This window comes from Prosthecobacter gellanilyticus (assembly GCF_007992435.1).
In the GTDB taxonomy this organism is placed as follows: Bacteria; Verrucomicrobiota; Verrucomicrobiia; order Verrucomicrobiales; family Verrucomicrobiaceae; genus Prosthecobacter; species Prosthecobacter gellanilyticus.
In genome coordinates this window covers 1-57,671 of sequence record NZ_BKAG01000041.1, presented here as the reverse complement: position 1 = coordinate 57,671, position 57,671 = coordinate 1, and the positions used below count along the sequence as shown (strand labels likewise).

At 59.9% G+C, this 57,671-nt stretch carries 43 protein-coding genes (1 of these 43 running past the window's edge); 24 read left to right on the top strand and 19 right to left on the bottom strand.

Annotated elements, in window-relative coordinates:
• Positions 1-1,682, top strand: partial view of a PAS domain-containing hybrid sensor histidine kinase/response regulator gene (locus BGE01nite_RS21760; protein ID WP_146853645.1) — the 3' portion only. It extends 520 nt beyond the left edge of the window; only the last 1,682 of its 2,202 coding nucleotides appear in the window; its start codon lies off the left edge, out of view; the stop codon is at positions 1,680-1,682.
• A 17-nt stretch (positions 1,683-1,699) separates the two neighbouring features.
• On the opposite strand, the gene treY is transcribed toward BGE01nite_RS21760, so the two are convergent.
• Together treY and BGE01nite_RS29100 are read right to left on the bottom strand one after the other, a co-directional pair.
• Positions 1,700-4,465 (bottom strand): malto-oligosyltrehalose synthase, encoded by a 2,766-nt coding sequence (gene treY, locus BGE01nite_RS21755; RefSeq protein WP_146853643.1) that lies wholly within the window; start codon positions 4,463-4,465, stop codon positions 1,700-1,702.
• Positions 4,466-4,469: 4 nt separating this feature from the next.
• The gene (locus BGE01nite_RS29100) at positions 4,470-4,631 is read right to left on the bottom strand and encodes a hypothetical protein (protein ID WP_170266967.1); all 162 of its coding nucleotides are present in this window, start codon (positions 4,629-4,631) and stop codon (positions 4,470-4,472) included.
• 413 nt (positions 4,632-5,044) lie between these two features.
• Here BGE01nite_RS29100 and BGE01nite_RS21750 point away from each other — a divergent pair, with 413 nt between their 5' ends.
• Positions 5,045-6,301, top strand: coding sequence for a hybrid sensor histidine kinase/response regulator (locus BGE01nite_RS21750; RefSeq protein WP_146853641.1), 1,257 nt, complete (start codon positions 5,045-5,047; stop codon positions 6,299-6,301).
• A 240-nt stretch (positions 6,302-6,541) separates the two neighbouring features.
• Here the strand turns inward: BGE01nite_RS21750 and BGE01nite_RS21745 are convergent, their stop codons facing one another.
• On the bottom strand, positions 6,542-7,186 hold the full coding sequence (locus BGE01nite_RS21745; protein ID WP_146853640.1) for an OmpA family protein: 645 nt from the start codon (positions 7,184-7,186) through the stop codon (positions 6,542-6,544).
• Between the two features lie 220 nt (positions 7,187-7,406).
• On the opposite strand from BGE01nite_RS21745, the gene BGE01nite_RS21740 reads away from it, so the two are divergent.
• Positions 7,407-13,088, top strand: a complete 5,682-nt coding sequence (locus BGE01nite_RS21740) for a PAS domain S-box protein (protein ID WP_146853638.1) — start codon at positions 7,407-7,409, stop codon at positions 13,086-13,088.
• On the opposite strand, the gene BGE01nite_RS21735 is transcribed toward BGE01nite_RS21740, so the two are convergent.
• Together BGE01nite_RS21735 and BGE01nite_RS21730 are read right to left on the bottom strand one after the other, a co-directional pair.
• Positions 13,089-13,544, bottom strand: a complete 456-nt coding sequence (locus BGE01nite_RS21735; RefSeq protein ID WP_146853636.1) for a GreA/GreB family elongation factor — start codon at positions 13,542-13,544, stop codon at positions 13,089-13,091. It abuts the gene before it with no gap.
• Positions 13,545-13,556: 12 nt separating this feature from the next.
• Entirely contained in the window at positions 13,557-13,802 is a 246-nt protein-coding gene (locus BGE01nite_RS21730; protein ID WP_146853634.1) for a GlsB/YeaQ/YmgE family stress response membrane protein, read from the bottom strand.
• A 249-nt stretch (positions 13,803-14,051) separates the two neighbouring features.
• On the opposite strand from BGE01nite_RS21730, the gene BGE01nite_RS21725 reads away from it, so the two are divergent.
• The 7 genes from BGE01nite_RS21725 to BGE01nite_RS21695 all read left to right on the top strand — a co-directional run bounded on the left by BGE01nite_RS21725 (position 14,052) and on the right by BGE01nite_RS21695 (position 18,430).
• Positions 14,052-14,246: a hypothetical protein gene (locus tag BGE01nite_RS21725; RefSeq protein WP_146853632.1), complete on the top strand. Its 195-nt coding sequence runs from the start codon at positions 14,052-14,054 to the stop codon at positions 14,244-14,246.
• Between the two features lie 13 nt (positions 14,247-14,259).
• A complete protein-coding gene (locus BGE01nite_RS21720; RefSeq protein ID WP_146853630.1) occupies positions 14,260-14,712 on the top strand; it encodes a ferritin-like domain-containing protein in 453 nt (150 codons plus the stop codon).
• Positions 14,713-14,770: 58 nt separating this feature from the next.
• Positions 14,771-15,562 (top strand): MlaE family ABC transporter permease, encoded by a 792-nt coding sequence (locus BGE01nite_RS21715; protein WP_170266966.1) that lies wholly within the window; start codon positions 14,771-14,773, stop codon positions 15,560-15,562.
• Positions 15,559-16,338 (top strand): ABC transporter ATP-binding protein, encoded by a 780-nt coding sequence (locus BGE01nite_RS21710; RefSeq protein ID WP_146853626.1) that lies wholly within the window; start codon positions 15,559-15,561, stop codon positions 16,336-16,338. The genes BGE01nite_RS21715 and BGE01nite_RS21710 overlap by 4 nt, the downstream gene beginning before the upstream one ends.
• Positions 16,335-17,399 carry an MlaD family protein gene (locus tag BGE01nite_RS21705; RefSeq protein ID WP_146853624.1) on the top strand — a complete coding sequence of 355 codons (1,065 nt, stop codon included), beginning with the start codon at positions 16,335-16,337 and terminating at the stop codon, positions 17,397-17,399. Before BGE01nite_RS21710 ends, BGE01nite_RS21705 begins: the two co-directional genes overlap by 4 nt.
• 97 nt (positions 17,400-17,496) lie before the next feature.
• Entirely contained in the window at positions 17,497-17,661 is a 165-nt protein-coding gene (locus tag BGE01nite_RS21700) for a DUF1328 domain-containing protein (RefSeq protein WP_146853622.1), read from the top strand.
• Positions 17,662-17,761: 100 nt separating this feature from the next.
• A complete protein-coding gene (locus BGE01nite_RS21695; protein WP_146853620.1) occupies positions 17,762-18,430 on the top strand; it encodes a response regulator in 669 nt (222 codons plus the stop codon).
• 93 nt (positions 18,431-18,523) lie between these two features.
• Here BGE01nite_RS21695 and BGE01nite_RS21690 read toward each other — a convergent pair whose 3' ends face one another.
• A complete protein-coding gene (locus BGE01nite_RS21690) occupies positions 18,524-19,210 on the bottom strand; it encodes a response regulator (RefSeq protein WP_146853618.1) in 687 nt (228 codons plus the stop codon).
• A 449-nt stretch (positions 19,211-19,659) separates the two neighbouring features.
• Here BGE01nite_RS21690 and BGE01nite_RS21685 point away from each other — a divergent pair, with 449 nt between their 5' ends.
• Positions 19,660-20,088 (top strand): CBS domain-containing protein, encoded by a 429-nt coding sequence (locus tag BGE01nite_RS21685; protein WP_146853616.1) that lies wholly within the window; start codon positions 19,660-19,662, stop codon positions 20,086-20,088.
• Between the two features lie 67 nt (positions 20,089-20,155).
• On the opposite strand, the gene BGE01nite_RS21680 is transcribed toward BGE01nite_RS21685, so the two are convergent.
• From BGE01nite_RS21680 to glgX, 7 genes are all read right to left on the bottom strand, one after another.
• Positions 20,156-20,392 carry a hypothetical protein gene (locus BGE01nite_RS21680; protein ID WP_146853614.1) on the bottom strand — a complete coding sequence of 79 codons (237 nt, stop codon included), beginning with the start codon at positions 20,390-20,392 and terminating at the stop codon, positions 20,156-20,158.
• A gap of 236 nt (positions 20,393-20,628) precedes the next feature.
• Entirely contained in the window at positions 20,629-20,931 is a 303-nt protein-coding gene (locus BGE01nite_RS29455) for a DUF2934 domain-containing protein (RefSeq protein ID WP_218033061.1), read from the bottom strand.
• A 165-nt stretch (positions 20,932-21,096) separates the two neighbouring features.
• Positions 21,097-21,663: a lipocalin family protein gene (locus BGE01nite_RS21670; RefSeq protein ID WP_146853612.1), complete on the bottom strand. Its 567-nt coding sequence runs from the start codon at positions 21,661-21,663 to the stop codon at positions 21,097-21,099.
• Positions 21,660-21,893 carry a hypothetical protein gene (locus BGE01nite_RS21665; protein ID WP_146853610.1) on the bottom strand — a complete coding sequence of 78 codons (234 nt, stop codon included), beginning with the start codon at positions 21,891-21,893 and terminating at the stop codon, positions 21,660-21,662. The genes BGE01nite_RS21670 and BGE01nite_RS21665 overlap by 4 nt, the downstream gene beginning before the upstream one ends.
• A 64-nt stretch (positions 21,894-21,957) precedes the next feature.
• Positions 21,958-22,461, bottom strand: a complete 504-nt coding sequence (locus BGE01nite_RS21660; RefSeq protein WP_146853608.1) for a YciE/YciF ferroxidase family protein — start codon at positions 22,459-22,461, stop codon at positions 21,958-21,960.
• A gap of 133 nt (positions 22,462-22,594) precedes the next feature.
• The gene (locus tag BGE01nite_RS21655; protein WP_146853606.1) at positions 22,595-24,994 is read right to left on the bottom strand and encodes a hybrid sensor histidine kinase/response regulator; all 2,400 of its coding nucleotides are present in this window, start codon (positions 24,992-24,994) and stop codon (positions 22,595-22,597) included.
• A gap of 26 nt (positions 24,995-25,020) precedes the next feature.
• Entirely contained in the window at positions 25,021-27,153 is a 2,133-nt protein-coding gene (gene glgX, locus BGE01nite_RS21650; protein ID WP_146853604.1) for a glycogen debranching protein GlgX, read from the bottom strand.
• 195 nt (positions 27,154-27,348) lie between these two features.
• Here glgX and BGE01nite_RS21645 point away from each other — a divergent pair, with 195 nt between their 5' ends.
• From BGE01nite_RS21645 to paoC, 5 genes are all read left to right on the top strand, one after another.
• Positions 27,349-28,257 carry an XdhC family protein gene (locus BGE01nite_RS21645; protein WP_146853602.1) on the top strand — a complete coding sequence of 303 codons (909 nt, stop codon included), beginning with the start codon at positions 27,349-27,351 and terminating at the stop codon, positions 28,255-28,257.
• Positions 28,236-28,814, top strand: a complete 579-nt coding sequence (locus BGE01nite_RS21640; RefSeq protein WP_146853600.1) for a nucleotidyltransferase family protein — start codon at positions 28,236-28,238, stop codon at positions 28,812-28,814. Before BGE01nite_RS21645 ends, BGE01nite_RS21640 begins: the two co-directional genes overlap by 22 nt.
• Before the next feature lie 110 nt (positions 28,815-28,924).
• Positions 28,925-29,581, top strand: a complete 657-nt coding sequence (gene paoA / locus BGE01nite_RS21635) for an aldehyde dehydrogenase iron-sulfur subunit PaoA (protein WP_146853598.1) — start codon at positions 28,925-28,927, stop codon at positions 29,579-29,581.
• The gene (locus BGE01nite_RS21630; RefSeq protein WP_146853596.1) at positions 29,578-30,531 is read left to right on the top strand and encodes an FAD binding domain-containing protein; all 954 of its coding nucleotides are present in this window, start codon (positions 29,578-29,580) and stop codon (positions 30,529-30,531) included. The genes paoA and BGE01nite_RS21630 overlap by 4 nt, the downstream gene beginning before the upstream one ends.
• A gap of 2 nt (positions 30,532-30,533) precedes the next feature.
• The gene (paoC, locus tag BGE01nite_RS21625; RefSeq protein WP_146853594.1) at positions 30,534-32,741 is read left to right on the top strand and encodes an aldehyde oxidoreductase molybdenum-binding subunit PaoC; all 2,208 of its coding nucleotides are present in this window, start codon (positions 30,534-30,536) and stop codon (positions 32,739-32,741) included.
• 16 nt (positions 32,742-32,757) lie between these two features.
• Here paoC and BGE01nite_RS21620 read toward each other — a convergent pair whose 3' ends face one another.
• A complete protein-coding gene (locus BGE01nite_RS21620) occupies positions 32,758-33,414 on the bottom strand; it encodes a histidine kinase (RefSeq protein WP_146853592.1) in 657 nt (218 codons plus the stop codon).
• Positions 33,415-33,464: 50 nt separating this feature from the next.
• Between BGE01nite_RS21620 and BGE01nite_RS21615 the strand changes: the two genes are divergently transcribed.
• Together BGE01nite_RS21615 and BGE01nite_RS21610 are read left to right on the top strand one after the other, a co-directional pair.
• Positions 33,465-33,617: a DUF3309 domain-containing protein gene (locus BGE01nite_RS21615; protein WP_146853590.1), complete on the top strand. Its 153-nt coding sequence runs from the start codon at positions 33,465-33,467 to the stop codon at positions 33,615-33,617.
• Between the two features lie 16 nt (positions 33,618-33,633).
• Positions 33,634-34,773 carry a DNA topoisomerase IB gene (locus BGE01nite_RS21610; protein WP_146853588.1) on the top strand — a complete coding sequence of 380 codons (1,140 nt, stop codon included), beginning with the start codon at positions 33,634-33,636 and terminating at the stop codon, positions 34,771-34,773.
• Between the two features lie 33 nt (positions 34,774-34,806).
• Here the strand turns inward: BGE01nite_RS21610 and BGE01nite_RS21605 are convergent, their stop codons facing one another.
• Complete coding sequence (locus BGE01nite_RS21605; RefSeq protein ID WP_146853586.1) at positions 34,807-35,895, bottom strand: zinc-binding metallopeptidase family protein; 1,089 nt, start codon at positions 35,893-35,895, stop codon at positions 34,807-34,809.
• Between the two features lie 190 nt (positions 35,896-36,085).
• Here BGE01nite_RS21605 and mnmA point away from each other — a divergent pair, with 190 nt between their 5' ends.
• Entirely contained in the window at positions 36,086-37,243 is a 1,158-nt protein-coding gene (gene mnmA, locus BGE01nite_RS21600) for a tRNA 2-thiouridine(34) synthase MnmA (RefSeq protein ID WP_146853584.1), read from the top strand.
• Positions 37,244-37,273: 30 nt separating this feature from the next.
• A complete protein-coding gene (locus BGE01nite_RS21595; protein ID WP_146853582.1) occupies positions 37,274-37,927 on the top strand; it encodes a 3-keto-disaccharide hydrolase in 654 nt (217 codons plus the stop codon).
• 124 nt (positions 37,928-38,051) lie between these two features.
• On the opposite strand, the gene BGE01nite_RS21590 is transcribed toward BGE01nite_RS21595, so the two are convergent.
• The 3 genes from BGE01nite_RS21590 to BGE01nite_RS21580 all read right to left on the bottom strand — a co-directional run bounded on the left by BGE01nite_RS21590 (position 38,052) and on the right by BGE01nite_RS21580 (position 50,166).
• Positions 38,052-46,733, bottom strand: coding sequence for an Ig-like domain-containing protein (locus tag BGE01nite_RS21590; protein ID WP_146853581.1), 8,682 nt, complete (start codon positions 46,731-46,733; stop codon positions 38,052-38,054).
• Between the two features lie 26 nt (positions 46,734-46,759).
• Complete coding sequence (locus BGE01nite_RS21585) at positions 46,760-48,595, bottom strand: MbnP family protein (protein ID WP_146853579.1); 1,836 nt, start codon at positions 48,593-48,595, stop codon at positions 46,760-46,762.
• A gap of 140 nt (positions 48,596-48,735) precedes the next feature.
• Positions 48,736-50,166, bottom strand: a complete 1,431-nt coding sequence (locus BGE01nite_RS21580) for an efflux transporter outer membrane subunit (protein ID WP_170266964.1) — start codon at positions 50,164-50,166, stop codon at positions 48,736-48,738.
• Between the two features lie 138 nt (positions 50,167-50,304).
• Between BGE01nite_RS21580 and BGE01nite_RS21575 the strand changes: the two genes are divergently transcribed.
• Genes BGE01nite_RS21575 through BGE01nite_RS21565 form a run of 3 tightly spaced genes read left to right on the top strand, consistent with a single transcriptional unit; the run spans position 50,305 to position 54,500 of the window.
• Positions 50,305-51,807, top strand: coding sequence for a hypothetical protein (locus BGE01nite_RS21575; protein ID WP_146853575.1), 1,503 nt, complete (start codon positions 50,305-50,307; stop codon positions 51,805-51,807).
• 3 nt (positions 51,808-51,810) lie between these two features.
• On the top strand, positions 51,811-53,853 hold the full coding sequence (locus BGE01nite_RS21570) for a sensor histidine kinase (protein WP_146853573.1): 2,043 nt from the start codon (positions 51,811-51,813) through the stop codon (positions 53,851-53,853).
• A gap of 32 nt (positions 53,854-53,885) precedes the next feature.
• Entirely contained in the window at positions 53,886-54,500 is a 615-nt protein-coding gene (locus tag BGE01nite_RS21565) for a response regulator (RefSeq protein ID WP_146853571.1), read from the top strand.
• 281 nt (positions 54,501-54,781) lie between these two features.
• On the opposite strand, the gene BGE01nite_RS21560 is transcribed toward BGE01nite_RS21565, so the two are convergent.
• Entirely contained in the window at positions 54,782-55,765 is a 984-nt protein-coding gene (locus BGE01nite_RS21560; RefSeq protein WP_146853569.1) for a Gfo/Idh/MocA family protein, read from the bottom strand.
• A gap of 131 nt (positions 55,766-55,896) precedes the next feature.
• Between BGE01nite_RS21560 and BGE01nite_RS21555 the strand changes: the two genes are divergently transcribed.
• Positions 55,897-57,654, top strand: coding sequence for a GDSL-type esterase/lipase family protein (locus BGE01nite_RS21555; RefSeq protein ID WP_170266963.1), 1,758 nt, complete (start codon positions 55,897-55,899; stop codon positions 57,652-57,654).
• Positions 57,655-57,671 lie beyond the last annotated feature (17 nt).

Here is a 57,671-nt window from a genome sequence, read left to right as displayed (position 1 = left end):
TGGCCACCATTCGCGACATCACGGATCGCAAGCGCACCGAGCTTCTGATGCTCGAGCAAAAACACCTGCTCGAGACCATCGCCAAAGGCCGGCCCTTGGATGAATGCCTGGCCAACCTTTGCAATGCTGTCACACGCCTGAGTCCACGCTCCCGCGCCTGTGTTCTGTTGGCAGATGCCGCGCGGAAGAAATTCCATCGCTCCATCGCTCCCACCTTGATGCCGTCTTTTGGCCAGGCGCTTCGAGATGCGCCCATAGAGGAGGAATCCATGGGCACCTGCGGAGATGCTGTTTTCTCCAGCACCCAAGTGACCTGCGCGGACATTGCCAACGAGACCCGCTGGTCACCGCTGTGGCGTGAATTGTGCCTCTCGCATGGCATCAAAGCCTGCCGCTCAGCTCCCGTGCTCAACACGAATGGCGAGGCCTTCGCCTCCGTCATGCTCTGTCTCGATGAGGCACGCTCCCCGACTCAATGGGAACAGCGGCTCGTGGAGTTTGGCACCTCGTTGGTCGCGATCGCCATGGAGAGAGATCTCGCCGCGCAGTCACTCCTGGAGGCCAAAGAGGCAGCGGAACTGGCGAACAAGAGCAAGGATCGGTTTCTCGCCGTCCTCAGTCACGAGTTACGCACGCCTCTCACTCCCGCTTTGCTGGCGGTGGCTGCCCTGGAGCAGGACAGCGGCCTCCCCGCCGAGGCGCGTGAGGAGCTCGCCATGATCAAACGGAACATCGAGCTCGAAACGAAGCTCATTGATGACCTTCTCGATCTTAGCCGCATCACCACCGGCAAACTCACCTTGAACAGCGAGCTTGTGCATCTGAACGAGATCGTGCGTGACGTCTGTGAGATCTGCCGTTCCCAGGTGCAGGAGCAAGGCCTCACCTTGGACATGTCCTTGGATCCGAAGGCGGGCGTGATCAGCGCGGATCCTGCGCGTTTCCGCCAAGTGCTGTGGAATGTGCTGAAAAATGCCATCAAGTTCACCCCGATGAATGGCCGCATTCAGATCAGCACCACGCGGACGAAGGACGATATCTGCGAGGTCCGTATCCAGGATAGTGGCGCTGGTATCCCGCCGGAAGTCCTGCCACACGTCTTCAATGCGTTCGAGCAGGGAGGCAGCGGCATCACCCGCCAGTTTGGTGGCTTGGGGCTGGGCCTGGCCATCTGCAAGGCGCTCATGGATCTCCATGGCGGCTCCATACACGCCGAAAGCGCAGGTGCCGGAGAGGGTGCCACCTTTCTTATCCAGATTCCGGGCAAGTTACTGACTGCCACAGCCCGCATCCGTCTCACCCTCCCGGACGCCGCGCCACCCCTTCCATCTCTCCGACTGCTCCTGGTCGAGGACAACGCCGACACAGCCCGCATGCTCAGCCGGCTTCTGACACGTGCCGGATTCACGGTGCTCTCCGCTCCGAACGTCGCCAGCGCTGTTGCCATCGCGAAATCGGAAGCCTTTGATGTGCTGATCAGTGATCTGGGGCTGCCCGACGGCACTGGACATGAGGTCATGAAGCAAGTTCGCACTCTTCACAAAGTGCCAGGCATCGCCATGAGCGGCTACGGTATGGATGAAGACCTGCGCCGCAGCCACGACGCAGGATTTGTCGAACATTTAGTTAAGCCCATTCAGGCATCGCAGCTCATCGAAGCCATCCGCCGTGTCTTGCGATAGTCCGCAGAAATGATGTCTTACGCCAGCAGGACAGCGAACGGCAGCTCCGCAAAGAGCTCGCTCAGCGACACAGCAGCGCCCGCATGTTCGCGCCCCGTGAAAACATCCCGCCACGGCGCGGCGGTGGCCAGGCTGAGCTGCGTGTCATGCCATGCTTGGCCCAGGGGCGGCCAGCCGAGTTCCGAGACATGACGCGGCACGATAACGACCATTGAAGAACCTTCAATGCGCCGCTCAAACGCCACCACCTTGTCCGTCCAGATGCCCGTGGCTGCCAGGCCCGTGTAACCACCTTTCGCGAAAAGTTCCGGCCGCGCCCTGCGCAGAGTCAGCAGGCTGTGAATGATGAACATCTTGATCCGTCCATCCTGCCAGTGCTCCAGCATCTCCCCGGGTGTCGCATGCGCGATGCCATCCAGAGCCTGTTGACGCTTCTCATAGTCCACAGGCCGGCGGTTGTCCGGATCCACCAGACTGAAGTCCCAAAGCTCGCTGCCCTGATAGATGTCCGGCACGCCGGGACAAGTGAGCTTCAGCACGGTCTGCGTGAGAGAGTTCACCATGCCCAGCTGCGCCAGGCGCTCCGCCAGCGGAGAGATGCTCTGGGGGAAGCGGTTCTTCCTGCCTGGAGCAAGCAAGGCTGCGACAAAGCTCTTCACCGCATCATCCCACGCGGCATTCGGTTCTAACCAACTGCTGTTCACCTTGGCCTCATGCAGGGCCTTCACCATATAGTCCTGGATGCGCTGGATGAACTCCTCCCGGTTGCCATCGTGAAGACCTTCGAGCGGCCAGGCACCAAGGAGCGTTTGATAGAGCAGATACTCCTCGTTGGCATCCGGCGCAGTTTCGCCTTCGAAGTCCTGCCTATGCTTGCGGTTCATCACCTGCCAGCGCTTCACGGCACGCCCCCATTCTTCCGGAAGCTCGGCGATCGCGGCCAGACGTGCGCGCACATCTTCACTTCGCTTCGTGTCATGCGTGGAGGTGGCCAGCATCGTGTGAGGAAGCTCCGCTTGTCTTGCTGCATTCTGCCGATGAAAGGCTTCCAGCGTCAGGCCCGTCGCCGCAGGCTCGCCACCGACTTCATTCAGCGCCACCAGCCGGTTGAAGACATAAAAAGCCGTGTCTTCCACACCCTTCGCGGTGATGGGCCCCGTGCATTGCTGAAACTTCTGCACGAAGAAGCGACGCAGTTCTTCATCCACAGGATGCGCATTGTCCTTCGGCGGCAGCAGCACATCTCGCAGGAACTCAAACACCGTCCGCTCCATCGCGCGATTTCGCCGCCGCGCCAGATTCACCGCGCGCCTGATGATGAGCACGTCTGACTCCGTCACCGGCTGGTCGGGCTCAAGGTAGGTTCGGTAAACCGGAAAGCAGGCGATCACCTCGCGCACCACCGCCGTGAGTGCATTCACGGTGAAGTCACGATACCATCGATGGCTCTCCGAAATGCGGTTAAGCAGCTGGCCCAGGACATTCGTCTCACTGGCCAGCAATGACTGCATGACCACCTTCTTGCTGCGATAAATCACTTCACGATAATCCAGCCTGAAACTCAGGAAACGATCATAGATGACACTGATATCAGTGACTCCCGCCGGGGGCACCAGAAGCTGCACCAGTTGGTTCGCAAACTCGTAACCCGTGGTGCCGTGCACTGGCCAGGTGGCACGCAGCTTTTCATCTGGTCCCAGGATCTTCTCCACCAGCAGATAAAGGTCCGCGCCACCGCGCTCACGCAGCCGCATGAGATAATCCTGAGGTGCCGCCAGACCATCGATATGATCAATGCGCACACCGGTGACATGGCCCGCATCCATTAACTCAAACAACAGCCGGTGCGTCGCATCAAAAACCTCCGGGAGCTCCATGCGAATGGCCGCCAGCGTGTTCACATCAAAGAAGCGGCGGTAGTTGATCTCCTCACCTGCCACTCTCCAGGAACTGAGGCGGTAGGGCTGCGCGCTCAACAGCTGATCCAGCCGGTCGGCATACATAGGATCTGCACGGTCATTCCAGGCTGCCACCCTTTGCTGCAGGGCATCAAGCACTGGCGGCATCTCGGTGCACAGTCGTTGCAGCCTCTCGCGAATGATTTGCCGCTCACGCACTCTCTCGGCCACACGTTCCGGAGCCGTTTCCGTGCTCAGTGGCAGATGGTCGATGGAGGTGATGATGCTCTCGATTTCCGGCGGAGCTGGTGAAAGCTGCTGTGCCACCTCGCGCAGCAGCGGCTGCAGCGTCAGGGGATTGAGCGGCAGTGTCATCGAGCCATGCCGCACCACGAAGTCACCTCCCTCGAACTCGATCTGAAAGCCACCGCTTTCCAAGGTGGCTCCATACTGCTCACCCAGCACAGGCAGCAGCACCTTGTTCTCCAGTTCGCGTTTCAGCGGCTGCCAGTCGATGTCAAAGTATTTGGCATAAGGAGATGCGGGACCACTTTCCAGCACATCACGCCACCACGGGTTCAGCGCATGCTCGATACCCATGTGGTTAGGCACAAAATCCAAGATGAAGCCAAGACCATGACTCTGCAGTTCCGCAGATAGTGCCTCAAAATCCTCCCGCGTGCCGAGTTCAGGGTTCAGCTCGTTATGATCGGAGACATCATAACCATGCATGCTTCCGGGAGCAGCACGGAAGATGGGTGACGCATAGACATGACTGATCCCTAACCGCGCCAAATAAGGCACCAGCACCTTCGCGTGAGCGAAGGTGAAGTGCTGGTGAAACTGGAACCGATAGGTGGCACTCGGGAGGTGACTCATCATCATGCGGTCAGGAGTGGTGCGGACGTTCCTGGTTGGACCGCTCCTGAGGACGCAGGGACTGGCGGGAGGCAGGAATGGTGCCGCTGCGTGCACGGATGTCATCACGGTCCGGACGGCGCTTGCTCGCGGCGAGTTCCGCGGGCTTTGGAGAAGAATGTTGTGGTTTCATGGGGGGGAATAAGAGTTGTTCCCCTTTCATTCGCCCTCGCCATGGCGAATGGCCGTATGCCGGTGCTTCCCGTCGAGGTCCCGGTGAGACAAGAAAACGCTCACGAAAGCAGATCAATCCGATTCCATTTTTTCGCCACGTCTCCCACCGACCATGCGTTCTTTCGCCGAATGCGAACCCGCCTGATGCCAGAGTCAGGCAGGAGCCTGATACGCCGAAAGGCGGACCAACCGTCCAAGCTCTTATATCCGAAGAAGGAAGCCCCCTTATTGCTCAGGCTCCCGGAGGGCAGCATCTTTCTCCGCGAGACGAAACCGTTATGAATTCCCCCCCCCATTCCATCATCACCTCCCGGAAAGCCAGCCTGGGAACCCGGACACCCATGGCCGTGAAAACGTGAGGAGGTCGGCACCATGAGAAAACACACGAACAGCGCACCCCCTGGCGTGGATCGTGGCAAAGACGAGTTTCTGGCCATGCTAGCCCATGAGTTGCGCAATCCCCTGTCGGCCCTGCGCAATGCGGCGGAATTGCTCGATGGTGAACATACCACCGAGGGAGATCATGCGCAGGCAACGCACATCATTCATCGCCAGATCGAGAACATGAGCCGCATGCTCGACGGCCTGCTGGATGTCTCGCGTGTCACAGAGGGGAAGATCGAGCTGCGAAGAGCCCCCGTTTCCCTCGAAAGCGTCCTCACCGCTGCGCTCGGTCTTGTGCGTCCCGCCTGTGCGGCACAGCATCAGATATTGTCCCTCACGCTGCCGAAAGACCCCGTGTATGTGAATGGTGACGCCACCCGGCTCGAGCAAATCTTTGGCAATATCCTGGCCAATGCCTGCAAATACAGCGGCATCGGCTGCTCCATCTCAGTGCGTGCGGAAAGGGCGCCAGATACAGAACCACCTGAGGTGACGATCACCATCCAGGATGACGGCGTCGGCATTGATCCGAAACTACTGCCTCACATCTTCGATCTCTTTGTCCAGTCAACGCGTCCCTCGCATCGTTCGCAGGGTGGCTTGGGCATCGGTCTCACACTCGCCCAGAGACTGGTGAAACTACACGGGGGCCGCATAGAAGCGCACAGCGGCGGCCTGGGACAAGGCACCACATTTACGGCGCATCTACCAGTTCTTCGGCTTGCTCCACCAGGCCCGGTGACGAAACCTCATGTCCACGAGCTGCCCCGCCGCATCCTCATCGTGGATGACAACACTGACTCTGCGCGCAGCCTGGCCATGCTGCAGGCTCGCCGCGGCCATCAGACCTGCACCGCCTTCACAGGCCCAGAAGCACTCACGGCGGCCATGACCTTCAAGCCAGAGATCATCCTGCTGGATATTGGACTCCCTGGGATGGACGGCTTCGAAGTCGCTGGCAGAATCCGTGCCATGCCGGAGATCGGCAGGCCGCTGATCGTTGGCATGAGCGGCTATGGCAGCCGGGAGGACCTCGCCCGCGCGGCCGCCGCAGGTTTTGACGACTATTTTGTTAAACCCATAGATCTCGGCGCCCTGCGTAAGCTGTTGTCAGACCCCTTCCCCTCCGCTGCCAGGGCCCGCTTCGCTAATTTCCCCATCACAGGCGGCACCGAACCTCTGGACCTGAAGTCCATGGTGAACGGACGGCATGCCGGATCCGTCCGCCATCATTCACGAGACTGAGATTGCCGTCACGGTGGCAGATGGTGAGACTTCGGCAGATCTCCCATCACGATGTCCACATCAGCGATGCTCACGACCACACGTTGCCCTGGCAAATGAGGAGGGCTGCCGACCTTCGCAGACCGGCAGCCCGACATTCCAAAAACAGTGATCAATGACAAGACAATACCATTCATCACAACAGCATTTGGGATGACACTCAGGTCATCCCAACATTTGCATGAGAGAGGCCTTTCGGACTTACTTCACACGCACCACCAGCACACGACGGTCTTGCTGGAGCTCGGCCTCGGTGCCGTTGGGGAACTGCGGATAGTTTTCACCGTGTCCATGAGCGGTGAGCACGCTGGCAGGGATGCCGTAGCGCTGGGTCAGCTCATCAAACACACGCTGTGCACGCGCCGCCGAAAGGTTCATGTTGAACTCATCTGTCCCTTCTGTGCTGGTGTGACCTTCGATGTCAAAGCGCGTGGCCGGCTCCGTCTTGCTGATTTCCTGGATCACTGCGGCCATCTGGTCCAGCGCGGCACGGGATTCAGCATCCAGCAGTTCCGCCGTTTCCTTCACGAAGAGCACCGGTAGCGTCACGTAAGGCAGTTCATAGCTTTTGTCCTGCTCTTCCACGACCACCACATTCCGCTCCACATTGTAGACACGTCGTGGGATCGCCGGTAATTCCGTCACCGTGGTGGTCGTCTTGACTGTCGAGGCTGGCGGAGCAGGGAGCACCACTATTTTCGGGGCCACGGAAAGGCGGGTCCTTACTTCGGCCCGGTCCAGGAGCTGCACGCCCGGATTTACCACCACCACTTTTTCCGTGGTTTGGGCTGAGAGAGGAACAGTCAGCAAAGAGATGACAGCGATCGAAAAGGACAACGTTTTCATAGAAGGTAGAGAAGGTGGGATTTTATTTCGGTTACTGTGATTTTATTCGCCAAACCAACCGCTCGCGGCCGTAGGGTCTTCACCTCCTTTTGCCTTCAGTCTTCATGCATTTGTCCCGATTCACAATTCGCCATCATCCCTGCGATGAACCTCAGCCGAGCGCACTCATAAAAGATTGCCACCGCCTTCTCCAAACGGCATTCTCGCACTGACTTTTTTCATGGCCGAAGACAACGCACCTCACCCGAACGCCGAAGCGGTTCCCGATGACGCGGCGCAGCAGGAGCCGCAGCAGCAGCGCGCTGCCTTCCCCGTTGTCGGCATCGGCGCTTCCGCCGGTGGACTCGCCGCCTTGCAGGTGCTCTTCAAGTCTCTGCCTGTGGACACGGGCATGGCCTATGTCGTCGTCATTCATCTGGCGCCTGACCATGAGAGCAATCTGGCGGACATCCTGGCCCGCGAGACCACGATGCCTGTGTCCGTGGCAATCCATGACGCCCCGGTGGAGCCTAACCATGTTTACGTCATTCCTCCTGCGCGTGACATGGTCATTTCGAGAGGAAGGCTCCAGCTCATCCAGCAGCTGCGCAGCGCAGGCCTGCATGCCATTGATTACTTCTTCCGCTCCCTCGCGGAGGACGTGGGGCATCTCGCGGTCGGTGTTGTCTTGTCAGGCGGACTCAGTGATGGAACCGTCGGCCTGGAAGAGATCAAGGCCGCCAGCGGTGTCACCTTTGCACAAGACGAAAGCGCGGAGCATGAATCCATGCCGAAGAGCGCCATCGATGCCGGCTGCGTGGACTACGTGCTGCCGCCAGAAGGCATCGCCCAGGAGCTGGTGCGCTTTGCGCGCCATCCCTACCTGGTGCCTGATGAGGATGTCACCATCGAGGGCGAGCCCGGACATGCGCGCGTGACGGAGATCATCCGCCGTGCCACCGGTGTGGACTTCACGCACTACAAGGCCAGCACGCTGCAGCGCCGCATCAAGCGCCGCATGATGCTGAACCGGCACGCCACTGCTGCCGACTATGAGGAGTTTCTGCGCCGCACGCCGGAAGAGGTGGAAGAGCTGTATCAGGACATTCTGATCGGAGTGACTACCTTCTTCCGCAATCCCGATGCCTTTGAAGCTCTTGCACGAGATGTCTTCCCCAAGCTCATCTCTGAATGCCCCAAAGGCGAGAAGGTGCGGTTTTGGGTCGTCGGCTGCTCCAGCGGTGAGGAAGCCTACTCCCTGGCCATGAGCTTCACCGAATGCGTGGAAGCGCTGGGCAGTGATGTGCAGTTCCAGCTCTTCGCCACGGACGTGAACCAGCGTTGCGTGGAAAAGGCGCGCGCAGCATGGTATCCGCGCACGATATCGCATGATGTGTCACCGGAGCGGCTGAAGCAGTTCTTCGTCGAGGAAGGCGGTGGTTACCGCATTCACAAGGCGCTGCGTGAGCACTGCGTCTTTTCCCGCCACAATGCCCTGGCGGATCCGCCCTTTCTGCGCATGGACTTTTTGTCCTGCCGGAACATGCTGATCTATCTGGAGCCCATTCTTCAGCAGAAGATCGTTCCGCTCTTTCACTATGCCTTGAAGCAAGGCGGCTGGCTTTGGCTAGGCAGTTCAGAGTCTGCGGGATCTGTGCGCGATCTCTTTGATGCCACGGACGTGCGGCATAAGATCTACACCCGCCGCGCGGGAGGTCGCACCCCCTCCACACGCCTTCAACCGGCCTTTTCCAGCCTCACGCTGCATGAGCCCATGCATGCACGCCAGCCCGTGCAGACGGCCCTGCCACGAGATGCTGAGCGCCTGCTGCTGGCCAAGTATGCCCCGCCTGGCGTGGTCGTGTCAGGTGCGCTGGAGATCGTGCAGTTTCAGGGAGACACTGGCCCCTATCTCGCCCCTGCCGCGGGTGCGGCCAGTCTGCATCTGATCAAAATGCTTCGTGAGGGGCTGCCCACCGCCGTGCGTGATGCCGTGCAAAAGGTCGACCAGACCGGCAGCACCGTTCGTGTGGAGAACCTGCGCGTGCGCAGCAATGGCGGCTTCCGCCGTCTCGCGGTGGAGGTCATTCCGCTCAAGCCAGGTGCCGCTGGCAAAGGCGCGGGTTACATCGTGCTCTTTGACGAAGTCGGCGGCAAGGAGTCAACGCAGACCGGAGCACACCCCTGGTGGAAACGATTCTGGCACGGGATCAACAGTTCCTCCGCCAAGGCCGCGCCCACCGAGTGGCAGTCGGAAGAAATCGCCCATCTCACGGAGGAGCTTGCCACCGCACGCGAGACCATGCAGGCCACCATCGAGCAGCATGAGGCGGCCACGGAGGAGTTGCAGTCCGCCAATGAAGAAGCCCAGTCAGCCAATGAGGAGATGCAGAGCATCTACGAGGAGCTGGAGAACTCCAAGGCAGAGATCGAGGCGCGGAACAAGGAACTCACAGCCCTTACCGATGAGCTCGCCAGCCGCAACGCCGAGCTGAACCGGGTGAATGAGGAGCTGAGCAAGAGCGAAAACCTCTACCGCGCCATCGGTGAAAGCATCAACTACGGCGTCTGGATCTGCGAGCCGAACGGCAAGAACATCTATGCCAGCGAAAGCTTCCTGAAGCTCGTGGGCATGACTCAGGAGCAGTGCTCCAACATGGGCTGGGGAGACGTGCTGCATCCGGATGACACGGAGGCCACCATCGCCGCATGGCTGGAATGCGTGCGCACCGGCCAGCCCTGGGATCGCGAGCATCGCTTCCGCGGAGCGGATGGACGGTGGCACCACGTGCTCGCCCGTGGTGTGCCGGTGAGGGATGACAAAGGCCAGATCGTGAAGTGGGCGGGCATCAATCTGGACATCCGTGGTCTGAAGGAGGCCGAGGCCGCCACCCGGCTGAGCGAGCAGCGTTTCCGCAATGCGGTCAGCATCCTCAGCAGCCACGTCTGGACGAACAATGCCGAGGGCAGGATGGAGGGCGAGCAACCCGCGTGGGGAGCCTTCACCGGGCAAACCTTGGAGGAGTACCAGAACTTTGGCTGGGGCAAGGCCGTGCATCCGGATGATGTGCAGCCCACCATTCATGCCTGGGAAAAAGCTGTCACTGAAAAGAGCCTGTTTGAATTCGAGCATCGCGTGCGCCGCGCGGATGGCCAGTGGCGTCTCTGCAGCATCCTCGCCAAGCCCACTTTGGCGGATGACGGCACCGTCGTCGAGTGGGTGGGCGTGCACACGGACATCACCGAGAAGCGCGAGGCTGAAGTAGCCCTGCGCGAGCGTGAAGCCCTGTTCTCCAAAATCGTCGAACAGGCCCCCGGCGGCATGCATGTGCTGGATGAAAATATGCGCGTGCTGCAGATGAACTCCTTCTCACGTCCTATCTTTGCCAATGCCGAGCCCGTGATCGGCCGCTATTTCGGCGAGGTCATGGACATTTGTTGGGGACCCGAGGAAGGGCCTCGGCTCACCGCCATCTTCCAACACACCTTGGACACCGGCGAGCGTTATCACTCCTCCAACTACTCCGGCATACGCCAGGATCTCGGAGTGGAGCAGTCCTTCGAGTGGGAGACCCAGCGCATCACCCTGCCCAACGGCCGTCACGGCGTGGTTTGCTATTTCAACGATGTCACCGAGCAGCGCACCATGGAGGCCAGGCTGCGTGCCAGCGAGCAGCGCGCCAAACAAATTGTGCAGAGCATCACGGACGGCTTTATGACCCTGGATGCCGACTGGCGCATCACTTACCTCAGCCCCCGTGGCGCAGAGATCCTGGAGCCTTTGGAGAAAACGGCGGACAACGTCTCCGGACAAGGCTTTTGGGAGGAGTTCCCCGACACCGTGGGCACTGAGATGGAGGAAAAACTCCGTCTTGCCATGGCCCAGCAAAAGCCGGCCTTCTTTGAAACCTACTATGCGCCTCTGAAGCAGTGGTTTGACATCCGCGCCTATCCTTCCGCAGTCGGCCTGACCATCTATTTCCTGAACATCACGGAGCGCAAGCAGGCCAGTGATGCCCTGCGCAAAAGCGAGGCATTCAACCGCAGCATCATCGAAAGCAGTCCCGACTGTGTGAAGGTGCTGGATCTGCAGGGCCACCTCCTCTCCCTGGAAGCCGGGCATGAGCTCTTTGGTGTCACCGACATCTCTCCCTTCATCGGCCAGTCATGGATCGACTTCTGGGTGCGTCCCGACGATCACGCCGCCGCAAAAGCTGCGGTCGAGATGGCAGTTGCAGGAGGCGAGGGCAAGTTCACCGGCTTCTTCCGCACCATGCATGGCCATGACAAATGGTGGAACGTAGCCGTCACTCCGATCCTCAACTCCGAAGGCCGTCCCGTCAGCCTCCTGGCCGTCTCCCGTGACGTCACCGAAGGCCGTGAGATGGAGAATGCCCTGCGTGCCAGTGAAGCACGCAAAGACGCCATCCTGAGCTCCGCGCTGGATGCCATCATCACCATGGATCATGAGGGCATGCTGGTGGAGTTTAACCAGGCTGCCGAACGCATCTTTGGTTATGCCCGTGCCGACGTCCTCGGCAGGCAGCTGGCTGACCTCATCATCCCTGAACGTTTGCGTGAGCGCCATCAGCAGGGGCTGGCTCGTTTCCTGGCCACCGGCGAGGGACCGGTGCTCAACAAGCAGATCGAGCTTCCCGCCCTGCGGGCAGATGGCACGGAGTTCCCCGCCGAGCTTGCCATCATCGCCATTCCCGGCACACGACCGCCCATGTTCACCGCCTTCCTGCGTGACATCACTCAACGCCGGCAGATGGAAAACTCCCTCGTCGCCCGTGCGGACCAGCTGGCCCAGGCTGACCGCAGCAAGGATGAGTTCCTGGCCATGCTGGCCCATGAGCTGCGCAATCCGCTGGCCCCCTTGCGCAATGCGACGGAGCTGCTCAAGGACAACCTGCTGGGTGAGGACGATCGCACCCACGCGCAGAGCATCATCGGCCGTCAGATCGAGAACATGAGCCGCATGCTCGACGACCTGCTGGACGTCTCCCGCATCACGGAAGGCAAGATCGAGATGCGCAAAAAGCCTGTGGCACTGGGCAGCATCATCACCGCCGCGCTCAGCCTTGTGCGCGCCAGTTGTGCCACCCAGAAACAGGAGTTGTCTGTCTCGCTTCCCAAGGAGCCTCTTTACCTTGAGGCAGATGCCACCAGGCTGGAGCAGGTCTTCGGGAACCTCCTCACCAATGCCAGCAAATACAGCGGTGAAGGCAGCCACATCACTATCTCCGCTGAGCGCGTGGAGGACAACGAGACACCGGAGGTCCTCATCAGCGTCCGTGATGACGGCATTGGCATCGATCCCGAGCTTCTCCCGCGCATTTTCGACCTCTTCGTACAGGCCAGCCGCACACTGGACAGATCCCACGGCGGCCTTGGCATTGGACTCACCTTGGTGCAGCGGCTGGTTAAGCTCCACGGCGGCCGCATTGAAGCCCACAGCCAGGGTCAGGGACAGGGCGCCGAGTTCATCGTCCGCCTGCCTCTGTTGCGCGAGCCACCGGCCGAACCTCAGCAGTCCCAAGTCAGCCGAATTGAGACACTCCGCCGCATCCTCATCGTGGATGACAACACAGACTCCGCACGCACATTGGCACTGTTGCAAAGCCGCCGCGGGCATGAGACCCGGACCGCCTTCACCGGCCCGGATGCGCTTATTGCAGTCAAAGACTTCAAGCCCGAGGCCGTCCTGCTGGACATCGGACTGCCTGGCATGGACGGCTTCGAAGTCGCCCGCCAGATCCGCTCCCTCCCCGACATGCAGCACACCCTGCTCATCGCCATGAGCGGCTACGGTAGCGCGGAAGACCGCATCAACGCGCAGGCAGCCGGGTTTGACGACTATCTCGTCAAACCCATTGACCTGGCGGCACTCCGCGCACGCCTTGCCACAGGCCGGGAATGATCACCGGCCCTCTTCCACTTTCACTACCGTCCACCACAGGGTGCTTCCGTCATCCAGACGAAGCCGCTGCCCTGGCATGGCGCCTAACAAAATCCTGCCTTTGGCAGAGACCCAGCTGACATACGTGGGATCAAGTGACGTTTCGTCAACTCCCACGATCCGGTAGCTTGCTGAATCACCAGCCGAATTCATGAGAGTCACGCGTGCTCCAAAAACGACTGCCTCCGGGCTCGGTTGAGAAGGCACGATCGTCATTGCCCCAAGCACGCGCTCAAGGTGATCAATGTCGTCATGGAGTGACTGGGCGCTTTTCAGCTCCAGTAGCCTCGCCCGCAGCCGCTCCGCGCCATCAGGAGTCATCAGATTGAGGGCACCTGGCGGCAATCCAGAAGCCGAACGTCGACGTCCGGAGGGCTCCGGCACGTCGACGTCTTCTTTGACAAAAGCCCGGCTCATGGACGGGCCCGGTTACCTCTTGGTGATGAGGCGGAACACCACCAGCAGAAGGATAGCGCCGAGCACAGAGGCCAGGAAGCCCACCGGCTGGCCTTCCTGATACCAGTTCATGGCACGACCCAGATAACCTGCCACTAATGAACCCGCGATGCCGAGGAGCATCGTGATGAGACAACCACCAGGGTCCTTGCCCGGTGTCAGTGCTTTGGCGACGAGGCCCACGACGAGGCCGATGATGAGCATCCAGAGGAATTCCATAGTAGCGTTATTGGTTTGGGATGAAGCACGCTTGTGTGTGATGTGTGCTTTGCCACCATTACGGCGGCCAGGATTTCTTTGGCCGTGCCGAAGCATGAACGGTGCCGCAAAAAGTAAGGTTTATGGCGAGTCCGCTCATGAGGAGGGCCCAGAGTACACATGCGGGCAGCCGTACACTGAGCTTCCCGCGATCAAGCAATGTACATTAGGCGAATCCTGCGCCTTCTCCGCGAGCAGCACCCCGCCCTCATGAAAACACTATTGCGCTCCCCTGCCCTGCTCGTCCTAGCTTTCACGCTGGTCCAGCCGCTGTCACGAGCTCAGGCAGGTGAGCCAGCTCCTCCACCCCTGATCGACACGGACGTCTTAGATCCCTTTGCGCAAGGTCGCATGGAGCTGGAAACGCTCGTCGGTGGCTTCATCGGTGTCAGCTACCACTTCTAGAAAGATCACCCCCATGTCTGAGCCGCTCACAATTCTGCATCACCTGATGGAGACCCTCACGGACGGCCAGGAGGGCTTCCGGTCCGCGTCTGATGATGTTGAGTCCGAGGAACTGAAGGCGCTGCTGCTCCAGTATTCACTTCAACGCGGCACCTTTGCCACCGAGCTCCAGGAACTGGCGGAGACTCTGGGTGAGTCCGAGCCTCCAGATGGCGGCTCCATCGCCGGCGCCCTGCACAGAGGCTGGATGGACATCAAGTCCGCCATCACTCACAGGGATGATCACGTCATCCTGACCGAATGCGAGCGCGGTGAGCAGCATGCGATCTCCGCCTACCGAAAGGCTCTCAATGATCCGGACCTACCCGCAGATGTGGCAGACACGCTGCGTACCCAGGCCATCGAGATCACCACAGTGCATGACCAGCTCTGCAAGCTACGGAGTGCTCTCGCTCCCAGACACTGAGGGGGCCCCGCCATCATGGTGACGTCCGATACGGCCATCAGGACCGAACATGAGGTGTATGCAGCGGTCTCCCAGTCCGATCCGCACCACCCTGCAGCATCTCAGCAGCGTGGTCTGGCTGCTTGTGGACACCGGCAAGGAGATGGGAGACCGGATGATGCGTGGCCGCCTGCCATTCCGCTTCTCCATCTTTTTCGAGCAGACAGATCGCACGGGCGTGGGTTCCATCGCGCTGATTTCCCTCGTCTCCTTTTTCATTGGGCTGACCATGGCCCTGCTGACCGGCTATCAGCTTCAAACCTTCGGCCAGGAGCGTCTGGTGCCTGGCTTGGTGGGTATCTCTTTCACGCGTGAGCTAGGCCCGCTGATGACTGGCATCATGATCGCCGCTCGCATCGGCGCCGCCTATACTGCCGAGCTGGGCACCATGACGGTCTCGGAAGAAGTCGAGGCCATCGAGGCGATGGGCATCGGCCCATTACGCTTTTTGGTAGGCCCCCGCGTCCTCGCCGTGTTCTTCCTGCTGCCCTGCCTCGTCGTCGTGTCAAACTTCACCGCCATGTCCGGGGCCGCCCTCATCTCACGCTGGGCCTTTGATATTCCCTTCACACGCTTTATCGACACAGCTCTCGATAGCATGCTTATCCGCGACATCATCGCCGGCACGATCAAGAGCTTTCTCTTCGGGCTGATCATCGGTTTGGTCTCCTGCTACAAGGGTCTGACCGTCAAAGGCGGTGCCGCAGGGGTGGGAAACGCCACAACGTCCAGTGTCGTGACCGCCATCACCACCGTCATCGGCTTTGATACCCTCTGCAACATCGTGCTCGTGGCCCTCTTCGACACATGAACACCACCCCTGCATCCAGTGTCGAGATGAAGGACGTGCATCTCGCTTTCGGCGAGAAGGAGATTCTTTCTGGCATCAACTTGAGCGTTCCTCAAAAAGCACGCCTCGTCATCCTCGGCCAGTCCGGGGGAGGTAAGAGCACGCTGCTCAGGCTCATTCTCGGCATCCTCCGGCCCACGAAGGGTGAAGTGACCTTCAAAGGTCTCACCGTCTCACGCATGAGCCGGCTTCGCCTGAACCGCATGCGCCAGAAGATCGGCATGGTCTACCAATACAGCGCTCTCATCAGCTCTCTCAGTGTGAGGGACAACCTGGCGCTGCCCCTGGAGGAACTCACCCGCAAGTCACGCGACGAGATCGACCAGCTTGTGGATGAGAAGCTCGAGCTGGTGGGCATGGCAGATGCTCGTGACAAGATGCCTGCGGAGCTCAGCGGTGGCATGCGTAAACGCATCGGTCTCGCCCGTGGCATCATCATGGATCCGGAGCTCATCCTCTATGACGAGCCCAGTGCGGGTCTCGATCCTGTCATCAGCTCTGTCATCAATGAGCTCATCATCAGCCTGAGTGAAAAGATCGGCGCTACCTCCATCATCGTCACCCATGAGATGGACAGCGCGTTCAAGGTCGCCACGCACATGGCCATGCTCTACCAGGGCACCATCATCGCCGCAGACACACCGGAAAGATTCAAAAACTCTGACAACCCCGTCGTCGCCCAATTTATCGCCGGTGAGACCGAGGGTCCCATTCTCCAAGCACCTCAAAAAACATGACCATCTTTCGCAATGAAATCCGCACAGGTTTGCTCGTCGTGAGCACCCTCGTCGGACTCGTCGGCCTGCTGATCTACCTCGGCTCGCCCGGTGTGTTCGTGGCCCAGAAAACTTTTCGGATCTACTTCGACAACGCCTCCGGGCTGGAACCTGGCGCGCCTGTGCTGCTGGCGGGTCGTAAAATTGGCCAGGTCACCGTCCTGCATTCTCCCGTGCCAGAGAAGGAACGCCCCGAGCCGAAGCTTGAGGCCATGGTTGAAATCCAGGTCGCCAAATCATCAAAAATCTTCAAGGAAGTACAGGCACGCATGACTCTGCCCAGCATGCTCGGCAAACCTGTGATCGACTTCACCAGCGGCGAGGAGTCCAGCGGACTTGCCGAGGAAGACACAGCCTTCATTGGCGAACGGCAGCCCGGCCTCGCAGATGCCGTGCCCACCATTCTCAAAAAGCTCGACCCAGTGCTGGCGAAGCTCACCGAGACGCTCGGGAGCCTGCAGAAGACATCAGACAACCTCTCTCACCTCACCGAGGACAACGCAGACATGCCCAAGGCTCTCGCCGAGTTCCGCAAGTTCGGGGTTCATCTCAACGAACTCAGCGGCCCGGACAGCTCGCTGCGCCGCTCTCTAGCCAACCTCGAGAAAATGACCGGGGAGGACGGCAAGTTCGCGGAGACCCTGGACAACATAAGCAACCTCACAGGGCCTGACAGCGACCTGGCCAAGGCCATGACCCATGCGGAGAAGTTCACCTCCGGCCTGGCTAACAATGAAGACATCGACGCCGCCTTGCGAAACATTCGGTTAGCCGTGCAGAATCTCGACCGCCAGATCTCACGTCTTGGTGACAAATTCTCCTCTGTAGCCGGAAACCTTACCCAGGCCTCGGATACCGTGAAGCGCCAGCCTTGGCGGCTCATCTGGCCAACCACCAAGAAATACCCTGGCGAAGAAGCTGCTTCATCCATCGCTGCGAAGAAGACACCACCCTTTGCTCAGCCTGCGGACTCCAGCACTTCACGCAAGCCACTGTTTCAAAGAAACAAATCCGTCGAATGACAGGACAATGCCTGAGACATCTATGAGGAAACCTGCTCTGTGAGACAGCCAACCCGGTGAGGTGACGCGAATGATGGGCATAGAAAGGTAAACCATCATGCTATCTTATACCATCACATTCCTCATCATCGCCCTCATCGCAGCGGCACTAGGTTTCAGCGGCGTCGCCGGCGCTGCCACCTCCATCGCCCACATCTGCTTTGTCGTGTTTTTGATCCTGTTTCTGATCTCGCTGTTTACGGGCCGTCGCCCTTCGGTGTGAACGTTTCCAGGGGGAGCGGGCAGCTAAACCTGCCCGTTTCCCCCGGCTCGCCTGATCAAGAAACGCTTGAGAAGGTTAGACTGCACTCTTTGCTCCCACCATGAATACCATTTCCATTCTGCTCTGTGAAGATCACACCATGCTGAGAGATGGACTGCGCTCCCTCCTGTCAGATCAGGAAGACATCAAGATCGTCGGAGAGGCCGCCAATGGGCGTCTCGCCGTGAAGCTCTGCCAGTCCCTCAAGCCTGATGTGGTCGTCATGGACATTCGTATGCCTCTTCTCAACGGGCTGGAGGCCACACGGCAGATTCTCAAAGAAGCGCCCAACACGAAGATCCTCATCCTGTCCGCCTCCAGCGACCCCGCGCATCTGGAGGAACTGGTGAACCTCAAAATCTCCGGTTATCTCCTGAAGCAGACTGCGGCCAGTTCCCTGCCAACGGCCATCCGTGCAGCCTACAAGGGGGAGACATGCTTCAACCCCACTGTGGCCAGATACATGCAGCGCCTCACAGAAGAGAGCCAGATGGACCTCGGCCGTCGCAAGCCAACTCAACTCACCACCCGTGAGACCGAGGTCCTCCAGCTTGTGGCGGAAGGCAAGGCCAACAAAGAGATGGCTGCCGAGCTCAACATCTGCATGAAGACCGTGGAGAAGCATCGTCAGAACCTCATGGACAAGCTGAACATTCATGAGACTGCCGGACTCACACGTTATGCCATCGACCGCGGACTGGTTGACAGCGAGGTCCGTGTGGCGGGCTGACGGAAGCTGCCTCCGGAAATGAAAATGCCGACCACTCACTGTGGTCGGCATTTTCGTTGGAGCCAATCGACCCCGAAGGATTGTTAGAAACCTCTAGGGGCCGTTCGCCGTGACCCACTCGGTGGCAAACTTCACCAGTTCCTCCGCGCTGCTAAATCCCAACTTCTCTTTAATGTGAGAGCGGTGAGTCTCAATGGTCTTCATGCTTAGACGCAGCGTCTCGCCGATCTCTCGCGTGCTCTTGCCCTGTCCGAACAACTGCAGCACCTCAAGCTCGCGGTCCGAGAGCTTCTCCACGGGAGATCCCAGATCTCCGGTGCTTCCCACGATGGCTTTGAAGACAAGCTTCTCGCTGAATTCCGGACTCACGTAGATGCCCCCGCTGATGATTTTGCGCAACGCTTCCAGAATGTGCTCCATCGCCTGCTGCTTCATCACATACCCTTTGGCACCCGCGCGCAGCGCACGCAGAGCATAGAGGGACTCCTCATGAGAGGAAAGCATCAGGATCAGCACCTTCGGGTGCTCGGCCAGCATGTGCTTGATCAGCTCGATGCCATTCATGCCTGGCATGGAGATGTCCAGCACCACGATCTCGGGATTCAGCCGGCGCATGTTTTCCAAAGCCAGCTGCGCATTGGCGGCCTCGCCGCATACACTGACTTCGGAAAACTGGCCTAAAAACTGGCAGATGCCGTGACGGAAGATAGGATGATCGTCCACGACCATCATTCGTCTGCCCACGACGGGCTGGATTCTTGGAGTGGCTGCGAGGTTCATGTTGGTGTTAGCGACGCTCCCATCGGGTGGGGCACAGATGAACAATTCATTCGTCAAACGTTCGCAAATGGCCGCACGTCTGGCCGTGCTCATTGTTCATAGGAGCGGGAAAAATGATCGGCACTGGGGGAAAGACCCCGGGCACTTGATAAGCGCGCCCCCCCTTATCCCCGCGAATCCACAGTGTTATGAAAACATCCATCAAAAACCGCTACAACTCCGGCAAGATTGGCTGGGTCTTCCTCTGGCTAATCGGCATCCCGGTTCCTGTGCTGCTCGCTCTGTATCTGCTTCGCGGCTGCACCTGACACATTTAACAGGAGGCCACCACGGGCCAGCAGGCATGCCTGCTGGCCCGTGGTGTTACCGAAATTGGATTTAGTACGAACAAAAAACTTGGATGGCGGCTGGCCTCTCTGGCCGTCTCAAGCACTCCCCTAACAAAATTTATGTCTGAAAACAAATTAGAAGACGCTGTGCCACTAAAGAGCCTTGCCGCCGAAAAATCCGGCGCGCTGCACCCGGAGGACAGCGTGAAGACTGCAGGTGACCGCATGCGGCAGCATGACGCTACCACCTGGCCAGTTACCGTCGGCCGCAATCTGGTGGGCATGGTCGACCAGAAGAATCCCGACTGGCAGGTGACGCGCCATGGCCACGATCCAGACGACTGCCGGGTCGGCGAGATCATGAGCAAAGATCTCATCTTCTGCTACGAAGACGAGGACTGTGAAGAGGCTAAAAAGCGGATGAAGGAGTCCGGTCTGGCCTTTATCCCCGTGGTGGACAGGGAGATGAGGATTGTCGGCCTTTTCAGTCGGCGGGAGATTCAGGAACGTGTCGAATCATCTTCGACAGATGAGCAAGACAAAGCTTGATCGTCATTCAACAAAAAGCCCCGCCGGATTAAGGCGGGGCTTTTTGAATGTTATCTAGTCAGCCTTCTCAGGCTGCTGCCAGCATCTGGCTCTCTGGCACCTTGCCGGACCAATCGATCTTATCACCGACCATGCATGGCGGCAGATCATGCGGGTAATAAAGGTTGTTCACTCCGCACAGCACACCCAGACTGACACGATGGTCGGCGAGGGACTGTGAATTAAGCACACATTGAGCGCACATCTGCGTTCCCTTCCACTGGCAGATCCATTGGCACGGCTGGGTCTTATGATGCGTTGACATAAAGTTTATTGGTTGGGTTATGTCTTACAAAGGGGAATATTCATTGGCCCATGTCCCGGCGGCAGACAGTTCCGCCGGTTCACGGTCTTCGTCCTGCTCAGCCTCTGGGACGGCATCATACAGCCAGCTCAGAGAATGATTAGGAGCGACTTCCTCAGGCAGTTCGAGATCGGAAGAGAAATTGTTCATTGTCGGGGAGGGAGGTCGCAAACAATGCTAAACTTTGACGCTGAAAATTACACTTTGGAGGCACTCGCCAGCTCCTGCTCGGCCTGGTGCCAGTTCTCCTCATCACAACCATCCGGGCAGCCTCGTTGCATCCAGATGTAGTAGGCACGCGCCGCAATCTCTTCCTCCTGGAAGGCAGCCATGCTGGCCGTGACGTTTTCCTCATCTCCAACAGGTTCTGTGGCTTGATCTCCGGGCTTGTGTGCCCCGTTCGAACCGCCATTCAGAGTGCCGTTTTTCTTGGCACCATTCTTAGCGCCGGAAGCCGGCTTTTTGGCGACTACGCTCTTGGTAAGGGTCTGTGTTTTCATGATTGTTGGTAACCTGATTATGGATCAACTACTCATCAGGACAATCGGGCCGCAGCCTGTATGTTTACTCAGGCTTTCCCTGATGTTCCCTGATGACAAACTTCGCTGCATTTTCCATGCATGTCGGGCCAGTGTGGTGGCAATTCCGACACATAGACCAAGTCCTTAGGCACACTTAAACGAAGCCTGCGGCAGGCAGATGCCCGAATATTTCTCCCGCCTGACAAACTGAGGTATTTTGATGAAGCTGCGAATATCAAAGCCCTGATGTTCAAAAACACGCAAAGCCTCCCGGTAGTCACGCGCCTCCATGGCCCGTCCGCGTGAAAGCACCCAGCCAAATTTACGGGATGGATGAGCCATGGCGGCCCACTCATACTGGGGATGGACGGCAAGGATGGAGAAACGTGCGCTCAACAGCGGAAAGAGCGCGGCCTTCCACTGCGCGTTCGTCGAGCCTCCGGCCACCTGGCACACCGACTCAAAAGCCTTCTCCTCAGCCGTGAAGGACTTTTCCCGCCAGCGAAAATGCACCTCAATGCTGCCGTCCTCTCGCAGCATATATGTTTCAACCGCATCGACCATTTCACGCTCCATCGCATTGTCCATGCAGGCGATGACCCGCCAGGGTCCCATGAAGCAGGTCAGGTCCACGTCGGCCGCTGACCGTAGTTCCTGACCGAATGACATCAGGTCGGCAATGCCGACAGCCAGGGGGTAGCGCGTGATCATGCCCGGTCACGGAGTGAGGTTTCTCCACCATGCTCCGCACAGTGCGCGCAGCAGTACATTTTGCCATCTGACTCGAGACCGTGCCCGATGATGCGGCACTGGCAGACTTCACAGGTTGGCGCGAGCCGCTGGATGGCGCATTCGAAGCTGTCGAAAACATAAGACTGGCCATCCATGATGACAGTGAAGGCCTTGTCGTAGGTGTTTCCGCAGGTGTCACAGGGAGTCATTGGATTGGCATGTTGATGATTAGGCCAGCGGGAGCAGCAGCGCCCCCGCTGGCAGTGGTTCATATCAAGCGTCGGACATCTCGGCCGCCTCGGCATTGATGGTGCTTTCGGCGAGCTCGGTGAGCTTCTCATCACACGCCTTCTCCTCCTCCAGCGTTTCCGACAGCAGCTTCACCGCATCGTCGTAACCGAGACACTCGGCCAGGGCGCGTGCAGTGCCATAGCCGGCGATCTCGTAGTGCTCCACGCGCTGTGCCGCGCCGATCAGGCCGGCATCACGCACCGCCTCATCAGCATCCTCGCTGATGAGCTCGCTGCCTTCTGCGATCAAACCTTCCATGGCCTTGCACTTGTGACCGGTGAGTTTGCATTCGCAGCTCTCGGCGATCTCCTCCAGGCGCGCGACGTGAGTCTTGGTCTCTTCCAAATGCGCTTCGAAGCCTGCGCGGAGGTCTTCATTCGAAGCAGCCTTGGCCATCTTCGGCAATGCCTTCACAAGCTGGTTCTCTGCGCTGTAAAGGTCTTTGAGTTCATGGATGAACAGGTCGTTGAGTGTCTTCAATTTCATAAGGGTGTAAGTTTGAGTTTGGTGGAATGCGATCGACGCACTCAGATTCGCCTGGGTATGACACTTTGGTTCTCCCCGCGTACGACCATTCTCCACTCCTGAGCCCACGTTAAGGCCTGTGCCTGTGTCTCGTTCAGACGAGCTCCTGACTCTTCCTCGCCGCGGCGTAGCGGCTCACCAACTGTTTGAGGACATCCGCCGTGATCGGCTTCACCAGATGCTCAGAGAATCCTGCCGCACGTGTGCGCGCCAGATCCGCGTCCATGCCGTAGCCGCTCATCGCCACCGCCGGAATGGTGGACTTCTCACGCAATGCGGCAATAACGTCCAGGCCCGTGCCATCCGGCAGACCGAAGTCGCTCAGCAGCAAATCAAACTCACCGCTGGTGATCGCGCGCCTCGCATCCGCCACATTGCCAGCCACGGTGACATGATGCCCCCACCGCTCAAGGAGGCGCTGGAGAATGCGGCGCGTGTCCTCGTGATCCTCCACCAGCATGATGCGGATGACACTGGCAGGGGGTGCATCCGCAGGAGGTGTGGCTGTGATGTCCGCAGCAGGAGTTTCCTGCACCGGAAGGATTACCACGAAGGTGGCACCACGGCCGAGTCCTCCGCTGTAGGCCTTGAGGCTCCCTCCATGAGACTCCACCAGACTCTTTGCCACGCTCAACCCCAGTCCCAGGCCGCCAAACTGCCGCGTGGCACTGATGCCACCTTGATGAAAGGCCTCAAAAATGCGCGGCAGCATCGCGGCATCAATGCCAATGCCCGTGTCACTGACCACCACCTTGATGACATTGCCCTCGTTCATGCTGTGCACCTCGACCTTGCCAGCCTTGGGCGTGAACTTGGCGGCATTCGTCAGCAGGTTGGAGAAGATCTGCGCCAGGCGCGCCGCATCTCCACGCACGAAGCGATCCTGTGCCGCCAGATCTGACACGACCGAGATGTTCTTCTCACGCAGCATGGGGCCTGCGATGGTCAGCGCGTGAGTCAGGGCCGTGTGCAGATTCACCGGCGCGGCGTGGATTCGCAGCTTGCCGTGGTTGATCCTCGTCACATCCAGCAGGTCATCCACCAGCCTGGCTTCCAGCTCGATGTTCCGCCGGATCACCGAGAGTTCCTGGCGCAGTTCCGCAGGATCTTGAGGCAGCTCAGACTCCAGGTCAGACACGGTGGCGAGCGCTGGCATCAGCGGCGTGCGCAGCTCATGGCTGAGCACTGCCAGGAAGTCATCCTTAGCCCGGTTGGCCGCCTCCGCCACATCACGTGCCTGTGCCAGTGCCGCCGCGTCCCGCAGGCGCTCGGTCACGTCACGCGTGAAGCAGCGCGTGTGAATGAACTTTCCATTCTCCCAATACACGCTGGAATGAATGAGCACGTCACGCATGGAGCCGTCTTTGCAGCGCATGCGCGCAGGATAGTCTGTGAGGATCTCGCCCAGTGTGAGCCGCGCCAGAATGTCGGCACTGACCTTTGGATCGGCGTGGAAATCCTTGATGTGCCGGCCCAGATACTCCTCGCGTGAGTAGCCTAGCATCGAGAGTTCCTTGTCATTCACCCGCAGCACGCATCCATCAGGTCCCATCCAGTGCAGAGCGATCGCCGCATTGTCGAAGAAGTCTGAGAGCTCGTGCTCACTGCGCCGCAGCTTGTCCTCCGCACGCCGCCTGCGTTCCGCCGCGCTCCCCAGCGCACGCGCCGCCCACCACACCAGTCCCGTAAAGATCAGGGTCAGCGAGCTGGCGAGCAATGCCGTGTCCAACCCGCGCCCCAGATAGCCGGCCAGATGCCCAAGCGTACAAAGCCAGCCGATGAAGGTGGGCCAGATCAAGGCTGCTGGCAGCAGCCGGCGCGCGATGATGCCGCCCGTGTTGTCTGCGCAGATCACGGCCATGAAACCACGCTCCGGCCGCGCGAAGAGGATGGCCGTGGAAAGCATCATGAAGGCCACCACCGTATGCGGTGCAATGGAGAGATATTTCGCCAGGGCAAGCGGCACATCGAAGGCATAAAAGTAGGTTAGGGAGATGAGGAAGGTGAGGGCCATCACCGCGAGTGCGCAGATCTGCGCCGGCCACCACAACTGCCCCGGTTTGCGGTCGATCAGTAGCAGCGCCAGGCCCAGCAGCATGAAATTCGCGGCGGAGGCAGGACCCATCCTGCCAGGAAAGGAGCGTCCGGCCTCCGGAACCGTTTCATGAAACAGCCACTGGTCCAAAGGTGTGTGCCACCATTCAAAATGCTCTCCCAGCGTCAGCAGCCCCACCATGGCGATGATGACAGCGAAGACCTGGGACACACGGCGCCGTGCATGGCTGAGCTGCTCATCATGCAGCAGCGCCACCGCCATTCCTGCCAGCATGAGACACAGACCCGTGTTCGCCTTCATCGTCACCCAGGCCGGGTGAACTCGCTTCAGCACATCCACCTGCAAGACCCAACCCAGGAAGCCGAGCAACCCTATTCCTGCGGCGGTCAGGCCCAGAATACGGGAGGTCGTCTTCCAGCTGAGGGCCAGATCCTTCATGCACTTGAGCAAAGCATGACGCGACCTCAAGCGCAACGCCGGAGCAGCACAAAGGAACGGTCGGTAAGACTGAACTTCTTTCCTGCCGCAAACTCGGGTTGGGGCGTCACAAAGCCACTCTCAGCCGCGGTGTTCAAGATCACGGCCCAGCGTTTGGCCGCATGGTTGGGCAGGACAAAGTCGATCGGTTCATGCGAGGCATTCAGCAGCATCAGGAAGGTATCGTCCTTCACAGGAGAGCCATACCAGTCCCGCACATCCACGGCTTCACCAGACAGCAGCACACCGAGGGTTTTCACGAAGTGCGTGTCCCACTCTTCGTCACCCATCTCCTGGCCTCCAGGATTCAGCCAGGTGATGTCCTTCACCCCGGCACCACGCACCTTCCGCCCGTGAAAGAACTTCGGCCGGCGCAAGATCGGATGTTCATGCCGCAGTGCGATGAGCCGCGCCGTAAAATCTTTCTGAGCATTCTCCTCCGCCGTCCGCTCCCATTTGAACCAGCTGATCTCATTGTCCTGGCAGTAGGCATTGTTATTCCCCATCTGCGTGCGTCCATACTCATCCCCGCCGCAGATCATCGGCACTCCCTGGGAAAAGAACAGTGTGGCCAGAAGGTTCCGCTGCTGGCGCCGCCTCAGCTTGTTGATGGCTTCATCTTCCGTGGGACCTTCCGCACCACAGTTCCAGGAATGGTTGTTGTTGTCCCCATCATTGTTGCCCTCGCCGTTGGCCTCGTTGTGCTTGTCATTGTAGCTGACGAGATCGTTCAGCGTGAAACCGTCATGCGCGATGAGGAAATTGATGCTCGAATAAGGCCGGCGGCCATCATTTTGATAGAGGTCGCTCGAGCCGGTCAGACGTGCTGCCAGCTCGCCAATCTGCGAATCATCGCCCCGCCAATAAGCACGCACACAATCTCGATACTTCCCGTTCCACTCCGCCCAGCCCACCGGGAAATTTCCGACCTGATAACCGCCCTCACCCACATCCCACGGTTCAGCGATGAGCTTCACGCGCTGCAAAACTGGATCCTGATGGATGATGTCAAAGAAGCCGCCCAGCTTGTCCACCTCATGCAGTTCGCGGGCGAGGGTTGAGGCCAGATCAAAGCGGAAGCCGTCCACCCGGCACTCCACCGCAAAGTAGCGCAAAGAGTCCATGACCAGCTGCAGCACACGTGGATGCTGCATGTTCAGGGTGTTACCCGTACCGGTGTAGTCCATGTAATGACGGGGAGAGTCCGCCACGCGGCGGTAGTAACTCGCATTGTCGATCCCCTTGAAGGAAAGCGTCGGCCCCATGTGGTTGCCCTCCGCCGTGTGGTTGTAGACCACGTCCATGATGACCTCGATCCCTGCCGCATGAAGCTGTTTGACCATGCCTTTGAACTCAGTCACCTGCTGCCCCAGCGTTCCACTGGCCGAGTAACGGGACTCAGGTGCAAAGTAGCCGATGCTGGAGTATCCCCAATAATTCGTTAGGTTTCGTCCTTCCAGGAAGCTGTCATTCACAAAATGGTGCACAGGCAGCAACTCCACCGCCGTGATACCCAGCTCTTTGAAATAGGCGATCGCCTCACTGGAGCCGATGCCTGCATAAGTGCCACGCAGATTCTCCGGCAGCACCTCCCAGAGCTTGGAAAAACCCTTCACATGCACTTCGTAGATCACCGTCTCCGCCATGGCCCGGTCGATCCGGCGGTCGCCCGACCAGTCAAAGGTGTCATCCACTACCACGCAGCGTGGCATCAGGGCCGCATTGTCGCGGTCATCCATGTCGAAGTCTTCGTTTCCCCCCATCTTGTAGCCAAACATCTCATCCTTCCAAGTGAAGCCGCCCGAGATCGCCTTGGCGTAGGGATCCAGCAGCAGCTTCTTCGCATTGAAGCGGTGCCCCTCCTCAGGCTTCCACGGGCCATGCACGCGGTAGGCATATAGCATTCCCGGCTTCACATCCGGCATGAAGCCGTGGAACACATGGTCCGTGCGCTCGCGGAGATGCAGACGCGCCACTTCTTTCAAAGGATCAGCTGGGTCGAAGAGACACAGTTCCACCTTCTCAGCATGCTCGCTGAACAGGGCGAAATTCGTGCCTTCTCCATTCCAGTTTGCGCCAAGCGGATAAGAACTTCCTTGCCATAGCCGAAATGAATTCATGTGCGGGAGATGAGAGAGTTAATTTTCTGTTTTATCATCGCTGTTGATGGGCCCGCCGGATGTAGCAATCAGGGCTCCTCCCCGTCGTGCGGCCCCTCGGAATAAAGTTCTGCATCACAATTCGTCCGGCCTTTTTGGTTCGGCGCACGATTACGTCCTGGCGGCAGTGATGCGCATCATGAGCCTCCATGTGATATGAAGCAACTTCGTGACATCCTCAGATTCTGGCAGGCACGGCGCAAGCAGCCACTTGCCCTGGCAACCCTCGTCGCAGCACATGGATCCAGCTATCGGCGTCCTGGTGCGCGCATGCTCATCGGTGCTGAAGGTGAATCAGCAGGCGGTGTCAGTGCCGGCTGCATCGAGGACGAGGTCATAGTCTGCGCGGCCCGGGTTCTAAGCACAGGCATTCCGCAGTTGATGACCTTCGACACACGCCTGCGTTTCGGTTGCCATGGCGCCATCGAGATTCTGGTCGAGCCCGCTGCCGAGGGACTGATGCAGGTGTGGCATGAGTCGATGGAGAGCCGCCAGCCCTTCCAGCTCGAGACGATTCTGCACGGAGCTCATCGCGGCACCCGGATGGCAGGCTTCACAACCACCCCAGGTGCCTTCGTGCAAACCATCGAGCCCTTCTTGCGGATCATGGTGATCGGCAATGGAGCGGAGACGAGTGCCCTGCGTGCTCACGCAGCTCTGCTCGGCTGGGATGTGCTGCATTACGAAAAGGCACCTGAGTCACCGGAGATGTATGATGACCGCACCGCCGTCGTGCTGGCCACGCACCATTTTGGCCGGGACTGCACGGCTTTGCGGGAGCTTCTGCCACGAGGGTTGAAGTACGTTGGCGTCGTGGGTTCGCGGCGGCGGCGTGAAGATCTCTTGTTTGATGTGATGCAGGCCGGAGTCTCCCTGGAGTCCGATCTCTTCGCACCAGCGGGTCTGCATCTCGGCGCAGAATCTCCAGAGGAAATTGCCCTGGCCATGGTGGCTGAGATCCAGTGCGTCTTTGGCTCTGGCACTGCCCAGCAGTTACGTCATCGCAAGGCCCCCATCCACCAAACCACCCTCACTTCTGGCCTATGCGTCGAATCGGCGGCATAATCCTGGCCGCAGGTGGATCCACACGCCTCGGTGAGCCAAAGCAGTTGCTCACAAGCAACGGTGAGACACTGGTTCATGCCGCCGTCCGAGCTGCGCAGGATGGAGGCTGTGATATCGTTTGCGTGGTGACAGGTCACGAGCGTGAAGCTGTGGAAAACGCTGTCGCTGATCTGCATCCGCTGCTGGTGCATAACGAGAACTGGCAACGTGGCATGGGCAGATCTCTCCGCCTCGGCCTGAATGCCATCCACTCAGCCTCGGCCGTCGTCGTCCTGGCCTGTGATCAACCTGCGGTGAATCGTGATGTCATCCGCGGTCTTGTTGAGCAGCAGGCACAAACCGGCAGCGCCATCGTTGCTTCCTCTTATGCGGGCACACTTGGCATTCCCGCCTTGTTTGATCAGTCGTGCTTCGCTGAATTGCAGGCACTGCCTGATGATCGTGGAGCCAAGGCCGTGATCAAGGCTGATGCCGGGAGGGTTACCACCTACAGCTTCGAAGACGGAGTCCTCGACCTCGACACCTTGGAAGATGTGATGACCTGGAGAGCCCGGTAATGCAGTCAGGGGCAAACCTCACAACATCAAGACATCCGCATGGCCGCTAACCAACGATCTGTCGGAGCCGGATTTCTCTGTTCGGCTTAACGCAAAAGGAGACCACCCCTATGCAAAGTCCTGATGCATCTGACATTTCTCGCCGTGATTTTTTAGTTCTGGGTACGTCAACGATGGCGGCCGCCGCCATGCGATCGGATGTCCACGCCCAGACAGAGACCGCCCCAGCTGCGGTAAATCCGGTCACAGCACCTTCCCTGGCGAAGGTGTCTCTCAAGGTCAACGGCAAGGCCTGCGACCTCGAGCTCGACACCCGCACCACGCTGCTGGATGCACTGCGCGAGCACCTGCATCTCACCGGCAGCAAGAAAGGCTGTGACCAAGGCCAGTGCGGAGCCTGCACGGTCATGGTGAACGGGCGGCGCATCAATTCCTGCCTCACACTCGCGGTGATGCAGCAAGGCAGCGAAGTCACCACGATCGAGGGCCTTGGAACACCGGAGAACATGCATCCCATGCAGGAGGCTTTTGTGAAATGTGATGGCTATCAATGCGGATACTGCACCTCCGGCCAGATATGCTCTGCGGTGGCAGTGCTTGGCGAGATCAAGGAGGGCATCCCAAGCCACGTCACAGAAGATCTCATGAAACCGCCGTCCTGGGACTCCTCTGAGATCCGAGAGCGCATGAGCGGCAATCTCTGCCGCTGCGGTGCCTACTCGAACATCATGGAAGCCATCACTCAAGTCGCGGGAGGCAGGGCATGAAACCTTTCACCTACGAACGCGCAGAGTCACCCGCAGCAGCAGCTGGAGCCGCGATGCGTCATCCAGGAGCCAAGTTTGTCGCCGGTGGAACGAACCTGCTGGACCTGATGAAGCTCGAGATCGAAGAGCCGATGCATTTGATCGACGTGAACGGTTTGCAGCTCGACAAGATCGAGCCCACTCCAGAGGGCGGCTTGCGTATCGGCGCTCTGGTGCGGAACACCGATCTCGCGGCTGACGAACGGGTGCGTCGAGACTACGGAGTGCTGTCTCGCGCGCTGGTGGCGGGTGCCTCCGGCCAGTTGCGCAACATGGCCACCACCGCAGGTAATCTGCTGCAGCGCACTCGCTGCCCCTATTTCTACGATACCAACCAGCCGTGCAATAAACGGCTGCCAGGCAGTGGTTGCAGTGCGGTGGACGGTGCAAGCCGCCAGCTGGCCATCATTGGAGTGAGCGAGGCATGCATCGCCACACACCCGAGTGACATGGCGGTGGCGCTGCGCGTGCTGGATGCCAGCGTCGAAACCATCCTCCCTGATGGCACAACACGAACGATCCCCATCGCCGACTTCCACCGGCTGCCTGGCGACACGCCTCACCTCGAGACCGTACTGCAGCCAGGTGAGCTGATCACGGCCGTCACGCTGCCTAAACCTCTCGGTGGCACGCACATCTACCACAAAGTTCGCGACCGGGCTTCCTATGCCTTCGCCCTCGTCTCGATCGCGGCCGTCATTCAGCGTGATGGCTCCGGTCGTGTGGCTGTGGGAGGCGTGGCGCACAAGCCCTGGCGTGTGGAGGCAGCCGAGGCCGAACTGCCGCGCGGAGCCAAGGCAGTGACGGAGCGCCTGCTGGCGGATGCTAAGCCTACCAAGGACAATGCCTTCAAAGTCAAACTCGTCGAACGCGTGCTGGGTGCCGTGCTGGCGGAAGCGAAAGGAGCCTGACCATGAAATTCGAAACGCCTGCCACCACGAATCCGATCGACCAGCTCAAGGTCGTTGGCCAACCACTCGATCGAGTCGACGGCCCCCTGAAAACCACGGGCAAGGCTCCTTATGCGTATGAGCAGCATGAGGCAGCCCCCAATCCAGCCTATGGCTACGTGGTCGGTGCGGCCATTGGCAAAGGACGCATCTCATCCATGGACCTTGGGCAGGCGAAAGCGGCTCCTGGCGTGCTGGCCATCATCACCGCCGAGAATGCCGGTAAGCTGGACAAGGGAGATCACAATACCGCGAAGCTGCTGGGAGGTCCGGAGATCCAGCACTACCATCAAGCCATCGCCGTAGTGGTGGCTGAAACTTTTGAACAAGCTCGCTCAGCCGCACAATTGGTTCGGGTAAAGTATGAAGCAGCCAAAGGCTCCTTCGATCTCGCCAGTGTCAAGGACTCCGGCAAGAAGCCCAAGGAAGGTTTTGGCGGACCACCTGAGACGGCTGTGGGTGATTTCGACAAGGCTTTTGCCGCTGCGCCAGTGCAGCTGGATGCAACCTACACCACCCCGGACCAGTCCCATGCCATGATAGAGCCGCATGCGACCATCGCCGCCTGGGAAGGTGACAAGCTCACCATCTGGACCTCCAACCAAATGGTGGGCTGGGGCGTGGGTGACATGGCGAAAACGCTCGGCATTCAAAAGGAAAACGTCCGCCTCATCTCCCCCTTTATCGGCGGCGGCTTCGGTGGAAAGCTTTTCCTGCGAGCGGATGCTTTGCTGGCAGCGCTCGGTGCCCGGGCCGTGAAGAGGCCTGTGAAAATCGCTCTGCAACGGGCACTGATGATCAACAACACGACCCATCGTCCCGCAACGATCCAGCGCATCCGCCTGGGTGCGACGAAGGATGGCCAGCTCAGCGCCATCGCCCACGAAAGCTGGTCTGGTGATCTGCCGGGCGGTGAACCCGAAACGGCAGTCAGCCAGACACGGCTGCTGTATGCGGGAGCCAATCGCCTGACAGCCATGCGGCTTGCAGAGCTGGATCTACCGGAGGGAAATGCCATGCGTGCGCCTGGCGAGGCGCCGGGCATGATGGCGCTGGAGATTGCTGTGGATGAGATGGCGGAAAAGCTGGGCATGGATCCTGTCGAGTTCCGCATTCTCAATGACACACAGGTCGACCCTGAGAAGCCCGAGCGCCCCTTTTCGCAGCGCCGCTTGATCGAATGCCTGCGCACCGGCGCCGAGAAATTCGGCTGGGACAAGCGTAACGCCAAGCCCGGCCAAACACGCGAAGGCCGCTGGCTCATGGGCATGGGCGTGGCAGCGGCACTTCGCAATAACCTTGTGATGAAGTCCGCCGCGCGAGTGAAACTCGACAAAAGCGGCCATATCACGGTTGAGACCGACATGACAGACATCGGCACAGGCAGCTATACCGTCATCGCTCAGACTGCTGCCGAGACACTCGGTGTGTCTTTGGACAAAGTCACGGTTAGGCTGGGAGATTCCACGTTTCCAGTGTCCTGCGGTTCCGGTGGACAGTGGGGAGGCAACAGCTCCTCATCAGGCGTCTACGCAGCATGCATGAAGCTGCGGGCTGCCATCACTCTAAAGACAGGCCTCAGCGCGACTGAGGCGATTTTTGCAGATGGCAAGGTAAGCGCAGGAGGTCGTAGTGTGTCACTCGCCGAGGCCGCCGGAGACAAGGGGCTCGAGGTGGAAGACACGATGGAGTATGGCGATCTGGACAAGAAGTTTCAGCAGTCCACCTTCGGTGCTCACTATGTGGAGGTGGCAGTGGACAGCTTCACAGGTGAAACACGCGTGCGGCGCATGCTCGCGGTGTGCGCGGCGGGACGTATCCTGAATCCCAAGACAGCCCGCAGCCAGGTCATCGGAGCCATGACCATGGGCGTGGGAGCGGCGCTGATGGAGGAACTGAAGGTGGACAAGAAGAGAGGCTTCTTCGTGAATCACGATCTCGCCAGCTATGAGGTGCCCGTGCATGCTGACATCCCTCATCAAGAGGTCATATTCCTGGACGAAACAGATCCGATCTCCTCTCCGCTGAAAGCCAAGGGAGTGGGCGAACTCGGCATCTGTGGCGTGGGCGCCGCGGTGGCGAATGCCATCTACAACGCGACCGGTGTGCGCGTGCGTGACTATCCCATCACCCTGGACAAACTGATCGATCAACTGCCCGCAGTCGCCTGAAGGCCAGCCTATGTGATCAGATCACACCCAACACGATCCGGCTGATGAGACATCCGGATGACTCATCATACGACTGCGTGAACGCGGCTCCATTCGCAGCCATGCAGCGCTTGGCTGCAAACAGTCCCATGCCATAACTGCCATGGCGGCTGGTGTGAAGCGGCTGTCCCCAGGTGCTCGGATCCACGGGCGATTTTTTGGGCTCTTTGAGTTCAAAGATGACATCCTGACCTTCCACGCGTGCGGAAACAGTCAGCGCCGCGCCTGGAGAGAAGGCCGCGGCATTCGTGAGGAGTTCCAGGAAGACTCTCGCGAACATGCTGGCATCAGCATTCACTTCCTGTTCGCCGAGTTCATCGATCCATTTCACTTCGGGAGCTCTCTGCATCGCCGAGTGCTTTTCACGCCAGAGGGTGAGCAGCGAACGGGCATCCATCGGCTCCATCATCGGTTGCACCTCATGAAACAGGGAGGCAAGCGTGCGGAGCTGCATGGCGACGCTGCGCAACTGCTTCTGCATGCTCTGGATGCTGGTGGTGGCCTCCAGGTCCGTCACTAGATCCCGCAACAGCTCGGTTTCGAGATCGAGGCTGTTGAGATCATTGCGGACATCATGGGTGTGCTGCCGCACAAAGGCTGCCACGCGTGTCCAGGGGATCGAATTTTCATCCATAATGCCCTGTACGTTACATCCGCCCCTTCCGGCTGTCCCGATCTCTTTGCATGAATACTCTATTGCTCATCATCCTGATTCTTCTGCTCGTCGGAGCCCTGCCCACCTGGCCGCACAGCAAGAAGTGGGGTTACGGGCCTAGCGGCGGCCTCGGCATGGTTCTGGTCATCATCCTGATTCTTGTGTTGCTTGGGGTCATCTGAGTGCTGGCAAGGCTCGATGAAATCCAAGGCAACGAATGCTGTCACAGCTCTGCCTGCGGCTGCGGCCCGTGCTGCCGGCCTGAGGTATGTGTCTGATGACAAGCCCGGCATCTCGCGTCACGCGCGCGGAGGCGCCTTCGTGTATCGGTCCGCGTCTGGCGCTGCGTTACGTGACAAAGAAACGCTCAAGCGCATTCGCAGCCTGGTCATTCCACCTGCATGGACCGAAGTCTGGATCTGCCCTCATGAAAACGGGCATATCCAGGCCACGGGCCGCGACGCACGGAAGAGGAAGCAGTACCGCTATCATCCCCGCTGGCGGGAGGTGCGGGACGAATCCAAGTATGAGCGCGTGCTGGCCTTCGGTGCGGCACTGCCACGCATCCGTCGGCGGGTCACCGCAGATCTCCGGAAGCGCGGCATGAAAAGGGAGAAGGTGATGGCGACGATCATGCGACTCCTTGAGACCACCCTCATCCGCGTGGGAAACGACGAATATGCCCAGCAGAATGGCAGCTACGGCCTGACCACCCTGCACAATGGACACGCGAAAGTGGAGCGCGGCCGGATCACCTTCGAGTTCAAGGGCAAGAGCGGCAAGTCACACCGGGTGGATGTGCACGAGCCCAAACTGGCGAAGCTCGTGAAACAATGCCAGGAGCTGCCCGGTCAGGATCTCTTCTGCTACGTGGATGAGGACGGCAAGGTCCGTGACGTGACCTCCGATGATGTGAACGGCTATCTAAGAGCAATCGCCGGGGATGACTTCTCCGCCAAAGACTTCCGCACCTGGGCAGGCACCATCCTTGCGGCCGTTGCCCTGCGTGAATTTGAGGAGTTCAGCTCCGAACGTCAGGCCAAACAAAATGTGGCACATGCAGTCAAGGCCGTGGCGAAGATGCTGGGCAACACGCCGGCTGTATGCCGCAAGTGCTATGTGCATCCTGCGATCCTGGACAGCTACCTTTCTGGCCAGACCATCGCCGCCCTTCAGCAGTCCGCCAATGAGAGCCTGCAAGGTTCCTTGCGCAAACTCCGCCCGGAGGAAGCTGCCGTCATGATGCTGCTCCGTGAACGCCTGAATCAGACGGGACAAAATGGCAGAGCCCAGCGTGCGATCAACCTCACACGTCAAGGGCGCAAGAAAGCCACCTGAACCCGCCGAACCTATAGTGTGTAAGACCAATACTCACGCTGCCGCTGCTGCGGTGACCACGGCTTTCGTGGGACGCATGACCGGCGACTTCTTCGTCCAGTTTGCCGCAGCGATGCCCACCATCTTGTGGACGAACATAATCTTACGTACGGCCGACTCGGAGAACACGAAGGGATTGAGCGTCGCATGCCCCATGCTCGCAGCGATCTCATTGAGAGCGGGTGAAATCTTTGCCCATCCGTTCAAGATCCGCAGGAAATCAGCTTCGCTTTTTGAGCTTTTTTCAGTAGCTGGTGCAAGCTTGAAGGGAGTGAATGGCAGTGGCACGCGATCACTGGTCCAGCCAAAGGCATTGGCCGTCTCCACACCATCGATGATATGCAGATACTGGGCCCAGGTTTCCGCCCAATCTTCCCAGGGATGCGAGGCTGCGTAACTCGTGATGAAGGTGTCCTGCCAGTTGGCCACCGGACCATTTGCATAATGCTGGGACAGCGCCGCCGCATAGTCGGCGCGCTCATCACCGAAGAGCGCTCGGCATTCCTCAAGCAACGAGCTCGCCTCCGGAGGCAGGAAAAAGCGATCCCAGTAGTAGTGACCGAGCTCATGACGAAAGTGCCCCACCAAGGTGCGGTAAGGCTCACCCAAAGCATGCCTTTCGTGCTCACGATAGAGGTCGTCCGCCTCAAGGAGGTTCAGCGTGATCAAGCCGTTTTCATGGCCTGTGGTCACGCGCAGTTGAGGTGTGGACATCAGGAAATCAAAGGCCACGCCATCGGGCTGCTCTATCTGGCTGGTTGGAGTCAGGCCTAACCTGGCCAGGGTGTAGATGGTCCGCCGCTTCGCCACCTCCATCTTATGCCACGGTTCCACGTTCACCGTGTTACTCAGATCCGGCACTGTGCGGTTCAGCTTGCAGGCCGGGCAGTAGGCGAGACCGTCTGCCGGCACCAGCCAGTTGCAGGCACCGTAGTCGGCACCATTCTTGCACATGACCCAGTCACCGGATACGGGCAGCATTTTATTGGAGTCCAGTTCGTAGCCGACCAGGCTGTTACATTGAAGGCAGACGGAATTCTCGAAGAAGAGCGCATTGCCGCAGGAGCAGTTAAAAGAGGTCATGGCGTGATGAAGGGGACATATTGCGAAAAGCTTCGCATCTGCGCTCGTCCGCGGCCCTGTTCATTCGTATCCTCATTTCCGCCCTGATTGCCGGACCAGCCTCAAAGATTACCTGATTCTAACATTTTCCGCCTGCCCGCATCGTCGCCTTTGCCTGCGGCGTATCGCCGTGCATAGGGAAGAACGACCCATGAAGATACTCGCCGCCATGTCTGGAGGAGTGGACAGCAGCCTCGCCACCGCGCTGCTCGTCCGCCAGGGGCATGACGTGACCGGAGCCTACATGAAAAACTGGATCAATGAGGAGGGCATCATCGGCCACTGCCCTTGGGAAGAGGACATCACCGATGCGCGCGCGGTCGCGGACCAGCTCGGCATCGAATTTCACGTGGTGAACCTCATGCATGAGTACCGCGAGCGTGTGGTGAAATATCTCCTCGAGGGCTACCAGAGCGGCATCACGCCGAACCCGGACGTGATGTGCAACCGCGAGATGAAATTTGGCGTGCTCTGGGACTGGGCCAAGGAGCGCGGCTTTGAAGCCATCGCCACCGGTCATTACGCGCAAAAGGGTTCTTCAGTTCCTGGTTCTCAGTTCTCAGTTCACGGTTCCCGCTTCACAGGCACCAACAGCGAACCGGGAACGGTGAACAGTGAACTGGATTCAGACGCCATCTATCGCGGCGCGGACTCGAACAAAGACCAAACCTACTTTCTGGCGATGATGCAGCCGGAGCAGGCGCGCATCGCGCAGTTTCCCATCGGTCATCTGCTCAAACCAGAGCTGCGTGATCAGGCGCGAGAGCTCGGTTTGAAGACGGCGGACAAGAAGGACAGCCAGGGCATCTGCTTCATCGGCCAGGTGAAGATGGAGGACTTTCTGCGCAACTTCGTTCCAGACTCACCAGGCCCCATCGTGGATCTCGAGGGCAAGGTCCTAGGCCAGCACAAAGGTCTGCATCTCTACACGCTCGGCCAGCGCAAGGGCATCGGCGTGGCCAGTCCTTTGCACAAACAGGCCTACGTCGCGGTCGCGAAGAGGCCGGAGAAGAATGAACTGGTAATCGCCATCGAGCGTCCGGACACACCGCTGCTGTGGGCGCGCCGCTGCACCCTGACAGGCATCTCCACCACTGGCCTGCCTTTGACCGGAGCACGCACGCTGAATGCCCAGCCACGCTACCGCTGCCCTGCCGGTCTGGCGGACTTCGTGCCGCTCGGAGAGGGCCGCGCATCACTGATCTACCATAAGCCTCAGCGGGCGCTCACCCCTGGCCAGATCTGCGCCCTCTATGATGGCGACCGCCTGCTCGGCGGGGCTTTTTTTGAAAGCATTTCGTATGACTGAGCCGCAAACTCCGTTCCTCCCTACCCTTCCATGAAACCTCTCTTCGTTTCCACCCTTCTCGCCCTGGCCGCACTGAATGTGCAGGCCGGTGATTTCGTCTCCATCTTCGACGGCAAGACCATGACCGGCTGGCATGCGCCCGATGGCAAAAAGCCCGGCGCAGGCTGGTCCATCGAAAATGACGAGCTGCATCTCAATGGCACCCCGGGCGGCATGCTGCTCAGTGACAAGGAATACACGAACTTCGAGCTCGAGTGGGAGTGGAAGGTCGAGGAAGGCGGCAACAACGGCGTGAAATACTGGGTCACCAAGATCGGTGGCAAGGAGTGGCTCGGCATCGAGTATCAGATGATCGATGACAACAAGCATCCGGACGGTCTTCGCGGCGGCAGCCATGTCACGGGCAGCATCTATGACATCAAGGAGCCAGCGAAAGACAAGCCGTTGAATCCTCCCGGACAGTGGAACACCAGCCGCGTGGTGGTGAAGGACGGCAAGATTGAGCACTATCTGAACGGCAAGCTGGTCTGCGACTCCGACACCAGCAGCGAAGACTGGAAGACCCGCATCGCCGCCAGCAAGTTCAAGAGCAAGGAAGGCTTCGCCCCCGGTCATGGTCACATCATGCTGACCGATCACGGCGATGAAGTCTGGTTCCGCAACATCAAGATCAAGGAGCTGTAACCGGCGCCAAGACTCTTCATTTCCCCTTCAACGAAAGAGCCAGCCTGGAAAAGGCTGGCTCTCTTTTTTGATCGTTGGCCTAATCAAAAAGTGCTTCACGCACGCTTCGTTGGGAACACCAAACTCACTCCCCGGCGCCTGGCACACTCCAGACCTTGCCTTGGGCCGCAGCTTGAGTCTTCAGGAAGAAGGCGCGATGACCAGGCAGGAGCAGCGTGTCACCGACCGGAGTTTTGGAGGCATCCCACTGTGGAACCCAGCCGGTGGTATACAGCCAGTGCACGAGGTAGCTCGCAATCCCCGGGGTGCTGTCAGCGGCCCAGATCTGCAGTTGATCGGCTGTCGAGGAGCGGGTGGAAGGAGTGAGGCCGGCCTCTGCATTGAGATGCCATTGGTTAGGCGTGGCATCCACCGGACGCGGAGGAGCCAGGAAGTGATGCCCCTCTGCCAGCGGAAGCACAAACGGCGTGGTCCGCACATAACCCGTGATGGTGCTGGCAGTGCCGCGGTTGAAGAGCTTCACCATCACACCGCTTCCCGGCGGGATGATGCGCCCTTCCTGCGGTGCCAGCGTGGCATCTGTGGTCAGCGCCCAATGATGATGCCCGCCACTCTGAACCAGCCAGCAGGTGTCCCAGGCGGTGCCATTGAAGAAGAGCACCTGATCAGCCTGCGTGCTGCGCGTGCCTCCCACGAAAAGCTCTTTCGGAAAGACCTGCCCCAAGGTCACGTGCGGACGGATGAAGACAGACTCGCCTGCGATGCCGTCCGGCAGCACGCTGAGTGTGTTATGAGGTGCCGTGAGATCCAGGACGACCTGGCTGCCATCCACCGAGACCACATCAAAGCGCTGGCCAGCGTGCGGCCCCTCACGCACTTCCAGGTAGCAAGGAACGCCTGCATTCACCGGCAGCGCGCTGCCCGTCAGTTGCAGCTGGCCAGGGCCGGTGACACCGGCCACGAAACCTGCATACACAGGCGCATTCACCAGACTGACACCCACCGTCTGCGTACCTGGATTCAGGCTGAACTTCTGCCAGGCCTGCGGCGCGGTGGAGGCGGTCAACCCGGAGTTATGAGTGACACGCAGGCGCAGCATGCCGTGATCCAGGCTCTGCCCGTGCAGATTCGTGATGCCGGTCCAGGAGCGCTGAGTCCACCCGCCGCCAATGTCCGCCGTCGTGGAGGCGAGAGTCAAAGACTGCCAATGAACCAGATCGGTGGTAGACTCCAAGGCAAAGGAATAACCGGTGATGCCGGCGACGTGCACAAGATGCGCATCCACACGGCCATCAGCCTGGGAGGCAATCCACCAGCCACCATCAAAGGCCGAGTCATTGCCGAGAATGCCCTCAAGCAGATCATTCACATCATCACCATCGGCATCCGTGTCCACGGGCTGGGCAGTGGCGATGCTGCCTTCGTCATCAATCACGCCTCCAGGAGAGGAGCCGCCGGCGCTGGTGCTGCCGATGATCTGCACATTGTCAAAGGTACCGTTCGCCAGCGTGGCCGGATTCGTGGCGGTCACCGCCAGACCGACCTGCACACTCGTGGCGAGACTGGTGAAGGTCACCGAGTTCACCGCCGTCCATGCCGTGCCATTGGCGGAGGAGTAGGCAGTGAGTACATTGCCCGCGCGCACGAGACGCAACCAATTGTTAGGCGCGGGATTGAGCGAAGGCCCATATTCAAACAGTGAGCTGCCGCCGGTGGCGGTGCGCCAGATGACACCGGTGCCATTCCCGCTGACGGCAGGCATGGAGCAGTAGAGCATGTGCCGTGAGCCCGGCGTGGCCGTCTCACGGATCATCACCCCCGCCTTGGCCCAGTCACCGGTGTTTGTGAGGCCGGTCACGCGTGCGCGGATTTCGCCATCACCATTCAGTGTCATGGACGCATAGTGAAAAGCATCTGCGGTGAAGAAGATCTCATCACCAGCGCCGCGCACCGTGTAGGTACCCGTGCCAGCGTCCAGCGATGTGCTGCCAGGCACGCCCACAGCACCCACGTCACGAGCGAGGAAGCTCAGAGCAGCCGAGGGTGAGTAGGTCACGCTAAGCGTGCTCGAGGCAGAGTTGCCCGCATTCGCGCCATTCTGCGCAGCATTCGCAGGCAGGCTCACGGTGACAGTTCCTGCGCTCAGTGGGGTGATCTGGGCTTGATAGGTGGAGCCCGAGCCCGTGAGGCTCGTCACACTGCCATTCGTGACCACGTAGTCACTCGCCGCCAAGCCGCTGACACTTTGTGAAAACGCTGTCTGCACCAGGAAAGGTCCGCTTTCCACGGAGGCAGAAGAGGTCAACGTCACCGTCGGAGCCACCACGGCGAGGCTGCCGGTGATGGTCACGTTATCAAAGACGGCTGTGCTCAACTGCGCATTCGCCGTGGACGTCACCGCCAAACCTGCATAGAGCGTGGAAGACAGGCCGGTCAGTGTCACGCTGCTCACCGTGGTCCACGTGGTGCCATTCGCGGAAGCATAGGCGGTGACCAGATTGCCCGCGCGAACGAGACGCACCCAGTTGTTAGGCGCGGGATTCAATGCAGGACCATAGCTGAAGGTGGACGTGCCGCTGGCAGTGACTCGTGACACCGATCCCGTGCCATTTGAAGGCGTGGTGAACATCATCACATGCCGTGAACCTGCGGTGAGATTCTCACGCAGCATGACACCGGACTTGGCCCAGCCACCGGTGTTTGTCTGGCTCGTCACACGCGCGCGGATCTCACCGTCGCCGGTGAGCTGGGTGAGGGCGAAGTGAAAGCCATCTGCATTGAAGAAGATTTCGCCACCGGCCCCACGCACCGTGTAGGCACCAGTGCCCGCCGCATAACTGGTGCTGCCGACCACGCCCACGGCGCCCACATCCTGCCCCGTGAGGGCAAAGACGATGGGGGGAGCATAACTCACCGTGACCGTGTTAGAGACCGTGCTGGCCATGTTCGTGGCATTGACCGCGGCCCCTGCTGGTAGCGAGATGGTGACATTGCCCGCCGCTGCAGGCTGAATGTTGACGGTGTAAGCCGATCCTGAACCGGTGAGACTAGCCGCGCTGCCATTCGTCACCGTGAAATCAGAGGTCGTCAGGCCCGTGACACCTTGAGTGAACTGCACCTGCACATTGAAGGCCGCAGACTCCACGGTGGATGCCGTGGAGAGAGTGACCGCAGGAGCCACGCCGGTGAGTGATCCAGTGACTTGTACATTGTCAAAGGTGGCCGTGGCGAGCTGGCTCACATTCACGGAACCGACAGCGAGGCCGACAAGCACCTGGGAGGGCAGGCCCGTCAGAGTGATCGCGTCCGCCTGGATCCAGTTCGTACCATCCGCCGAGTAAAAGGCAGAGATCACACTGCCCGCGCGCACCAGACGCACCCAATTGTTAGGCACCGGATTCAAGGGATCGAGCTGCATATAGTTCGCCGCGCCGTTCTGCGTGGTTCGCGAGATGAGGCCGAAACCATTTGCCGCCGCCGGAGGCGTGATGCTCATCATCACATGCCGGGAACCCGCGGCCGTGCTCTCGCGGATCATCACACCCGCCTTGGCCCAAGGATTGGTGTTGTCCAGACTGCGCACACGCGCGCGGATTTCGCCATCACCCACGAGCAGCGTATTGGAGAAGTGGAACTGATCCGCAGTGAAGTAGATCTCATCTCCCGCGCCACGCAGCGTGTAGATACCTGTGGCAGTGTCGAGTTGGGTCAAGCCCGGTAACGCCGGTCCGCCCACATCCACTCCCGAGAGCTGCAAACCTCCCGTGGGTGTTTGTGAATAGGTGAGAGCGAGGCTGTTTGAAGCCGCGTTCGTCAACCCAGCGCCATCCTGCGCCACTCCAGCCGCCAGGGAGATCGCCACGTTGTCAGTGGGCGTGATGATGAAATTATAAGTAGTGCCGCTGCCGGTGAGGCTGCCTGCGGTGCCACCTGTCACGGTGATGTCCGTGAGGTCAAAACCCGTCACAGCATGGCTGAAGGTGGCGGTGACCGTGAAGGCCGCACTCACCGGCGCCGCGGCTGCAGTGCTCAGCAGCACGGTGACCGGCACAGGAGCTGCGGCAGGAGCATCATCAATCTGCTGGAGATAAGCGCTGAGACTGGCAACATCGGCATCGCTGATCGTCACGCCTGTGTGAGCACGCACAGCGGCGGTCAATGTGGAAGCGCTGCCATCATGCAAATACGGTCCAGTGGCCCAGAGGCCACGCAGGGTCGGCACGTCAAAGCCGGTCAGCGCAGCATTGAGGCGCTTGCCACTCGTGGGTTGCTTGATGGTGCCGACATCACTGAACACATTCAGCGCGCTGTTGGTAAAGCGCGCGCCATTGTGGCAGCTGGCGCAGTTCTGCTGGCGGAAGACTCGTTCACCTACCACGGCTGCCGTGGTAAGTGTTCCATCCGCATTACGGAAAGGGCTGCGCGACTCCGCGGTCAGCGAGGTCACATACGCCGCAAGAGCATCGAGATCCGCGCTCACACCCGCCTTGGCATCACCTAACGGCAGATTGCGCGTTCCGGTGTTGAACTGGGAATCCGTCATCAAGCCCGTGCCGCCTGCAAAGGCCCGGATCTGGCCTTCAAAGTCATGAACTTCGTCAAAGTTCCCCGTCCAGTGCAGCGCGCCATGAGTGCCATGACCACGGAGGGTGATGGTATTGCGCAGACCTTCACCGAAGCCGGTGAAATCCCAGATGCGGCCGTCATGACCGCCATCATTGTGACAGGAGGCGCAGGAGATGTACTCCTGAAGAGCCAGACGCACGTCCTGCGCATCATAGAAGAACTGCTTTCCACGCAGCACAGTGGCAGTCAGCTTTTCAGTGGTGATGCAATTCAGGGTCGCAATGCTCGTGGGCAGGGCGACTCCACCACGAATGTAGCTCGTGACATTGTGCACGCTCACCGTGCGATCCATGAAGTTATGCACGAAGAGCGTGAGGCCATCCGGCGACAAGGCCAGGCCCTGAGGAGCACGGCCGACATCAAAGCGACCCACGACCTCGCGATTCCAGGCGTCCACCACCGCCACTGCACGGCTGGACTCCAATGCGACGAAGACATAACCACCCCAAGGATCAAAGACGGCTGCGCTGGGCATGCCAGAGTTGTCAAAGTCCACACGGCTTGCCGCGTCTTCCGCCTGCGTGGTGAGATTGATCCGGCTGGCGATGGCACGCAGGCTCTGATCATGATTGTGGTTCACACCATTGCGCAGCGTGCCACGCTTGATGTTATCCTGCTTCGAAGGCACCCAGGCGAAAAGCCCGTCTGGTGAGATGGCCGTGGCACCGAGGTAGTTCGGAATGCCATGCGCGGAGCTGGGTGAATCCTGACGCTCGCTGTGCGCCAGGATCACGGTGCGCTCAATGGCGAGCGTGCCACCCGTGACCACCACCACTTCACCCCCCTTGTTCGTGATGTCTACCGTGGCGGTGCTTTCACCCGGCAGAGACGGGGTGATGAAGCGACTCACATACACGCGGCTGCCATCTGCATTCACGGAAACATGACGCGCATGCTGGCCCACGCTGATGCTGCTGATCTGCACGCCGGTTGCAGGATTCAGTTTCAGAAGCGTGCCGGAGCCTTCCAACGCCACGAAGGCAGCGGTGCCCACAGGGTCAAAGGCGATGCCAAATGGACGTGAACCACGAGGCAGCGCCACGGTGCCCGCCACCGCATACGTGGAAGCATTGAGAATGCTGATGGTGGAAGCCTCCACATTGGTCACCCAGGCGCGACCATCGGGAGCGATGGCGATGCTGCGCGGAGCCGTGCCCACCGTTGTCTCAGCGAGCTTGGCACGAGTCACCGCATCAAACACCGTGACGCTGTCATTGTCAGGGTTCACCACCCAGACACGATCATTGGCCGTGGCGCGATCTTCCAGAATGATGCTGGAGGAGACATTGGGCTTCCGGGTGGTGAGCGCCGGGTAGATCACCTGATAGAAGGTGGTGCTGCGAATGGCACCCGCGTCATCCGTGGCTTCCAGAGTGACGAGATAGCGCCCCGCTGCCGCGTAAGTGCGCGAAGCCGTGGCCAGGGCGCTGTAGGCGGTCGTGGCGCTGCCATCACCAAAGTTCCAGCGGTAGCGTGGATTCAGGCCGCCCGCGCTGGTGGCTGTGAAGTTCACCGCCGTGTTGACCGCCGCCGCCGTGGAAAGCGGCGTGCTCAGCACCAGGGAGGCATTGATGGTCCAGGTGAAGTTTACGCTGACCAGGGCTGCCTTGCCATCACTCACGCTGGCAGTGGCGTTGAAGTTGCCGGAAGCCGTCGGGATGCCGCTGATGACACCCGTGGTGACATTCAAAGTTAGGCCCGCGGGCAGTCCGCTGGCCGAAAAGACCAGTGGATCATTATCCAGATCAGATGCCACCAACTGCAAGGAGGTCAGCAGGCCTGCCACACTGGTGCGTGCCCCCGGATTGGTGAGTGTGGGCGCACGATTGGCGACCATGGGCGAGAGGTACTGCCCCTCCACCACGGTCGTGGCAGTGGCGCCAGGAATGAGCCAGCCGACGGCGAGGTTATCACCACCGCCGCCTTCTTTGTGCAGCGCCTCGATGTAGTAGCGCTGCCCGGCCACCAGATTGATCAAAACCGAGGCCTGGGAATCATACTCAATCCAGTCGCGGGACTCCGTCCATCCGCCCTGCGGCACCTGGGCGATCATGGTGGCATTTGCAGCGCTGTCATTGGTGCTCAGCAGCAGACGACACTCATCATCACCAGCGATCCAGAAACGATACTGGCCTGTGACAGGCGGATGAACCCACCCACGCAGCCGCTGACCATAGTTGTCCGCTGAATTCGTCGGTGTCTCGAAAGAGGTGAGCTGGGTGGAACTGTTGGGCGAGTTCGGATACTTGTTGCTGCTCGTCAGAGCGCTGAGGTTGGAAGTGCTGATGTTCGTCCAGAGTTCACGGAGGATGGTGCCGGAGCCGAGGACCGCGGGCGTGACCGTCCAGGTGAAGTTTTGCGTGGCGCTGAAGCCCAGGTCGTTCAGGACCGTCACGCTGACATTGAAGGCCGCAGGGGCGGCGGTGATCGTGCCGCCGATCAAACCGGTTCCAGCATTGATCGTCAGGCCCGTCGGAAGCCCGGTGGCGCTGAAGGTCTTGGCGCCAGGGCCACCAGCCACCAATTGCAGGCTGGGCGAGGTCGTGGAGCGTGTGATCTGCGATCCCGGATTCGTCAGCGTGGGAGAATTCGTGGCAGACACCTGGATGATGCTGGCGACGGAATAAACACCTGCCGAGTTATGCGCGAAGAGCATCCAGTAACCGGGCGTCATCACGCTCAGATTACTATGTGCCGTGACACTGTAGTTCCCGCTGCTGGGGCTGGTGAAAGGCAGTTCCAGGAAGCGCAGGTCCGTGTTCATGGAATGCGTCACGGAAGACATCTTGATGAAGGTGAAGCGCGTGATGCCCGCGCTGCCCTGCACCTGGAAGACCTGACCGCTGCCGATGAGTGATGGTGCCGAGGCAATGGTGGGGCGTGCAGCCAGATTGCCCGCCGCGTCATAGAGCATGCCGGGTGTGTAGAGCTGCGCATCACGATGGTCCGCGCTGTTTCCGCCCAGGCCACCACCGCCAGAAAAGACGCGACCGTCTGGAAGCAGCAAGGCCAGCGAGTGATAGTTGCGCGGCACGCTCATGTCGGTCACTTCACGCCACTGGCCGGTGGTCGGATTCCAAATTTCCGGAGAGAGGATGGAACCTGTGTCATTGAACTTCAGGCCGCTGGTGTTGCCGCCGATGGCCATGACCTCACCATTCGGAAGGATGACGCTGTTCACGAACTGGCGGACATACTTCATCGACGATGTCGCAGCCACCACTGGCGTGCTGCCACGGATGTCGATGGTGAAGGCCAGATTCGTGCTGGTTCCCGTGGAGCCGTCATTCGGATTCGGTGTCGTGCTGGCCGAGCCGCCTGCCACCAGGATGCGGCCTTCGTTGTACATCGCGAAGCAGCCCTCCTTCGGGTAGTGTGCCCCGGGCACATTCACATTCGCATAGGTCAGCGAGCCTGTGCCATCAGCGGTGATCCAGTTCATCGTATCCGTGGGTCCACCATGGAACAGACGGTTGTCCGGAGACACCAGCACCAACGGATGCCAGTTCGGCACATAGCCCGGAAGTGAAACCACGGTGCTCCAGTTGATCCCCGTCAGGCGGCTCCAGCCCACGCCTTCATTCCAACGCTCTGCCGTGGTGATGCCGCCATCTCCAGTGACAGTGAAGACGCTGCCATCAATGAGGGCCACGCTGGTGTTGTACCAGCGTCCATCATTCATGTTAGGCAGGGCGGTCCACTGGTTCGTGCGCCAGTCAAAGATGCTGCTCAGACGGGTGGTGTTACGCCCGCCATTCACCACCAGGCGTCCATCTGGAAGCAAGGCCGTGCCGCCGCAGAACATGTCATGACGCGTGTTGTTGATCTCGGTGAAGACACCCGTGGCTGGATTCCAAACCGCCGCATAGGTGAACTCAGGCCCGACCGGGAAGGTGGTGCGCTGGTTCGAGGCAAAAGTGAGCAAGCGTCCATCCGGCAGCGTGGCCGCTGACACGGGAATGTGCGGGGTCCAGTTGATCACGCTGCCCCAGGTTCCCACCTCGTTGCGCTGCGTGGCAGTGGGTGCAGGACCTGTGAGGACGACAAACGCGGGCGCCAGAGCCTGGGCCTCGGCGCTCAGGGCGTCATTCAGGCCATGATCATCCTCACCGGCATGGGCGGGCAAGGCCGCTAACAGCAAACAAAAGGTTAGGCAAAGATGGCGGAGGGGGAGGTTCATCGTCTCGGGAGAAGAGCGGGGGGATTTTATTTAGTTCCCGGTGTGGGTGGAGCGGTGCCCGTGACGGCAACCGAAACGCTGCCCTGCCCGGTGGCAGTGGCGGCTTTCGTGCCGAAGGATTCGTCCGTGAGTGTCTTGAGAAAGGCCACAAGAGCGCGCTTGTCCTCAGCGCTCAGGTTCAGTCCTTCGATGGGATGCTTGGCCAGGTTTGGATCCAGGTTCGGGGCACGCTTCACCTCGCTGGAGTAGTGCTCCACGACCTCTTCCAATGTCCGGAAGCGGCCATCATGCATGTAGGGCGCGGTGAGCGCGATATTGCGCAGCGTGGGGGTCTTGAACTTGCCGCGATCTTCCTCTTTTCCGCTCACGATCATGCGGCCCAAGTCCTCAGCCTTCAGGTCGAGACCGTTGTTGTGAAACTGATGATCCGTGAAAAGCGTGCCGCCATGGCAGTGAAAACAGTCCGCGCCGAACAAGCCGCGCTTCGGATCATGCTCGGTGACAAAGAGCTGCAGGCCGCGCTTCTCTTCCTCCGTAAGGTCCGCCACCTTGCGCACGGCTTTGTCAAAGCGCGACTCTTGCGAAACCAGCGTCAGAAGAAACTGCTCCAGGGCCTTGGCAATGCGATCCGAAGTGATCCCGGGTGATCCGAAGGCAGCGGCGAAGTCCGCTTTGATTTCGGACTCCGAATCGGTGAGCTTGCCCACCACACTCTCCATCGATTCGGCCATCTCATGCACGTCCTGCACCGGCATGAGCACCTGCTCGCGGAGGCTCTTTGCGCGCCCATCCCAGAAGAAGCTCTGGCCCCAGGCGAGATTCACCAACGGCATGGAATTGCGGGTGCCGGCATCTCCCAGCGCACCGATGCTGACACGACGCGAATCCGCGAAGGACTCGTCGGCGGCGTGGCAGCTCGCGCAGGATTTCGTGTTGTTGATGGAGAGCCGCTTGTCGTGAAAAAGCTTCTCCCCCAGAGCCACACCTTCTTTCGTGAGCGGATTGTCAGCAGGCAAGGCGACCTGGGGAAAGCGTTCCGTGATGGCCAGGGGATAGGCATGAGTTCCCGCCGGAAGCTCAACAGGTGTCGCCACAGCATTCGCCACTGATTGGAACAGATCATGACTCACACCGTGGACGCGAAAGGCTCTCTGAACATTGGCCTTTAGCTTCGCCGCAAGCGCATCCCCCTCCCGGCTGTGCGTGCTGGAGCCGTCTTTGGCAAAGTCGATGCCCTCAAGAATAACCGCGGCATCGAGTTCGAGGTGCAGGGTCAAAGGTCCGCCACCGCTGAACTCCACAGGAAGCTCCACGTGCGCCACATTCGGATCATTCGCGAGATGGTAGGAGAAGCCATCATCACCACGCGCAGAGTGCCAGCGGCCCTCCAGCGCCATGAAGACATAACCACCTTGCCATCCCCAATGCAGCCCGCACACATCGGGGTGCAGTGGATGCCCGGCAGGCCATTGAGCTGGCGATGCCGCATTGATAGATGCAGGCACTCCGACATCGAAACGCAGAGCCATGAATTTTTCCGCCGACAGGCCATCAGCTTCCACCGTCAGTTTGCCGCGCTCCAAACTGATGAAGTGATGCCAGTCCTCTGACTCCAGCCATGAGCCGTCCGCACGCTTCAACGCCAGCTTCGAAAGCATGGCATCCAGGCGGGTGATGCTGAGCTTCTGATCAGATGCGATGCCTTGTCCGGGCACAACTGCCCTGCCCTGCCACATCGGAGTGATCTCCAGCCGCATCTTCGGTGTTGCGGACCACGCGATGCTCTGAACAACAACCCACACTGCCAGCGCCAAAAAGTGCGAAGGCGAGAGACGAGAGGTCGTGGGGATGAGGCGCGGCATCTGCGGGGCGAGATGCCGAATTCAATCTAATCACCATAATTATCAATCTTTGAATTGTTATAACTAAGAATCAAAGCGGCGAAGGACTATCAATTGTGATAAAATTAACCTTAAAACCGCCCTAAACTCAGCTTAAGAGCTTACTTGGCCGAACCCCAGCCGCCACCCAGTGAGCGGATCAGCTGCACGCTGGCCGTCAGGCGTTGACCATCGATCTGCGCACGAAGCAGCCTTGTGGTGAGCACGGTGCGGTCGGCATCCACGACTTCGAAATAACTCGCGAGCCCCTTGTCATAACGAACACGCGCGAGCTTGCTGGTCTCCTGCGCGGCATCGAGAGCGGATGTCACGGCGGCGCGCTGACGAGTGTAGGCATTCAGATCCACGACTGAATTTTCGACCTCCTGCAAGGCCTTCAAGATGGCCTGGCGATACGCCGCCACGCTTTCGTCATACCGCCCATAGGCAGCGCGCATGTTTCCGCGCAGGCGTCCGCCCTGGAAGATGGGCAGGGTGAGCTGAGGCCCGATGGAGCCCGCCTTGTTCTTCCAATCAAGGAAGTCCTCCGCTCCGATGCTCTCGATGCCCCCGCTACCGATCAGCTTGAAGCTGGGATAAAAGTTCGCCTTGGCCACGCCGATATTCGCATTGGCTTCCCGCATCGTTTGTTCGGCCACACGCAGGTCAGGACGGCGCTGGAGCAAAGTCGCCGGAAGCCCCGAGCTGATGCGAGGTGCGCCGGGCAGGGCCAGGCTTGATGCCAGTTGGAAATCCACAGGCGCCGAACCACAGACCAAGGCCAGTGCATTCGCCGCATTGGCACGCTGACGCTCCACACCGATGAGGTCGTGTCTCGCGAGCTCGAGCTCCGTGCGCGCACGGGCCACGTCCATCTCATTGGCCAGACCACCTTGGAAACGGCTCTGCTGCAGTTTCAGCGCCTCGCCACGGAGGGAGATGGTTTCATTCAAGATCTGGCGCTGGGAGTCGAGCGATGCGGCGAGGAAGTAATTTCGCGCCACTTCAGCTGCGATGACCAGGCGCTGGACAGCCACTTGTTCAATGGCCGCACCTTCACGAGCCTTCGCGGCTTCCACACTGCGGCGCACCTTGCCCCAGAGGTCCACCTCATAGTTCAGGGTGGCGAAGGCTTGATGACGATCGCGCTCCAGGGAAGGCAGCGGGATGTTTGGCGGCAGGTTCGCACCAAAACTGCTGCCGGAGATGCGCTCCAGCGTCATCGCGTTCTGCATGCCCAGCTGCGGGAACCAGGCAGCCTTCTCCACACCCGTCATGGCCCGCGCTGTCTCCACACGTGCGAGCGCAGTCGCGAGGTCTTGATTGTAAGTCAGCGCTTGATCAACCAGACGATTCAGCGCGGGGCTGCGATAGAGCGTCCACCAGGCGTCAGGCATCCCGAGATCACTGACGTCCGCCTTGTTCTTCCAGCGCGTGCTGAGATTCATCTCTGGCAGCTTGAAGTCAGGACCGACGGTGCAACCGGCGAGGATCAGACTCAGCGAGGCTGTGATGGCCAACGACGGACGGCAAATGGCGGATGACGGAGACATGAGGGGCGGAAGTGAGACCATGCTTCGGGAGATTTCGGCATTCGTCATTCGGAATTCGTTGCTCCTCTTTACGTCCCTGGCTTGCGCGGCGGCCCGCCAGCGGCGTATCTTTCTTGAAGAAATTCTCTCTCTTTCCCCATGAGCATCCCACTCGAAGACCTTCAATCCGCCCTCTCATCTGTGCAGGAGGAACTGCGGCGGGTGCGCCAGCGGCTGGATGATCTGGAGAAGATCGTCAGCGTGGAAACAGACACTGATGGTGTCCGCCGCGTCTGCCTGGAGTGCCATGAGCTGTTTGTCCGGCCGGCGCATGACCCGCGCTGGATCTCCCTGCATCTGGGCGCGGACGAGGACGGCGGCTTTGTGCATCTGCATCAAAAGGAAAGCAGCGCCGTGCGTGCGGAGATGTCTCTGGACAGCGCGGGATCTCCCCAGATGCTGCTGAGGGGAGAGGACCGCCAGCCGCGCATCAGCTTCTTCACCCAGGAGGACTGCGGATTTGTGGCGGTGCATGCGGACGCGGGTCGCCCAGGTGCCCTCATGCGTGCCCAGCCGCGAGGCGGCTCCATCGCAGTTTTGCAGAAGGACGGCGGCACACGTGGCGTGCTGGTGCATGAGGACGGGGAAGTCAGTGAGGATGGTACCGTGAAGCCATCCTCCACCGATCTGCTCTTTGCCGATGGCAGCCTCAACAGCCTGGTGAAACTGCACTCGGATGGCCAGGGGGGTCTGCTGAGCCTCGGACCGCCAGGACAGCCCGACGCGATCGCTCTCGTGGCACGTGATGATGGCCCCGCGTTCATGCTCCACAGCCCGTCTGAGCTGCAGAGCATCTCCATGATGGCGCTCGATGGTGCTGCCCAGCTCTGCGTGCATGAAGGCAAGGTTCCCGGCAGTGGCTTTGAGGCGCACATTTCTTCCGGTGAAGCTGGAAGCAGCTTCTCCCTGCGTGGTGAGCGTGGAGAAAAGTCCGTGGACATCTCCGCGCTCGATGTGGCCAGCAGCATCACGCTGCATGACATGAACGGCGAGGCGCGGGTCATGCTGGCGCATCATTATGACAGCCACTCCGCGCTGACACTGCAGTCCACAGGTGAGGAAGATGGCTTCCGCGCCGTGGCCAGCGGCGAGGTTTCTTCGGTCGAGCTGATGTCACCGATCGATCCTGATACCAAACTGCTCTCCGCTGTCACCGCGAACAAACCCGTGGTGATCCTGCAAAAGCAGCAGCGACCCTTGCTCATGTTTGGTGAAGGCGACCAGGGCGGCGTCTTCTGCGCCTATGGGAATGCAGCCTCGCAGGCCGGCATTGCGACTCTTTCCGGCGGACCCGTGGCTGGTTCGCTGCTGCTGTCCACGGCCGATGGCACACCGCAGCTCACACTGGATGCCACGGATCATGGCGGGCGTATGCTCATCAACAATGACCTTGGCTTCCAACGCGTGTCCCTGGGCATCTACCAGGAAGCGGGAAGCCTGCAGCTGAACAACACAGGCAATCTCGGCGTGCAAGCCATTGCCACGGCCAAAGGTGGTGTCGTGATGGTCAGTGATCCGGAAGGCGAGATCAGCGCGACTCTTCCCGAGGACTTTGACGCGGGTAAGAACCCGGACTGGGGTCAGTTGCCCGACAACTTCTGAGCCGTGAGATTCTCCACGCTCATTCTTCTATTCTCCTTTTGGTTGGGCCAGGCCATGGCGCAAACCACGCTCACCCGTGCCATCGACATCCGCACGCTCCCCTATGAGCGCAGCCTGGAAAAACTGCCGGTGGATCTCACAGCCACCGTGGGCTTTGTGGAAAGCGGCAGCACAGTCTTTGTGCAGGATGAAACGGCTGGCACTCATCTGCACTTCAGGCCTTTCCGGAACAATCTCCGTCCCGGTGACCGGGTGCGCATTCAAGGCACGACCACAGCCGGACTCTACTTTCCTGGTGTGGATGTGACTCAGGTGCAGGTGCTCGGTCATGAGACTCCGCCTGTCGCCGTGCCCGCCACCTATGATGACCTCTCCACAGGCCGCTATCACTACCAGCGCGTGGTCGTGGTGGGCCTCGGCCGCACCCTCGCCGCGCTGGATGAAAACAAATCCATCCTCCGCGTCTCCATGGGCAGCCGTGTCATTGAGGTCCGTGTGGATGCACCTCTGGACTCTGCCCCCGGAGTGATCGATTCACGGCTGCGCATCACCGCCCTCGCTGCCGGCGGCATCAATGACCGCCGGCAGCTTGTCTTCCCCTACCTCCGCGTGGCAGACTGGGATGACGTGGAAGTCATGGAGGCCGCCGCACCGCCTGAATCACTGCCCGTCACCTCCGTCGCCGCGCTGCTGCGCTTTGGTGAGGCAGACGCTTTAAGTCATCGTGTGCGTATCCGCGGGACCGTGCTTGCTTCCTTTCCAGATGGTCGTGTGTTTCTGCGTGACTCCACACCACCGCCGCCACCCCGGGAAGTGCCGAAGGATGCCTCACCGGAGCCGCCGCAGTCTCCTTCCATCGCCATCCAGCTCACCACCGCCGCCAGCGTGATGCCCGGTCACCGCATTGAGGTCATTGGCTTCCCCATCATGGCAGGCTTCAGTGCCTCCCTGGCAGATGCGCAGGTGCTCACCCAGACACCCGACACCGCTCCCGCTGCCGAACAAGTGATGCTGAAAGAGCTTCAGGACGGCTCTCATGATGCGGACCTGGTGCAGCTCACCACACCCGCCGTGCTGAATGACTTCTTCCGCACGTCGGATGGGTACGAGCTTCGCTTCACCTCCAACGGCATTCCGATTCGCGCCTTCCTGCTGCAAACAAACGCACCCGATTTGGAGATCGGCTCATCGTGCCTGCTCGCCGGCATTTGTCTGATCGAGTCCTCCACGGACAAAGGTTTTCGCTCGCAACCCGAGCGTGCCTCGCTGCTGCTGCGCAATCTCCAGGACATCCAAGTGCTGAGCACCGCACCATTTTGGACGGCGCGCCGTCTAGTGATGGCCATTGCGATTCTCGGCGGAGTGATCTTGCTCACGCTGTTCTGGATCACCCAGCAGCGCCGGCAGATCAGCCGGCTGCAATCGAAGATCGCCCATCAAGCCACGCTGGATGAGCGCCAGCGCATCGCACGAGAGTTTCATGACACACTGGAGCAGGAGCTGGCCGGGCTTTCACTGCGTCTCGATGCCGCCACCACACGACCATTGGAAGACAAGGCGCGCACCCTTTTAGAAACCTCGCGCAGCCTTGTCTCTCGCATCCAGAGCGAGGCACGCAATCTTGTCTCCGATCTCCGTGACACGGAGCATCCGGTGACTTTGCCAGAGTCCCTGCAACTCATGGCAGAACGTGTGCAACATGATCAATGTGAGATCGTGCTCGATCTCCATCCAGTGCCTGCCATCGCGGCCCCGGTGGCACATCACCTGCGCATGATGGCCCAGGAGGCCACCACGAATGCGATCAAGCATGCGAAGGCATCACGGATCACCGTGCACCTGGCGGAGAGCAGCGGACAGCTCATCCTGAGCATCGCTGACAATGGCGGTGGCTTTGACACCAGCACTCAAACGCATGGCAAGCCCGGCCACTTTGGCTGCATCGGCATTCGCGAGCGCTGCCGGAAGATCGGCGCCGAAGCCCACTGGCAGAGCGAGCATGGAAAGGGCACCACTGTGACCATCGCCCTGCCTTTGCCCGCTTGACTCCTTGCCCTTTGACCGCTTGACCTTGGCTCATGATTTCTCTTCTCCTCATTGATGACCACTTCGTGGTGCGAAGCGGCATCGTCGCGTCATTGGAACTGGAGGATGATCTCAAGGTCGTGGGCGAGGTCGATCGCGGCGAAGAGGCGGCAAAGGTGTATGCCAAGAAGAAGCCGGATGTGGTTCTGATGGACCTGCAGCTTCCCGGCATCAGCGGCATCGAGGCCACCGCCGCTCTCCTGCGTGAGCATCCCGCCGCGAAGGTGCTGATCTTCTCCACCTTTGCCCGTGATGACGAGATCCAGGCCGCTCTCAAAGCGGGCGCACTCGGCTACTTACAAAAGTCTTCTTCGCGCGATGACTTGCTCAAAGCCATCCGCACCGTGGCGAAAGGCGGGCAAACCCTGCCTGCCGACATCGCACAGCGTTTGAAGGACCGGCTTGCCGAGCCCGAGATCACACCCCGAGAACGCGAGATTCTCACACTCATTACCCAAGGCAATGCCAACAAGGAAATCGCCGCCACCCTCGGCATCGGTGAGGACACCGTGAAGCAGCACGTCAGCCGCATCCTCATGAAGATGAAGGTCAATGACCGCGCCCAAGCCACGGCCGAGGCCATCAGGCGTGGCTTGGTGAAGGTGTAAAGGTGGAAGGCGCGAAGATATCGCGCCCAAGTCTAACAATGGATTCGTTTCCGACATCTACGTACCGAGCGGCCCGCAGCATCCATGGAGCGCGGATATCCGAATCCGCAGCCGTCACGAACGCAGGATGGACGAGGAGCATCATCGTGATGCCACTCGAATCCACATCCTGGTTTTCGGGTTGAAGGTTCCGTCAGCAAAGTCGCGGCCACATGTGTCATCCACCTGGCTGCGGATTCGGAGATCCGCGCCCCGTCGCTGACGCGCCCCCACCGTCTAACCTACTTTTTCGCGGCTTCAGCCTTCGCCTTGTCCATGACCTCTTTGAGGGTCACTTCAGCACCGTTGCGGCGCTTGCTTTCATCCGCGGCTTCCATGAAGGCGTAGATCTCCAGCGTCTCCTCAGGCGTCACGGGAGCCATGCCGGTGCGGAAGAAATGCACGGCGGCAAACAGCAGCGGATCATAGCCATCGTACGCACCCACGGGGGACTCGCCTTTGTCACCGACGGCTTTGCCACCATAGGCCTTGCTCTCATTGAACACACCGGTGCGACCACCTGCCCAGGTGCCAGTGACGCGGATTTTGCCTTCGGGGTTGGTATCGCGCTTCACGCTCTGGCAGCCGGTGCCCATGACGGTGAAGAGGCTTTCCACGCCGTGGATGCCATACCAGAAGAGGTCGGGATGCGTGGCTTCCAATGAGGCCGGACTGGAAGTCTCTGCCTGCTTCACAATGCCGACGCTACCACCGCGAACAGCCTGGGTGTTTTTGCCAAAGCGCAGGGAGGAAGAGGAGAAGATGGGCACCCCAGCAGCCTTGGCCTCCTCAAAGATCTTGATGGCGTCCACCAGGGTGCCGGCGATGGGCTTGTCGATGAACACGGGCTTGTGCGCGGCGAAGCAGGGACGGATCTGCTCCAAATGCGGACGCCCATCATTCGTTTCGAGGAAGACCACATCCACCTTTTCCACCAGGGCCTCGATGGTCGGCACGATCTCCACGCCAAGCGCCTTTACCTTTTCCGTGTATTCCGGCACGCGCTTCACACTGGACTCAATGTCCTTGGAGCCCTGCGCATAGGCCGCCACCAGGCGCACACCCATGACTTCTGGCTTCTGCGGATTCGCATTCAGCGTCTTGGTGAAGGCCAGGACATGGGAGGTATCGAGACCGATGATGCCTGCGCGTATGTTTTGGGCCGAAGCAGCGCCTGCGAGGGAGAGAAAGGCCGTGGAAAGGGCGATAAAAGTAGAGCGGGTCATGTGCAAATAGAACGCCCGCCAGGGACATTTCGTTGCGTTCTGGCATGACATGAAGTGGGCGCTTTGTGCGCTAGGGTCTGGTCTCCTCATGGTGCCTGTGAAGCCGGTGAAAGCTGCTGCGTATGTGTGCCATGCGTCTCCCACTCTTGCTCAGCCTCCTGGCGGTTTGCATGGCTTCATTCGCGGCCCGACCAGCCACTGCGCCCATTCTTCACCCCAAGGCATCCGCCCTGCCCTTCCCTCATCAAGGCCCGTTTGTGACCGCGGCGGATGGAGCCGCGCTCTGCTTTGATGCGAAGGATGCTCTGCGCAGCACCGATGAAGGAGCCACCTGGACCAGCACGCCTCTGTTTGCCACACCGGAGAAGTTTCAAACTAGCAATGAGCGGGCTCTGCTGCGCACGCGTGAAGGCGTGATCATCGCTGGCTGGATGAACATGACGGAGAGAGGTCAGCCCAAAGGCTGGCGCTGGGGTGAGGCGGATGTGAAGTGGACCGACTTCGTGCTGCCGACCTATACCTGCCGCAGCACGGACGATGGCAAGACCTGGGAAACTCCCGTAAAGCTGAGCGATCCCTGGTGCGGCTGTATTCATTCCATGATCCAGATGCGCAGTGGCCGCATCGTCATGGTGGGTCAGGAGATCATTCCCGAATGGCGGCACGCCACGGTGATGTGGGTTTCTGATGATCTGGGAAAGTCCTGGCAGCGCAGCAACATGCTCGACTATGGCGTGGGCACACACGATCATGCAGGCAGCCTCGAAGGCGCTGTCATCGAGAGAAAGGACGGCTCGCTTTACCTGCTCCTGCGCACGGAGGCTGGGTTTCTCTGGGATGCCACCTCCAAGGATGGACTGAAGTGGGAAGGCCTGAAGCAAACCAACATTGCTTCCGTTACCTGCTGCCCGCAGATGGCTCGTCTGAGTGATGGCCGCATCGCGCTGCTTTGGAATGCACCACCACGTCATGCGCCGAAAAATGGCACGAGCCGCTCGGAGTTGTCGCTAGCCTTCTCCAGCGATGAGGCGGCCACCTGGAGCAAGCCTGTCATCGTGGCGGCCAACTACGGCACGGGTGCGCGTGTCTCTTATCCTTATCTCTATGAGCGCAGTCCCGGCGAGGTATGGATCACCACCATGCAGGGCGGCCTGCGCATGAAGGTGAAGCTCGACGACCTCAACAAGGGCGAGATTCCTGTGCACGTGCCTATCGTCAAACCAGATCCGAAGCCCGGCGGCATCATCATGTTTGGCGACTCCACGACCGCCGTTCGCAGCGGCATTGAGAAGGTGTATGCGGACCGTGTGCAGGAAGCTCTTCAGAGCGTGGGATCCAGTCTGGCTGTGTATAATGCAGGTGTCCCAGGCAACACCACCAGCATGGCCATGCAGCGGCTAGAGAGTGATGTGCTGCGTCACAAGCCGAGGCTGGTGGTGATCCAGTTCGGCATCAATGACTCCGCTGTGGATGTGTGGAAGAATCCGCCCGCGACCTCTCCCCGCGTGCCCGTGAAGGACTACCTGAAAAACCTGCGCCAAATGATCTCCACGCTCCAAAAGCAGGACGCGAAGGTGATCCTCATGACCACCAACCCGCTGCGCTGGACGGCCCGGCTCAAGCAGATGTATGGCAAGCCGCCCTACGATGCCGCTGCCGAGGATGGCTTTGAATCCCCGAATCTCGTCGCCTACAATGCGGCGATGCGTGAACTGGCCGCCGAACTCAAAGTGCCGTTGGTCGATGTGCATGCGGAGTATCCGGCGTTTGCCAAGAAGCACCAGACGGACGTCAGCGGCATGCTGCCAGATGGCATGCATCCGAATGATCTCGGGCATGAACTTGTGACTGAGCTCCTGGTGCCTGCAATCAAGAAGGTGCTGCAATAGCGCGCCGAAGTCGCGGA

Excerpts from the sequence above, each read along its gene's own strand:
- BGE01nite_RS21585 (WP_146853579.1), bottom strand. The coding sequence starts at position 48,595 with ATGCCGCGCCTCATCCCCACGACCTCTCGTCTCTCGCCTTCGCACTTT.
- BGE01nite_RS21680 (WP_146853614.1), bottom strand. The coding sequence starts at position 20,392 with ATGTCAACGCATCATAAGACCCAGCCGTGCCAATGGATCTGCCAGTGG.
- BGE01nite_RS21660 (WP_146853608.1), bottom strand. The coding sequence starts at position 22,461 with ATGAAATTGAAGACACTCAACGACCTGTTCATCCATGAACTCAAAGAC.
- BGE01nite_RS21615 (WP_146853590.1), top strand. The coding sequence starts at position 33,465 with ATGAATACTCTATTGCTCATCATCCTGATTCTTCTGCTCGTCGGAGCC.
- BGE01nite_RS21665 (WP_146853610.1), bottom strand. The coding sequence starts at position 21,893 with ATGACTCCCTGTGACACCTGCGGAAACACCTACGACAAGGCCTTCACT.
- BGE01nite_RS21645 (WP_146853602.1), top strand. The coding sequence starts at position 27,349 with ATGAAGCAACTTCGTGACATCCTCAGATTCTGGCAGGCACGGCGCAAG.
- BGE01nite_RS21655 (WP_146853606.1), bottom strand. The coding sequence starts at position 24,994 with ATGAAGGATCTGGCCCTCAGCTGGAAGACGACCTCCCGTATTCTGGGC.
- BGE01nite_RS21610 (WP_146853588.1), top strand. The coding sequence starts at position 33,634 with ATGAAATCCAAGGCAACGAATGCTGTCACAGCTCTGCCTGCGGCTGCG.
- BGE01nite_RS21730 (WP_146853634.1), bottom strand. The coding sequence starts at position 13,802 with ATGGAATTCCTCTGGATGCTCATCATCGGCCTCGTCGTGGGCCTCGTC.
- BGE01nite_RS29455 (WP_218033061.1), bottom strand. The coding sequence starts at position 20,931 with ATGAAAACACAGACCCTTACCAAGAGCGTAGTCGCCAAAAAGCCGGCT.
- BGE01nite_RS21670 (WP_146853612.1), bottom strand. The coding sequence starts at position 21,663 with ATGATCACGCGCTACCCCCTGGCTGTCGGCATTGCCGACCTGATGTCA.
- BGE01nite_RS21690 (WP_146853618.1), bottom strand. The coding sequence starts at position 19,210 with ATGAACCTCGCAGCCACTCCAAGAATCCAGCCCGTCGTGGGCAGACGA.
- BGE01nite_RS21685 (WP_146853616.1), top strand. The coding sequence starts at position 19,660 with ATGTCTGAAAACAAATTAGAAGACGCTGTGCCACTAAAGAGCCTTGCC.
- BGE01nite_RS21590 (WP_146853581.1), bottom strand. The coding sequence starts at position 46,733 with ATGAACCTCCCCCTCCGCCATCTTTGCCTAACCTTTTGTTTGCTGTTA.
- paoC (WP_146853594.1), top strand. The coding sequence starts at position 30,534 with ATGAAATTCGAAACGCCTGCCACCACGAATCCGATCGACCAGCTCAAG.
- BGE01nite_RS21695 (WP_146853620.1), top strand. The coding sequence starts at position 17,762 with ATGAATACCATTTCCATTCTGCTCTGTGAAGATCACACCATGCTGAGA.
- BGE01nite_RS21630 (WP_146853596.1), top strand. The coding sequence starts at position 29,578 with ATGAAACCTTTCACCTACGAACGCGCAGAGTCACCCGCAGCAGCAGCT.
- BGE01nite_RS21705 (WP_146853624.1), top strand. The coding sequence starts at position 16,335 with ATGACCATCTTTCGCAATGAAATCCGCACAGGTTTGCTCGTCGTGAGC.
- treY (WP_146853643.1), bottom strand. The coding sequence starts at position 4,465 with ATGATGATGAGTCACCTCCCGAGTGCCACCTATCGGTTCCAGTTTCAC.
- BGE01nite_RS21555 (WP_170266963.1), top strand. The coding sequence starts at position 55,897 with ATGCGTCTCCCACTCTTGCTCAGCCTCCTGGCGGTTTGCATGGCTTCA.
- BGE01nite_RS21605 (WP_146853586.1), bottom strand. The coding sequence starts at position 35,895 with ATGACCTCTTTTAACTGCTCCTGCGGCAATGCGCTCTTCTTCGAGAAT.
- BGE01nite_RS21700 (WP_146853622.1), top strand. The coding sequence starts at position 17,497 with ATGCTATCTTATACCATCACATTCCTCATCATCGCCCTCATCGCAGCG.
- BGE01nite_RS21640 (WP_146853600.1), top strand. The coding sequence starts at position 28,236 with ATGCGTCGAATCGGCGGCATAATCCTGGCCGCAGGTGGATCCACACGC.
- BGE01nite_RS21740 (WP_146853638.1), top strand. The coding sequence starts at position 7,407 with ATGGCCGAAGACAACGCACCTCACCCGAACGCCGAAGCGGTTCCCGAT.
- BGE01nite_RS21580 (WP_170266964.1), bottom strand. The coding sequence starts at position 50,166 with ATGTCTCCGTCATCCGCCATTTGCCGTCCGTCGTTGGCCATCACAGCC.
- BGE01nite_RS21595 (WP_146853582.1), top strand. The coding sequence starts at position 37,274 with ATGAAACCTCTCTTCGTTTCCACCCTTCTCGCCCTGGCCGCACTGAAT.
- BGE01nite_RS21575 (WP_146853575.1), top strand. The coding sequence starts at position 50,305 with ATGAGCATCCCACTCGAAGACCTTCAATCCGCCCTCTCATCTGTGCAG.
- glgX (WP_146853604.1), bottom strand. The coding sequence starts at position 27,153 with ATGAATTCATTTCGGCTATGGCAAGGAAGTTCTTATCCGCTTGGCGCA.
- mnmA (WP_146853584.1), top strand. The coding sequence starts at position 36,086 with ATGAAGATACTCGCCGCCATGTCTGGAGGAGTGGACAGCAGCCTCGCC.
- BGE01nite_RS21735 (WP_146853636.1), bottom strand. The coding sequence starts at position 13,544 with ATGAGCCGGGCTTTTGTCAAAGAAGACGTCGACGTGCCGGAGCCCTCC.
- BGE01nite_RS21560 (WP_146853569.1), bottom strand. The coding sequence starts at position 55,765 with ATGACCCGCTCTACTTTTATCGCCCTTTCCACGGCCTTTCTCTCCCTC.
- BGE01nite_RS21745 (WP_146853640.1), bottom strand. The coding sequence starts at position 7,186 with ATGAAAACGTTGTCCTTTTCGATCGCTGTCATCTCTTTGCTGACTGTT.
- BGE01nite_RS21565 (WP_146853571.1), top strand. The coding sequence starts at position 53,886 with ATGATTTCTCTTCTCCTCATTGATGACCACTTCGTGGTGCGAAGCGGC.
- BGE01nite_RS21750 (WP_146853641.1), top strand. The coding sequence starts at position 5,045 with ATGAGAAAACACACGAACAGCGCACCCCCTGGCGTGGATCGTGGCAAA.
- BGE01nite_RS21725 (WP_146853632.1), top strand. The coding sequence starts at position 14,052 with ATGAAAACACTATTGCGCTCCCCTGCCCTGCTCGTCCTAGCTTTCACG.
- BGE01nite_RS21720 (WP_146853630.1), top strand. The coding sequence starts at position 14,260 with ATGTCTGAGCCGCTCACAATTCTGCATCACCTGATGGAGACCCTCACG.
- BGE01nite_RS29100 (WP_170266967.1), bottom strand. The coding sequence starts at position 4,631 with ATGAAACCACAACATTCTTCTCCAAAGCCCGCGGAACTCGCCGCGAGC.
- paoA (WP_146853598.1), top strand. The coding sequence starts at position 28,925 with ATGCAAAGTCCTGATGCATCTGACATTTCTCGCCGTGATTTTTTAGTT.
- BGE01nite_RS21715 (WP_170266966.1), top strand. The coding sequence starts at position 14,771 with ATGCAGCGGTCTCCCAGTCCGATCCGCACCACCCTGCAGCATCTCAGC.
- BGE01nite_RS21710 (WP_146853626.1), top strand. The coding sequence starts at position 15,559 with ATGAACACCACCCCTGCATCCAGTGTCGAGATGAAGGACGTGCATCTC.
- BGE01nite_RS21620 (WP_146853592.1), bottom strand. The coding sequence starts at position 33,414 with ATGGATGAAAATTCGATCCCCTGGACACGCGTGGCAGCCTTTGTGCGG.